Below are 57,671 nucleotides of genomic sequence, written 5' to 3'. Positions count from 1 at the left end.
TCATCCATTGGTTTAAAGAATCGATTGCTGTAAACCCTGGACGACAACATTGCCGTGATTTTGCGGACCAATCGCCCGCCATCGCAATTGACAGGTGCCGCATCACGACAATACATTAATGGTTCATCCAATGATACGCACATTCATGACTAACCCCCTCGATTCAGAGCAAGCCGTCTCGCGTGCGCCGTCATTGTTCATTCTTGTCTGCATCACGTTGTCCGGTACCTTCCCGCTGCACGTGTTCGTCCCCGCGCTGCCTTCCGCCGCGCGCGACCTGCACGCGTCCGCTGCGGGAATCGGCCTGACAATCACGCTCTACATCATCGGGCTGTCGGCCGGTCAGCTTGTCTATGGTCCCCTTTCCGATCGATATGGGCGCCGTCCCGTGCTTCTTGCGGGGCTGACGCTGTTCGCGATCGCCAGCGTGGCGGCCGCGTGCGCACCTTCGCTGGCATGGCTCGAGCTGGCGCGCGTCACGCAGGCATTGGGCGGTTGCTCCGGCCTCGTGCTCGGCCGGGCAATCGCGCGCGACAGTTCCGGTTCGACCACGCTGATACGGCGCCTCGCCACGCTCAGCATTGCGATGGCCATCGCCACGGCCGTCGCCCCGGTCATCGGCGCGCAGTTCGTCGCTCATCTCGGCTGGCGCTGGATCTTCATCACGATGAGCGCGGCGAACGCGCTGGTGCTGCTGTCGGTATGGCGGGTCGTGCCTGAAACGCATGTTCCATCGGGCGAATTCCGGATTCGCCGCTATCTGCGCAGCTACGCCCACCTGTTGAGAACGCCGTCGTTCCTCGCCTATAGCATCGGCGGGGCAAGCGCGACCACCGGCATCTACGCGTTTCTCTCCGCGTCGCCATTCATTCTGGAATCCCACCTCGGTCTATCGCCGCAAGCCTTCGGCTTCGCCTATTTTTCGCTAGTGGTCGGACTGGCGAGCGGTCAAAGCGCGGCGAGGCGGCTTGCCGCCACACTACCTGCACGCGCCGCGCTGCTCATCGCCAGTGCGATCATGGGCGCCGCTTCGCTGAGTCTGGTCGTTTCATACGTATCGCATTCGATCACGCTCGTTTCCGTCATGGGACCGATGATCGTGATGTTCTTCGCCACCGGACTGTCGAGTCCGTATGCGATCAGTAGCGCGCTCGATGTCGATGCCTCCGTGGTCGGCGCCGCTGCCGGGCTATACGGCTGTATGCAGATGGCCTACGGATCGCTGTGTACGGCGTTCATCGGGCTTGCACCCAACGATCCGACCATCACCATGATCGCTGCGCTACTGCTCTCCAGCGCCATCGCGTGGCTTGCATTCAGGGCCGCGCCCCGTCCGCCCATCGTGCCGGATGCGAACGACCAAAGCTCGATGGCCTAGGTGGTTTTCCCAAGGTTCGCGCACGATTCGCGGCCGTATCTTCGACCTCCTGATATTGCCTGCTTGTCCCCATTAGGGTTTGCTCTGTTTGACAGCAAAATTGGATCCCTTATATTTCAATTCAATGGTTCATCCAATAACAGAAGACCAGAAAACTCATACAAAAACCCGGTATGCCACGTCCTCATGCGTCGCGGCACGAGATCTAGGAGACAACGTTGAAGCTTGCAAAAACCTTGGTAGGCGCGCTGACGCTCGCAGCATGGGCGCCCGTTTTCGCACAGAGCACCGTCACGCTATACGGCCTGCTGGACGAAGGTATCAACTACGTCAACAACGTACAGACCGCACAGGCTGGCGCACCGCACGGTAGAACTGGCGGCAGCGTCTTCTCCATGACAACGGGCCTGGTGCAGGCCTCGCGCTGGGGCCTCAAGGGCGCTGAAGACCTGGGCGGCGGCTACAAGACGGTCTTCACACTCGAAGACGGCTTCGACGTCGGCACCGGCAGATTCCAGCAGGGCGGCACGTTCTTCGGCCGCCAGGCGTTCGTCGGGATTACGGCGCCGTGGGGCGCACTGACCGTCGGCCGGCAATACGACTCGATCGTCGACGTGATCAACGTGATGCAGGCGGGCACGTATGCCGGTGGCGCGTTCGCCGATCACCCGGGTGATATCGACAACGTGGCGGATTCGCAGCGTATCAACAACTCGATCAAATACACGAGTCCGGCCTATCACGGTTTGCTCGTGACCGGGCTGTATAGCTTCGGGGGCGCAGCGGGACAGTTCGGCAAGAACAGTATCTGGTCGGTCGGTGCGCGTTACGCGATCGGTCCGGTCATCGCCGCCGCGGGCTACATGCATATCGACAATCCGAACCAGTCGTTCTATGGCAACGGTTCGACGGGTTCAACCACGGCCAACAATCTCGGTTCCGTCACCGGCGTTCAGGTCAACCCGATCTACGGCGGCTTCGCCTCGGCGGGCAAGCTGCAAATCTTCGCGTCGGCGCTTCAGTACACGGCCGGCGGCTTGACGATTGGTGGCGGCTATTCAAATATCCGCTTCCAGAATCTGAACAGTCCGAACTCGGGCACGCTGAGCCTCACCAATCCGTTCGGTTATACCGGCAACGCGGCGTTCAACAACTACTCAATCTTCACAGGCTATTACGTGACGCCGGCATTCGAAATCGGCGCCGCGTACAACTATCTCACCGGTGGCGCCATCGACGGCAAAAAGCCCGCCAAATACCAGACTGTCAACGCGATCGCCGATTACTTCCTGTCGAAACGAACTGACGTGTACCTGACTGGTGCTTACATGAAGGCCTCAGGCGTTGACTCGACCAATCAGGCGGCCGTGCCCTATCTGGTCACGCTCACGCCGAGCAATACCTCGAGCCAGGTGGTGGTGCGACTCGGTATCCGGCACAAGTTCTAAGGTGGAGTTGCGTACGGCGGCTCGATCGCCGGCGCCGTTGCTCACCATCGCGAAACCCGCGGCATTCATCGGCCACGCATTGCCCCGCATACCGGGCTATACGTGGCCGCTTCGTTTCGCGCGCACACTGCTTCGTTCGCCCGTCCCTGCTCTTGCGGGTCTTCTCCTGCTACGCAGCCCATGGCGCAGCACCGCGCGCCCGCGTGCCCCGGCATCACTATCGCTTGACATCACTCCAGCGTTCGATCATTATAATTTCAAAGGTTGATCCAATGATTTATAGCGCCATTGCGGACGCGCGCGGATATTTCACGCAGAAGCAAACCAGCCAGAGAGACGCCAGATGTCAGATCCAAACACCCCCGACCACGTCGCCTCCTCCGCCCAGGGTGCAGCGCCGAAGCGGCCACTCGACGGTGTCATCGTCGTGGAAACCTCGAGTTTTCTCACGGGACCGTTCGCCTCGATGATGCTCGCCGATCTCGGCGCCGACGTCATCAAGGTGGAGCCGCCTGGTGGCGACGGATTCCGCAAGTTCGGCCATAACCGCGAGGGCTATGGCGCCTCGTGGACCAATGCGAATCGCGGCAAACGCAGTGTCGTGATCGATCTGAAAACGGCGGAGGGCACTCGCCGCCTGCATAACCTGCTTGAACGCGCGGACGTTCTGATCGAGAACTGGCGGCCCCGCGTGGCTGGTTCGCTCGGTCTTGGCCGCGATGTGCTGGAGACGCGCTATCCGCGTCTGATCCGGCTGTCGATCAACGGCTTCGGCGACACCGGCGCGCTCGCCAATGCGCCGGCTTTCGACTCGCTGATTCAGGGGCGTACCGGCATCGTCGCGTCGGAGGGCCGCAACGGCAAACCAGCGGTGACGCCATTCAACATGGTCGACAAGGTCACCGGAGCGTTCGGCGCGCAGGCGGTGCTGGCTGCGCTGTATGAGCGCGAAAAGACCGGCAAAGGCGGCTACGTCCAGTTGCCGATGCTCGACGTGATGGGCTACTTCAACTTCCCGGATATGTTCCAGCATCGCACTTTCGAGGGCGACACGTCAGCGTGGAAACCGCCCGCGTCGCAAGTGCTGGAGACAGCGGATGGCTTCGTCGTGATTTCGCCGGCCAACGGCGCACAGATGTCGAAGACGCTCAACGCGATTGACCGCCCGGAATGGAAAGACGAGTTCAAGCAGATGCGCGACCCGGTCGCAATGGCCGAAGCGTTTTTCCGCCGCGTCGGCGCGGTCGTCAAGGAGGGCAAGACGGCGTTCTGGCTGCAGCGCTTCAGCGAGATGGACGTGCCCGCCGCGCCGGTGTTCTCGCTCGACGAGTTTCTGCACGACCCGCAGGTGAAAAACAACCAGGTGTACAGCTTCGTGGATTCACCGGTCGGCCCGATCCGCGCGGCGCGTTATCCGGCCAGTTTCGACGACCGCAAGCTGACCGCCCGTTCGGGCCCGCCCGCTATCGGCGAACACGATGAGGCGATCGGCGGACACTGAGCCGGTGCATGCAAGGCCCGGTCTGGTCTGCCGACATCCCGCGCTGACCAGACGTCGCCGGGCGTCCAGAACAACTCAACCAGGAAATTGACATGAAGCTTGCAAGTTTCGATGGAGGACGTATCGGCGTCGTGATCGGTCACGATATCGTCGACGTATCCGATCTCGTGAACGCTACACCGCATGCATGGCCGCCGGTCGGCATGCTGCACGTGATCGACCGCTTTGCCGCGTTGCGCGGCAAACTCGAAGACCGTGCGCAAGGCGGCAAACGTGTGCCGCTCTCGACCGTGAAGCTGGAAACGCCGGTCGCGTGGCCGAACAAGGTGATCGCGTTTCCGGCGAACTACCACGCGCACGTGGAAGAGATGAAGCGCGGCACCGGGCTCATTTCGCCGTTCAAGGCAGACGGCCAGGGCTTTTTCCTGAAGGCGAACTCGAGCTTGAGCGGGCCGTCCGAGCCGATCGTGCTGCCCGCGATTGCGAATCGTCAGATCCATCACGAATGCGAGCTCGCGATCATTCTGGGTAAAGGCGGCCGTGAAATCAGCCGCGCCGATGCGCTCGATCACGTGTTCGGTTACGCATGCCTGATCGACGTGGTGGTGCGTGGCAAGGAAGAGCGCGTGATGCGCAAATCCTATGACACGTTCTGCCCGGTTGGCCCCTATCTCGTCACAGCCGACGAAGTGCCTGACTATGACGCGATCGATCTGCAACTCTCGGTGAACGACGACATCAGGCAGAAAGCCAGCACGCGGGATCTGATCGTCGATATTCCGGAGATGATCCGCATGGCCTCCGCGGTCATGACGCTGTACCCCGGCGACATCATCGCCACTGGTACGCCTGCCGGCGTCGGTCCGCTTCAGGGCGGCGACAAGGTCACGATAGAAATCGCCAGGGTCGGCTCGATGACGCTCGACGTCGTGCAGAGCGAGGGCGGCAACCACCCGGTGTGGGATAAACCGGTCAACTGAACGGAAGCGAACGAACGCATGGATACCGCTCAAACGAAAACGTCCGTGCGCCACGGTCTGCATACGCGCCGTATGAAGATGGAAGACGGCGTTACCTTGACCGCGACGGAAAGCGGCGAACCTGGCCGGCCCGCCGTGATTCTGCTGCACGGCGGCGGTCAGACGCGTCACTCCTGGTGCGGCACGGTCAAAACGTTGGGGGAGCTCGGCTACCATGCGCTCGCATTCGACGCACGCGGTCACGGCGAAAGCGACTGGTCGGCGGAATTGAACTACTCGTCCAACCGGCTCGCAGACGATCTCGAGGCCGTGATCGGCACTGTCGCCGCCGAACCGGTTGTCGTCGGCGCGTCGATGGGCGGAATGACCGCGATGCACGCCATCGGCCGCAGCAACGGCACCCTCGCTCGTGCGCTCGTGCTAGTGGACATCGCGCCGCGTGTCAATCCAACAGGCCTACGCCGTGTTCACGACTTCCTGAACGGTTATCCGGACGGTTTCGCCAATATCGAGGAGGCGTCCGACGCGGTCGCTGCCTACAATCCACATCGTCCGCGCCCACGCGACCCGCGCGGCTTGATGAAGAACCTCCGTTTGCGCGAGGACGGACGCCTCTATTGGCATTGGGATCCGCGTTTTTTTTCCAGCCGCAACGACGAGCAGCGCGAGAAAAGCACGAACCGCCTGCTCGACATGTGCCCCAACATCAAGATTCCGACTCTGCTCGTGCATGGCGCGGAAAGCGATGTTGTCTCGAGCAACGGGATCGATGAGTTACGCGCACGCTTGCCGCAGCTGGAAACGGCGTTGATGCCGGGCGCTGGACATATGATCGCGGGCGACCGCAACGACGCGTTCAACTCGGCCATCATGGTGTTTCTCGAACGCCTCGCGCCGGCGGGCCCAGGCAACCCACACGACTGAACAGCGCACAAAAACAGCTTGCCCTCTCCAGGAATTAGACATCGTTCTTCCGCCGTAAGGGAAGAACGATTCTTTTATTCCACAGCCGGCACGCTGCCCATATAAGCCAGTGCGCACAGCATCATCGCGCACATCAGTTGACCTCTCGTCGTGGCCGCACGGCTTTGCAGATCGAGCCACCACGCTTTGCTGTACGTTTTCATGATCTGCTCCTCTGTTGCGTCAGTGCCGCATGCGTTGCTGCCCGGCCGGGATGCGTAAGCGACAAGCGGCAGGCGTGCACGGACTTTTCAGCCGCGCGCGCCCTCCCCTTAAACCGCGCTCTGCTGCGCCAACGGCGTCGTATCCATCTTCGTACTAGCTGAACCGCGCACCGCATCGATCAGCGCAAGCGGATCGTCCGGCAGTTCGTCGCCGCGCCACGCCACCTGTCCGTCCGGACGCACCAGCACGAGGCGCCGTTCGTACAGGCGACGCGCTTCTTCGTTATCGATATCGGCCGACTTGAACGGCACACGACGCTGGGCCGCAGCGTCGCGCAATGCCCCGCTCTCCGCGACCGCTGGCGAGAAACACATCAGCACGAACTCCTTGCCGAACAGGTCAAGCGTCGACTCGCCTTTCGCGAGCCATACGTGCGGCGCACGCGAACCTGGACGCGCGGTCTGCACATAAGACGACACTTCATCGGGCGGTTGCGGCGTGCCGTCGGGAACGATGATGGGCGAGCCTTCGTACATATACCCGAGATGAATGCCGATCGAGAACCACTCGCGCTTCATCAGCGCCGTATATTGATTGCCGAATTCGATCCGCGCCGCTTCGGAGCCTGGACCGTCCTCGAAGATTTCCTTCGACGGCGACAGCACACGCGGCGACAGCATCCGTTTGAGGTTGCCGGTCGCCTCCGCGACATTGCGGATCGCCACCGGGCGCTGTTCCGTCTCATACGTCTTAAGCAGATGCTCGCCGCCCCAACCCTGCAACGTGGCGGCAAGTTTCCACGACAGATTGACCGCGTCCTGAATCCCGGTATTCATGCCGAAACCACCGGTGGGCGACGTCAGATGCGCGGCATCGCCGGCGATGAACACGCGCTTCGTACCATAACTGTCCGCCACCAGTTGGCGGCGTACCCATGGCAGCATCGACAGAATCTCGAAGTCGAACTCGCGGCCCACCGCGCGAATGATCGCAGCGCGCATCTGCTCTTCGGTGAGCGTGAGCCGCGTTTCGTCACCGACCAGCGAGAAGCGCCATTGATCCCGTCCATTGATCGCAACAAGCGTGGCCCACGTTCCTTCGGGGCCGATGAAGATATAGCGGTACGCGGGCTTCTTGTCGTGCAGCGCTTCGAGATGGTCGCTACGGAACACCACATTGGTGGTGTACGTCAGCGTCAGCTCGCCGGTCATGCCTATGCCAAGCGCCTGACGCACGACGCTGGCGCCGCCGTCCGAACCGACCAGATAACTCGCTTCGATCAGCGACTCTTCACCGGTGTTCACGTTGCGCACCTTCGCGACGACACCGTCCGCGGTTTCGCTGAATTCGACCAGCTCCGTGTCGTATCGAATCTCGACGCCTTTCTGCTGTTGCGCAAAACGACGCAGCACCGGATCGAAGAAATTCTGCGGGCAGCGTTCGCGCTTTTGCGGACTCTGCGGCGGGCATTTTTCGTCCTGGGGGCTGGGGAACACTTCCCGGCCGAATTCGTAGCCGTTGAGTCCAGTCACCCAGGCACAGTCTTGCGGATACGCGCGGTTATAACCGGCATCGTGCACCCACGGCACGATGCCCCAACGGCGGCAATATTCCATGGTGCGTACGCCGACCATGTCCATCTTCGGCTGAATCACCTGACCATCGCTTCGTTCGATCAGCGTGCACGGCACGCCGCGAAAACCGAGGTCGCCGGCGAGCGCCAGTCCGATCGGGCCAGCGCCCACAATCAATACAGGTATTTGCATCTACAGTCTCCCAGTGTTTATCGACTTTCCCAGTTCCGTCATACCGGTGCGACGTCGACGGCTTCTTCGCGATATAGCCCGAGCTTGCGCAGTGCCGGAATGTCGTTGACCTGAAACAGCATGGCGGGCGTCTCGGGAGAGCGATTGATATGCTCATGCACGGCCCACGGCGGAATCGCCATGAAGTCGCCCGCACCCCATTCGAACGTCGTGCCGTTGACGATCGTCGCGCCCTTGCCGCCCATCACGTAGTAGACGACGCTGCCGGTGTGGCGATGCGCTTTCGTATGCATGCCCGGCCGCAACGATTGCAGCACCGTGCCGATGGTCGGCAACGCCGGGCCACCCGTGATCGGATTGACGTACTCGAGCGCGGTATCGTCGAATGGATCGGGCGGCAACCCGGCGGCAAGACGCAACGCTTCCTGCGCGCGTTCGGCCGGGTAGACCAGCAGCGGATTGAGTTCGGGTACAGCCGTGTCGTTGAGCGGACGCATGAGGCCACTTCCGTAGCGGCGATACGAATGGTCCGGAATCGCCTGCACCGGCTGGCGCGGCACAGCGGAGCCCTCGAAGAAGGTCGCGTGCATTGAGCGCACCAGCGAAATGTCGAGCACATCGAGCCAGATCATCGGCTCGTCGCCTTTGTGTTCGTGATCGTGCCAGGCCCAGGCCGGCGTGAGTACGAGGTCGCCCTCATTCATCTCATAGCGCTCGCCGTCGACGATCGTGTCAGCGCCACGACCCTGCATGATGAAACGCAGCGCACTTGCCGTATGGCGATGGGCCGTGGCGATCTCTCCGGGCAGGATGTACTGGATCGAGGCCCAGATCGTCGGCGTCGTGCCGAACGGCAAGCCGCGGTTAGCGAGACGCAAGGTTCTGCGTTGACCGCCGGCTTCGAGTTTGATATTCGCGCCGATTTTCTCGAGCAGGCGCGCGAGTTCGGCGGCTTTCCAGTGCGCCGCCTGCATCGTCGATTGCGGCTCGCGCGTGAAAAGCGGCCCATCGGTGGGCTGGGCGATACGGCAGTTATAGCTGTCCAGCTCGTCGGCCAGTGCCTGGCGTTGCGCGGTGTCCGACATGACTGTTTCGCTCATGACAACTCCGGTTGGTTTTATCCGTTGGGATGCGGCGGTTGTTTGTCTGTCGTTACTGAAGGGTTTCGACCAGCTCAGGTACGGCGGTAAACAGATCGCCCACCAGACCGTAATCGGCGACGCTGAAGATCGGCGCTTCCGGATCCTTGTTGATCGCCACGATCACCTTCGAGTCCTTCATCCCGGCCAGATGCTGGATCGCACCCGAGATACCCACCGCGACGTACAGTTGCGGCGCGACGATCTTGCCGGTCTGGCCGACCTGGTAGTCGTTCGGCACATAGCCCGCGTCGACCGCCGCGCGCGAGGCGCCCAGTGCGGCGTTCAGCTTGTCCGCGAGCGGCTCCAGCACCTTCGTGTAGTTTTCGCCGTTACCCAGACCGCGACCACCCGAGACGATGATCTTCGCCGACGTCAGTTCCGGACGGTCCAGCTTCGTCACTTCGCGGCTCACGAACTGCGACAGGCCGCTGTCTGCCGCCGCTTCGATCTTTTCCACTGCTGCGCTGCCGCCTTCTGACGCCACCGGGTCGAAGCCGGTCGTGCGCACCGTGATCACCTTGATCGGATCGCCCGATTGCACGGTGGCGATGGCGTTGCCCGCGTAGATCGGGCGCTCGAACGTATCGGGGCTGTCCACTGCGGTGATGTCGCTGATCTGCGCGACGTCGAGCTTCGCCGCAATGCGCGGCGTGATGTTCTTGCCGTAGGCGGTAGCCGGCGCAAGGATGTGCGAATAGTGCTTCGCGATGTTCAGCACCGTCGCTTCGACGTTTTCTGCGAGACCCGCTTCGAGCTGCGGCGCGTCGGCCAGCAGCACCTTCGAGACACCCGCGATCTTCGCTGCGGCTTCGGCTGCGCCCTGCGCGTTGTGGCCCGCCACCAGCACGTGGACGTGATGGTTCGTGAACATCGCGATCAACGCGGCGGCCGCGACTGTGTTCAGCGTCGCTGCCTTGACCGACACATTGTCGTGTTCGGCAATTACCAGAATCGTCATTTGTTCCGCTCCTCTCACAGCACCTTGGCTTCGGTCTTCAGCTTCTCGACCAGCGTCTTCACATCCGGCACCTTCACGCCGGCGCTGCGCTTCGGCGGTTCGACCACCTTCAGCGTCTTCAGGCGCGGTGTGACATCGACGCCGAGGTCTTCGGGATTGGTGACTTCAAGCGGCTTCTTCTTCGCCTTCATGATGTTGGGCAGCGTCACGTAGCGCGGCTCGTTCAGGCGCAGATCGGTGGTCACAACAGCGGGCAGTGTGAGCGACAGCGTTTCCGCCCCGCCATCCACTTCGCGCGACACCGTCGCCTTGCCGTCTGCCACGACCACCTTCGAGGCGAACGTGGCCTGCGGCAACCCAGCCAGCGCAGCCAGCATCTGGCCGGTCTGGTTCGAGTCGTCGTCGATCGCCTGTTTGCCGAGGATGACCAGCGAAGGCTGCTCCTTGTCGACCAGCGCCTTCAGCAGCTTGGCGACTGCCAGCGGCTGCAACTCCACATCAGACTCGATCAGAACCGCTCGATCCGCGCCGATCGCCAGCGCGGTGCGCAGCGTTTCCTGGGCCAACGCGACGCCACAGGAAACTGCGATCACTTCGGTCGCCACGCCCGCTTCCTTCAGACGCACCGCTTCTTCCACCGCGATCTCGTCGAACGGGTTCATCGACATCTTCACGTTGGACAGATCGAACCCGCTGCCATCGCGCTTCACGCGCGGTTTGATGTTGTAGTCGAGCACCCGCTTTACGGCGACCATCACCTTCATGTGTTCCTTCTCCATCGTGATTCCGGTTTCATTCTGCTTCCCACGCGTCGCGCGCCGCGCTCACGCGGCCCTCCACGTCACTTCACGCACTGAGCAACCGGCGCGCGACGATCAGCCGGTGAATCTCATTCGTGCCTTCGATGATCTGATTCAGCTTCGCGTCGCGCATCATCCGCTCGACTGGAAACTCTTTTGAATAGCCGTAACTGCCGAGCACCTGCACCGCTTCGGTGGTCACTTCCATCGCGATGTCGGTCACGAAGCACTTGGTCATCGACGCCAGCATGTTCAGCCGCGAGTGGTCGCCTGAGTCGATTTCGTCGCAGCAGTTGTAGAGCAGATTACGGGCGGCCTCAACCTTGATCGCCATGTCGGCGAGCTTGAACTGCATGCCCTGAAACTCGGCGATCGCGCGGCCGAACTGCTTGCGCTCCTTCGCATAAGCCACCGACACATCCAGCGCGCCTTGCGCAAGCCCAAGCGAAGTCGCCGCAATCGTCGGCCGGTTCAGGTCGAGTACCTTCATGCAGGCCTTGAACCCTTCGCCTTCGGCACCGATCATGCAGTCGGCGTCGACGCGCATATCGTCGAAGAAGAGTTCGTGATTAGGCGCACCATGCCGCCCCATCTTGTGTTCCTTGCGGCCCAGGCGAAAACCCGGCGTCTTCGTGTCGACCAGAAATGCGCTGATGCCGTCCGAGCCGCTCGCGTCCGAGGTACGCGCAAACAGCAGCACGTAATGTGCATGGCCGCCCCACGTGATCCAGTTCTTCTGCCCGTTGATCACATAGGAGTCGCCGTCTTTCCTCGCTCGCGTACGGATCGACGACACATCGGAGCCGGCCTGCGGCTCGGTAACCGCAATCGCGGAAACAAGCCGCCCTTCCGCTGCGAGCGGCAACCAGCGCTTTTTCTGTTCTTCGGTGCCGAAGTGCAGCAACGGCAGCACGAACGAAATCGAGTTGTTGCCGCACAGCGTGGCCGCCGCGAGCGAGACCTTGGCGATCTCTTCCTTGACGATGCACACCATCTTCAGATTGCCACCCGGCCCACCGTATTGCTCCGGCAGCCACAACTGCAGCAGACCCATATCGCCCATCACCGGCACCAGCTCGGACGGAAAGCGGTCCTCTGCCTCCATCCCCGCCACCAACGGCACGATATGCTTCTGAACCATCCGGCGGACCGAATCCTGAATCGAAACCAGCTCTTCACTTAGCCGCATAATCACTCCCTCGTTCGATGCCGTTGGGTCGCGCTCTCAATAGCTCGGGAACGACAGGCCGCCGTTGATGCTCAGGGTGGAGCCCGACACCTGATCCGACTCCTTGCTCGACAGGTAGAGGACGTATTCCGCGAGATCCTCTGCCGAATTCAGCTTGAACTTCACGCGTTGTTCGGCTTTGGTGAAGGCCTTGACGATCACTTCTTGCGAGCCCGCCTCTTTCGCCGCAAGAAAGCGGTCGTGCGCCGGCGTACCGGTGGTGAGCGTGGTCGCCACCGAATTGATACGGATGCCCAGATGAGCGAGTTCCGCGCCAAGCGCACGGGTCAGAAACATGATCGACGCGCCGGCTGCGCCGATCATCGATTCACTCGGCGTCGGAATGCGCGCGGCATCCGTGGTGATCAGGACGATCTTTCCGTATTGCTGATCACGCATGAATCTGGTCGCTGCATGCACCGCGTTCAAACGCGGCATCAGGCGGCTCGTCAGGCAGGCAATCCCTTCATCCGGCGCCATGTCGACGAACAACTTCGGCTTGGGCTCGCGCGGACCGCCGCTCGCCACCACGATATCGACCTTGCCGAAGCGCTTCGCCGCAGTGGCGACCGCCTGCTCGATACCGTCGTAAGTCAGCAGGTTGCTATTGACGAACAGCCGCTCGCCTTCGAACGCGCGACATTCGTCGATCAACGACGCCGCCGCTGCTTCGTCGCGGCCTTGAATCACGACGTTCGCGCCGCATTGCGCGAGTTTCAGGACGCTGGCGCGCCCGATTCCTTTCGTTCCGCCCAGTACGACGGCGGACGCCCCCTTCAGATCCGTAAGCATGGTGTTACCCGTCTCCCAACAATTCGTTTCAGACACGACCAGTACGAACGCTGCCGAGCTGGCGCATGAACGGTTCAGCCGTTGTCACTTGCTGGATTCTTCTTCGCCGTAGCGCGTTTCGCGCCCATGCGCGGCGCTCGTCACGCCCTTGTTGCGGCGCTCCTTCATGAAGTTGTGTTCGTCGCTTTCGTAGCGGATGTTGGTGCCGAGAGCGTGCATCACATAGCCGTGCACGAACTGCGAAGTCATGCCAAGCGAGTCCAGCGCGAGATGATTAGCCGCCTTGCCGATCGCGATCGCGTCGCGCGGCAAACGTACGATGCGCTCCGCCCATTCCTCGCCCGCCTCGGCCAGTTGATCCGCGGGCACCGCCTTGTTCACGAGCCCCATGCGTTCCGCTTCGATACCGTTCACAACTTCGCCGAGCAGCAGCAGTTCGCGCGCCTTCTTCGGTCCCATTGCGAGGATGTTCCAGCTGGTCAAATAGGCCGCGCCCGCGAGGCCCATCTTCTGTTCCGGGTGTCCGATCTTCGCGTCTTCAGCGGCTATGGCCAGATCGCTGGCTTCGACGACGTAAAGCCCCGCCCCGACGCAATAGCCCTGCACGAGCGACAAGGTCGGCTTCACGCAGTAGAGAATCTGGCGGAATTGCTCGACGTGACGCTTATCGAAATGCAGCCGCGCACGCTGGCTGGGCCGCCGCGCGCCGGGTTCTTTGGAAAAACCGTATTCCGCGCCACCCACCTGGCCGAGATCGTGGCCCGTCGAGAAGTCGCGACCCTCACCACGGAAGATGATCACGCGTACGTCGTCGTCGCGTTCGGCGCGCTCCATATGCTCCATAAGACGGTCGAACATTTCGTACGTCAGCGCATTGCGCTTTTCATCGCGGCAGAAGGTGATGTACGCGCGGCCGTCCTTCGCCTCGTACCTGACTGCATCCCTCAGATCTTCACTCATCGCTCGTTCCTGTTCTCAAGTTGTCTCGTCCATCTCGCGAATGCCGGGCAGGCCCGGCGGCCGTCGTTCCATCGCTTTGTCATTTGGTCCATTGGATGAACCTTTGAAATATACTCGCGGAGATCGGAGCTGCTGTCAAGTCAGGAAATCGCCTGGCATTTCCGTCCTTGTGGACACGGGTATTGCTCACTTGAAGAATTGGCCGCCGGGGGTTAGGATTCCGGCAAACTGTGAATGGATTAATCATTGAAAACCGCTAAAACCACCGCCCAGACGTCGAAAGCGCGAAGCACCGCTGCCACGGCTGACGCGCCGCTTACCCGCGTGCGCCCCACGCCTGCTTATGCGCCGGTCCAGACACGGCGCGCGTTCGAAGCCGTCGCCGACCAGATTCGCGAGCAACTCCAAAGCGGCGCGCTGCAGCCAGGCGACCGGTTGCCGCCGGAACGCGATCTGGCCGAACAGTTCAGCCTGAGCCGCAACACGGTCCGGGAAGCGCTGCGCTCGCTGGAAATGGCAGGCGTGCTCGAGTTTCGCAAAGGGGCAACGGGCGGTGCATTTGTCCGGGAAGGGCAAGGCGACGCGGTAATCGCCGGTTTTGCCGACCTGTTTCGCCTCGGCGCGATCCGGCCGTCCGACCTGACGGAAGCACGCCTGATCGTCGGCGTCGCGGCCACACGCCTTGCCTGCGAGCGCGGCACGGAGGAGGACTTCGCGGCGTTGCGCGAAAACGTTCGTGAAAGCGAGATCGCAGTGGCGAACGGCGATGTCCAGCAGCGGCTGCGCATCAATCTGGAATTCCACCGGCTGGTGGCGCGTGCGGCGCGCAATCCGGTGCTCGTCATCCTCACAGATGCACTGGTCGAAATTCATGAGCAAATGCTCGAACTGGTCACGCCCGCACCTGACAGCGCGGTCATGCCGTCACGCCGTCGTCTGCTGAAGTACTTCGCCGCGCGCGACCAGGAAAAAGCCGGCGCGGAAATGGAAACGCATCTGCGTTCACTGCAAAAGCACTATCTGGCCCAGCAGAGCGAGTTGAAGCGCTGAAGACAGGCGCGCGCCGCGCGTGACACGCACGGCGCGTCAACAGCAAAGCAGCGAGCACGGCAGCGGCGGAAGCGGAGAAGAGAACGACCGCGCAGGCGGTGCAGGCAGCATCGAGCCGCCATCGGAGCCCTGCCGTCCGGCCTTCACGCCCTCAATCCTCGAACCAGGTTCGTGGCCTCTCCGAGCGAGGAAAACGGCGTCAGGTCGCTGTCATCAACCCGCGCGTAACCGCTTCGGCCGAACGCAGTCCGAACACCGCAGCCTTCATCAGACCGCCCACGTAGCCCGAATTCGCGCCGCCTTCAATGCCGCCGGTCGTCGCGCCCGCCGCGTACAGGCCAGGAATCGGACGGTGCTTGGCATCCAGCGCCGCGCCATCCGCATCGATCGCGATGCCACCCATCGTGTAGGTGATGCCGGCGCACAGCGGAATCGCCAAAAAACCCGGGCCCTTGACCGGCGATGCGCCGGTCGCCAGCGTCGCTGGCTTGACCGTGCGCGGCGGCGCCAGGCCGCCAGGGCGGCCACCAGCGAGCGCCGCGTTGTAGTCGTGCACCGTCTCACGCAGCACGGCTGCGTCCATTCCGAGTTGTCCAGCCAGGGCCTCAATATCCGGCGCTCGATGAATCGTCGCGCCAAGCCGCTCCAGCGCAGGATTCGGCGGCAACAGGAACGCGCGGCCGGCGTCCTCCCAGATCGCTTCGTCAATGATGACGAACGAGGACAGCGGTTCGTCCAACGTGGCAATCGCATTGGCCACCGCGACGCCGCCGAGCCCCTCGTCCGCGAAACGGCGACCCGCGCCGTCCACCACGATGCCCGACGAAGCCACGATATCCAGCACCGGATACGGCCACAGCGACTCATCGCCGAGTGCCTGCGCGTGCTGCACGTGGCCGTAGAACTTGTCCATCCCCGTCAACAACGCGCCCGCGGCTTGCGCCATCCGGATACCGTCGCCCATGCCGGTGCCCGCACCGCGCTTGCAGAGATGCTCGGGACGCGGTGAGATGTACCGTTTGACCATCGCGGCATTGCCCGAGAAACCGCCATCGGCGAGCAACACGGCACGTGCCTCGACCAGCCGGTTCGAGCCGTCCGTCTCCCGCATCCAGACTCCCGTACAGCGGTCGTTGACCATGCGCAGTTCCACGGCGCGTGCGCCGCGCATGAAGCGGCCGCCCAACGCCACCAACGACGCTTCAAGCCGCGCCAGCAGCAGATCGCCACCTTTACCGCGCCAATGGTTCTGAAAGCCGGTTTCGCGCAGGCTGTATGGTTTGAGCATGTGGCCCATGAAGACATGCTCCCCGCCGCGGCCGAACTCTGCGCCGTGACGGCTCAACCATTCCACGACGCGCGGCCCGTCGAGCGCCAGCGCATCGGCGAGCGCCTCGTCCCGCAAACCCGCGCTCGCCTCGACGATCGCGCGCCGCAGCGCATCCGGCCCCGACGACACATCGAGGAACGCGAGATGAAACACGCCGCCCGCATAGCGCGAGTTGGCTGGATAGCGTTCTTCGCGGCCGGCTTCGAGCAGCGCGACCGAGAGACCCGCTTCGGCCGCCCGGTTGGCGGCCACGAGCCCGGCGAGCCCAGCTCCTACGACGGCGAAATCCACGCTCAACAATGTTCCGGACATGCCATTACCCCCCATCGGCCTGGCCGAGATAGGACTGATGGATGGCTTCGTGGCCGCGCAGCGATTCACCTGTGCCCTGCGCCGCGATATGACCGACCGACAGCACGTAGCCGTAGTCGGACAGCGCCAGCGCCTCGTCCGCGTGCTGTTCGACGAGCAGGATCGTGAGACCGGTTTTGCGCAGGACCTGCAAGACGCCGAACAGCCGTTCGACCACCAGCGGCGCCAGCCCCAACGACGGCTCATCGAGCAGAAGCAGCCTGGGGTCCGCCATCAACGCGCGGCCCATCGCCACCATCTGCTGTTCGCCGCCGCTCAGACTGATCGTGCGTTGATCGGCCCGCTCCTTCAGCTTGGGAAACAACGCGTAGACGTAATCGAGCCGGTCGCGGTAAAGCGACACCTCGCGGCGATGGCGCAGCCGATGGAAGCCGAGGCGCAGGTTCTCGGTCACGGTCAGCGCCGTAAACAGCTGCCGCCCTTCCGGCACCTGCACAATGCCGAGCTCGACCACCTCCGGCGCCGACAGCTTGACGATGTCCTCGCCGTCGAACGTAATCGATCCGGCGTTCACGTCGACCAGCCGCGATATCGCGTTGATCAGCGTGGACTTGCCCGCACCGTTGGCGCCGACAGCCGACACGATCGACCCTTGCTTTATCTCCAGCGAGAGGCCGTGCAATGCTTCCGTGCCTTTATATCCGGCACGCAGTCCGTCAATTTTTAGCATGTGCGCCCCCGGTTCCCAGATACGCTTCGATCACTTTCGGATTGCTCTGGATCGACGCGGCATCGCCCTCAGCGATCTTCGCGCCGTGATCGAGCACCACGATGCGATGGCACAGCCCCATGATGAAACCAATGTCGTGCTCGACGATCAGGATTGTCAAACCGTCGTCGTTGAGCTGACGCAGCATGCGCCCAAGACCTGCGGTTTCCTGGTCGTTCAGACCGGCGGCCGGCTCGTCGAGCAGCAGAATGCCAGGCTCGCTGGCCAAAGCTCGCGCGATCTCCACCAGACGTTGCTGCCCGTGCGGCAAGTGCGAGATCAGATCATGCGCGCGCTGCGCCAGACCGACGAAATCGAGCAGTTCCATCGCGCGTTTCGCACAACGTCGTTCATCGGCCGCGACCTTGCGAAAGCGCAGCAACGAGGACAGGAAGCCGTCCACCAGTTGCGGGTGAAAGCCGAGCATCACGTTCTCGAGCACCGTCAACCCGCTGAACAGCCGAACGATCTGGAAAGTGCGTGCCATGCCCATCGCGCTCCGCTTGTGCAAGGGTTGACGCGTGATGTTTTCCTGCTTGAACACGATGTCGCCCGAAGTGGGCGTATCCACGCCGGTGATCAGGTTGAAAGTAGTCGACTTACCCGCGCCATTCGGGCCGATCAAACCGATCGCTTCGCCCTGGTGGACTTCGAACGACACCTGGTCGACCGCGAGCAGCCCGCCAAAGCGTTTCATGCAGCCTTGAATCGCCATCAACTGCGGTGCGCCGACGATAGGGCTTCGCTGTACAGAAGACTGGCCTCTCATTGTCCAACTCCTTTCTTGACCGTCGGATTAGCCGGCATGCGGGAGGTCGGCCGGCGGAACAGCCGCATGCGCGGCGGACGGCGCTGCGAACCCAGCAGGCCCGAGAGTCCGTTGGGCAGGAAAATCAGGAACAGCAACAGACACAAGCCGTACACCAGCGTCTGCAACTCGCCGAAACGCGTCAGCAGTTGCGGCGCCGCGACGACCACGATCGAACCGAGCACCGGTCCATACCGTGTCCCGAGACCACCCACCACCGCGATCGTCAGCATCGACACCAGCACCGGAAATTCGCCCATGCTCGGGCTCACCTGCTGGCTGACGACGGCGAAGCCAATGCCAGCCAGACCCGCGAGCACCGCGCTCAACACGAACACGCGCAGCTTCTGCACGGAGACGTTGACGCCGAGCGCCGCGGCCGCTCGTTCGTCGTCGCGAATGGCTTGCAGGGAACGCCCCAGATGGCTTGAGACGATGAAATTCTGCAGGATCAGCACGAGCGCCGTGACGATCACGATCACGTAGTAGAGCGTCAGACGGTCGACGGATTTGTCGCCGATACTCAGCGCGGGAATCAGCAACCCGGCGGTGCCGCCCGTCACCTCGATCCAGCGATTCGCCACGCCCGCGATGACGATGCCGAAGCACAGCGTTGCCATCGCCAGGTAGTGCGTGCGCAGCCGCAGCAGCGGCACGCCGATCACCAGCGCGACAAGCGCGCAGATCACGAGACTCGCCGGCAGCGCACCCAACGCCGAAAATTTCGCGTTGAGCTGCAGCAACGCATACCCATATGCTCCGATCGCAAAGAACCCCTGATGCCCCATCGCGATCTGGCCGGCGTAACCGTAGAGCAGATTGAAACCGACACTCAGGACGGCGTAGATGCAGATGAGCGAAATCAGCCGTAGCTGGAAGCCCGTTGTCAACAGCATCGGCGCCAGCAGCGCGACGACGAGGAGGACGAAGAACGGCGCCTTGATCGACCAGAACGTGGATTGAATGGATGCTGTCTTCATCGCCGGACTGCCTCAAAGTCGCCCAGAAGCCCATATGGCCGGATCAACAGGACGAGCAGGATTAACAGAAAGATGATCGGCTCTGCGTAGAGGCTGCTGCCGTAGCCCGCCACGAACGCCTCCAGAATGCCGATAACGATGCCACCCGCCGCCGCGGCGAACGGACTGCCGAGACCGCCCAGGATCGCCGCCATGAAGCCCTTGACGGTGAGATCGACGCCCATGGAGGCCTGGCCGCCCAGCAGCGGTCCGATCAGCACGCCAGCAATACCGCTGACAAGCGCACTGAACAGGAAGCCGAACCGCACGATCCGCGACGAACGGATGCCCATCAGTTGCGCGACGCGCGGTTGCGCGCCGGTCGCCCGTACGCACAGACCAAAGCTCGTGCGATACAGCAGGAACCACGTCGCCACCAGGAATACGACGAACGCAATCACGATCGCCAGTTGCTGCTGATTGGTAGTGAGGGGCCCGAGCGTGATCGGTTTCATCGACAGGATGTTCGGCACGAACAGCTGATCGGCGCCCCAGATCAGCAGCGCGAGGCCGCTTGCGATGATCGCCGCCGCCAGTGTGCCGATCATGATCGTCAGCGGCGGCGCACCGCGTTTGACGAGCGGCCGGTACACGGCGAACTCGAGTATCAGCGCGCACACCAGCACGACGGCGATCACCGCGGCGAGCGCGAGTGGCGTCGGCAGGTTGCAGGTAACCATGAAGAAGACCGCCGACATCGTGCCGATCATCACAAAATCGCCCTGGGCGAAATTGATGACGCGGTTCGTGCCATAGATCAGCGATAACGACAGACCGATCAGACCGTACACACTGCCGTTGGTCAGGCCGGCGAGCAACAAGACACTGATTTTGTCCATGAGCATGGCCCTCGTTGAAACTGCCCGAATCCGGGCTAAAGCATCCAGGCGAACGCCGGACGGCAACGCCCGCCGTCTTCAACAACGCTCCGGTGGAACCTCAATGCGGCTTGAACTTGCCGAGGTCCGGTTTCACCAGGTGGATGCCGTTGTCCGCGACCTGAATGAAGACGTACCAATGCTCGTCGGGCGAACCGTGATGCTGCTTCGGACCGAAGCGATACGAGGCGCCCTGCTCGCCCTGCAGTCCTTTGACGTCGTTCAGCTTCTCCGTCGCGTCGCGGAACGCGGTGCGGGCTTGCGCGAGATCGCCGGCATCGATCGCCCTGAGCACGGCCGGGGTGGCGATCACCTGCAAAGCGGACTTGCCCGCGTCGTATCCGATCACTGGATAAAGCGTGGGTTGATGCGGGCCGAAGCGCGCGTCGAATGTCTTGAAGAATGCCTGCACGTCGGGGCGCGTCGGATCCACGGTGTTCGGAATCAGCACGCCGTCGCTGGCGGGCCCCGCGAGCTTGCGCAGCGTATCGAGCAGCGCGCTACGCGAAACGATGATCGGCACGTTGATGTTCAGTTGCCGCATGGTGCGCAGAACGCGCGCTCCGTCGGCGGCGTATGGAAACACGATTACCACGTCGGGTTTCGCGTCGTGCAGGTTCGTCACCTGCGGCGACAGATCTGTGGCGTTGATGTCGTAGGTTTGCTGCGCGATCACACTGATGTTCTTTTTCTTCAGCGCCGCTGTCGTGGCACGCGCACCGTCAATGCCGAACGGTACCGAGTTGTTGATGATGGCCGGCCGCTTGAAGCCCTGCTGCGCGAGCAGGTCGGCAATGGCTGCCGCATCCTGGCGATTGGCTGGGCCGAAGCGGAAGTGATAAAGCGCGGACGGATCGACCAGCGAATCCGTGCCCGCCGACAAAATGTAATAGGGAATCTTTTCTTCGGTCGCGACAGGAATCATCGCGGCAGCAGGCGCCGAAGGATTGCCGCCGATAATCACGAGCCCTTTGTCATCTTCGGCACAACGCGAAGCGAAGGTCGCCGTCAATTGCGGATCGGTCTTGCCGTCATAGGCCACCAGTTGCAGCTTGTGCCCGCCGATACCACCCGCGGCGTTCGCTTCGTCGAGCGCCATCTGCAGACCCTGGTAGCCCTGGATGCCGGTTTCGGCAGCAGAGCCGCTGCGGTCGTCGACCGAGCAGATCACGATCGGCGCCGCAGCTCGCGCGGGGATAGTCAGCACCATCGCCGTCAGTGCCGCGAGCGTCAGCCTCGCGACACCCGACCAACCCGTTGCTCGTTTTATGCGTACCGCGCTGCGCTTTTCGATCATGCCTGTCTCCTGACCTATGGTTTGTAAGTGCCTGGTTATTTGTTCATTGGATGAACCTTTGAATTATCATAAACGTGTCGGATTTCAGATGTCAAGAAAGCCCGGCTCGGGGTTTTACCTCGTATGCGCCGCAACCAGGGCAAGCGCGACCAGATGAACGGCCGCGCGTCGTGCACACTGACGCCTGGGTCGGCGTGCGTTTGAATCAATCCATTCAGGAGACACGTGTGGAACGCGAACACTGCAATCACTCGATGCAAGCTGTACAACTGCTCGAACCCGGCAATGTCCAACTCGCGACGTTGCGCCGGCCCGAAGTCAACGCGGGCGAAGTGCTGCTTCGCGTGCTCGCCGCTGGTCTGTGCCAGACCGACGTGCATATCCGTTCCGCCGCCGACTCGCGTACGCCCGACGGCACGACGCTCGGGCACGAGATCGCGGGCGAAGTGGTGGAGCCTGGCGCAGGCGTCACGCAATGGCGCAACGGCGATCGTGTGGTGGTCCATCCCTGCTGGTCGTGCGGCGTATGTGCCGCGTGTCTCGCGGGTCGCCAGAACGCTTGCCGCCGCACCGGCAGCCGCCTTTCGCCGCCGCCGACGCCCGGCGTGACCCGCAACGGCGGCATGGCTGAATACGTGTGCGCGCCGGCGAGCGCGCTGATGTCGATCGGCGACCTGGCCCCTGACATCGCCGCCACGCTCACCGACGCCGCGCTCACCCCGTATCACGCGATTCGCACCTGTGCCGAGCAGCTGTATCCCGGCTCGACCACGGTGATCATCGGGCTCGGCGGACTCGGCAATCTGGCCGCGCAGATTCTTCGCGCGACCAGTGCCACAAAGATCGTCGCGATCGATGTCTCGAGCGAGGCGCTCGATGCCGCGCGGCCCTGGTTCGACGTCGCCATGCTGGCCACCGAAGACGATCTGCCCGAGCGCGTCATGGCGCTCACCGAAGGATGCGGGGCAGACGTCGTGCTCGATTTCGTCGGCAACGATGCAACGCTGAAACTGGATGCGGCACTCGTCTGCCGTTCCGGGGCGATTCGCGTAGTCGGCCTTTCCGGTGGAACCTATCCTTTCGTGGCCCGCTCGTCGAACAATCCGCTGCCGCGTGGCGTGTCGATGATGTGTCCATATGGCGGCACTTATGGCGATCTCGCGGCCGTCATCGCGCTCGCCCAACGCGGCGCGATCAAACCGCTCGTCACGCGCTTCGCGCTGCGCGACGCACTCAGCGCATTCGACGCGCTGCAGGCCGGCAAGATTCGTGGCCGCGCCGTGCTGATTCCCGGCGCTGCATCCGCCACATAAGTCGCGGCGCCGGACGCCCCGTTCGGCGCTACACAGCCACACAGCCACACCGTCTACACCGCCGCCGACACAACAGTCGCGACCTGCCCCACGATGACGTCGGCGATTTTTTCCGCGGCCATCATGGTCGGAAAATTGATGTTGCCGCTCGGGATATGCGGAAAAATCGACGCATCCACCACGCGCAAACCCTGTACGCCGCGCACGCGCGCCTGCGCATCGGTCACCGCGAGCGGATCGTTGTCGGCGCCCATGCGGCAGGTGCACGACGGATGCCACACACCTACGCAGGCGCTGCGGACGAATTCACGCAGTGCGCCTTCGTCCGCAAGTACTTCCGCGAGCGTTGCGCCGCCGGCGATCACCCGCGTCATCAAGAACTTGCGCAACGGCGCCGGACCGTCGAGCAAGGTGGCCAGCACATCGGTGATCAGCTTGTTGCGGCGGCTCAGCATCGCGACCTGGCGAACCTTTTCACTGTAACTTGCTGGAAACGGATCAGCCGTAACCTCTTTGACCGCCGCCAGCGCTTGCACCGCGGCCATCTTGCGGAACCCGTCGACGAGCCGGTCGAGATCGCGTTCGTCAGAGAGAAAGTTGAAATCGACCGAAGGCGCGTCGCGCCAGTCCGTCGAGTTCAAGCGTACCTGCCCGAGATTCGAGAAGGGCTTGTTCACGTACATCAGCATCGTGCCGATGCGCTCGCCGACCGCATGCCACGACGTCTTTGTGACTACGGAGACAAACATATCGCCCGCAGGCGCGCCACCGATACCGGACGAGTAGCGCCAGCCGAGCATGATGTGGCGCCGCGTCGTCTCGTTCACGCGCGCATCCTTGCGAATAAACGAGGCCAGGGCAACCGACGGATGCTCCATGAGATGCTGACCGACACCGTTCAATTCGGCGACGACAGGAATGCCGTGTTCATGCAGATGCGCAAGCGGCCCGATACCCGAACGCAGCAGAATAGCCGGCGACTGCAATGCGCCCGCCGACAGGATTACCTCGCCCGCGCGGACTTCCGCCGGCCTGCCCGGCATGTCCAGGCGAATGCCGCAGCAACGCGTTCCATCGAATATCAGGCCCGCGACTTCGGTCTCGGTCCAGATCGTCAGGTTGGGACGCTGCCGCGTCGCCGCATCCAGATACGCCATCGAGGCCGATACGCGCCGCTCGTTCAGATTCGAAATGGCGATGGGGAAATAGCCGTCCTTGAACTCGCCGTTCTGATCCGGCAGATACGCGTAGCCCGACTCCTTCAACGCGGCGGCAATCGCCGTCGCATGCTTCGGCCAGGTCTCGGGAAAAATCCGCCGCACCGGAATGCGGCCATCTTTGCCGTGCAACGGACCGTCGAAATCCAGATCCCGTTCGATCTTTCGAAAGTATGGCAGCACACTGTCCCAGCTCCATCCTTTGACACCGCGCGCTTCCCAATCGTCGTAATCGCTCGGTGCGCCACGGTTAAAGAACTGGCCGTTGATCGACGAACCACCACCGAGAATGCGCGCCTGCTCGTATTTGCGCAGCTTGCGCGGCGTGGTCTCGCCGTCCTTCGGCGCCACCGTTCGCACCTGCAGTTCTGGCCACAGATAACCCGGGTTCAGATAGGCCGTGCCCGGATAGCTGTCGAGAATCGAAGCCGGCAGACTCTCGTTGGGCAAATCGGCGCCCGCTTCGCACAGCAGCACCCGTTTCGCCGGATTCGCCGACAGCCGGTTGGCCAGCACCGATCCTGCCGAGCCGCCACCAACGATAATGTAGTCAAAGGATGTCATCGTAGTTCTACGCTTCGGGTTGCTCGAACGCCTGCGCGACAGGGCCGTCTCCCGAACCCAGGCCGTGCAGTCCACACCGCTCAGTCCAGATTGATCGCCACGCTTTTGATCGACGTGTACAGATCGAGCACCTCGCGGCCGCGCTCGCGGCCCCAGCCTGATTGCTTGTAGCCCCCGAACGGCAACGCCGGATCGTTGACCATATGCGCATTCACCGACACCGAGCCCGCCTTGATGCGCCGGGCGAGCTTATGCGCGAGGCTCAGGTTCTGTGTCCAGATGCCCGCGAACAGACCCAGTTCGGTATCGTTCGCTTCGGCGGCGATACGCTCGACGTCCGCATCGTCGAAAGGCATGGCGCAGACCACCGGACCAAAAATCTCCTCGCGATAGATCGACATGCTTGAGGTCGTATCCACGAACACGGTCGGCGGCACGAAGTAACCGCCGCCGTCGCCTCGCAACGGATTCTGCCCAATGCGCCGCGCGCCCTCTTCCACGCCATTGCGGATATACGACTCGACACGCTTCTTCTGTTGACTCGAGATCAGCGGACCGATCTGACTGTCGGGCGCGAGACCGTGGCCGACCTTCAACTTGTCGCCATACGCCACCACCCCTTCCACCACCTGATCGAAGACCTTCTTGTGAACGAACAGGCGCGAACCTGCCGAGCACACCTGGCCGCTGTTGAAGAAGATCGCATTGGCCGCGCCGGCCGTAGCGAGATCGAGCTTTGCATCCGGAAACACGAACACCGGTGACTTGCCGCCGAGTTCGAGCGACACCTTCTTGAGATTGCCGAGCGCGGCTTGCACGATCCGCTTGCCGGTTTCCGTCGAACCGGTAAAGGCGATCTTGTCGACGCCGTGATGCGCGGCCAGCGCGGCACCGGCGGTTGCGCCGAAGCCGGTGACGATGTTGACCACGCCGTCAGGAATACCCGCTTCCTGAATGATCTGACCGAGCCGCAATGCGTTGAGTGGCGTCTGCTCGGCCGGCTTCAACACGACCGTGCAGCCGGTCGCGAGCGCCGGCGCGATTTTCCAGATCGCCATCGAGAGCGGGAAATTCCACGGAATGATCTGACCGACCACGCCGACCGGTTCACGCGTGGTGTAGGCGTGCCATTCGCCCGGCACTGATACGTTGACGGATTCGCCATTGTGCTTGGTCGCCCAGCCGGCCATATAGCGCAGCATTTCAGCCGTACCGGCAATACCGCGTCTGGCGACGGAAAGCGGCTTGCCGTTGTCCACCGCTTCGATCTCGGCCAGTTCGTCGCCGTGATGTTCCAGCAGATCGGCAAGACGGAACATCAGGCGCGTACGGTCGGCGGGCTTCATCTTCGCCCAGTCGCCGGTTTCGAACGCGCGGCGTGCGGCTTGCACGGCGAGATCGATATCCGCGGCATCGCCTTCGGCCACGCGTGCGACAACTTCGCCGGTGCCCGGATCGAAGACGTCGAACATACTGCCCGACTGCGCATCGACCCAGCGGCCGCCGATCAGCAAGCGATGCGTGCCGCGAATGAAGTTCGCGCTCTGCGCGCCCAGGGTTTCATAAATCGTAGACATGGTTGAGCCTCTCAATGTGGTCGGGCATGCGGCTAGAGCAGCGTGCGCAGATCGAATTGCGCATCGGCGGCGTGAGCCGGCAGCACCGGCGCGTCAGCGGCGAGCAGCTTGCGGGCGGCAATGTGGTCGGCGGGACGGTTGACCGACTCCACCGCGACGAGGCGGCGGTTCGCAAATCCGTAGGCGGAAAATTTCAGCCCGGCATGGTCGCCGCGCACCACCACCTCGTCGGCCTGATGCATCGCCACCCCCGCGATCTGCAGCTTGACGCCGCCCTGGTCGCTCCAGAACCACGGCACCGCTTCGAAAGCATGGGTCTGGCCGGTCAGCCGCTGCGCGAGGTAGCGCGCCTGGTCGACGGCGTTCTGCACCGATTCGATCCGGCACTGACCGAACGCGAAGCGCGACGGGAACGCCGCGCAGTCGCCGAGCGCGGAGATCGACGGATCGCTGGACGCCAGATTCGCATCGACGACAATGCCGTTGCTGGTTTCCAGCTGCGCCTCTTTGGCGAGCTCGACGTTCGGAATCACGCCGATACTCACAACGACCAGATCGGCTTCATGCACGCGGCCGTCCATGGTCTGCGCGCCGACCACGCGGCCTGCCTCGGCGCTAATGCTTTTCACGCCGTTGTCGAAACTGAAGGTCGTGCCGCTCGATTCATGATGTGCGCGAAACGCGTTGGCCACAGGCGCGCTGACCGCACGGCTCATCAAATGCGAACTCGCTTCGATCACATGCACCGCTACGCCACGCGCCGCCGCCACAGCGGCAAACTCGAGCCCCAAAAAACCCGCTCCAATGATCAGCGCGCGTTTCGATTCGCCGAGCGCTTCGCGCAGCTTGCGCGCATCGTCCAGCGTACGCAGCGTCATCAGGCCTTTGGTCGCGCTGTTCCAACCCGGCAGCAGGCGATTGCGCGCGCCCGTGGCGAGCACCAGGTGCTCGTAGTCGATGCTTCGAGTGTCGCCGGTTATCACGCAACGGCGCTCGCGATCGATGCGCAGCACGGTGACGCCGAGCATCAGTTCGATCTTGCGTTCCTGATAGAAAGCGTCGGACTGAAACGTCACTTGCGCAGCGTCGCAGGTGCCGCTCTGAAACGCTTTCGACAAGGGTGGGCGCTGATAAGGCAGGTCAGGTTCTTCGCCTATGAGCACCACACGTTTCGTATAACCCGCATCGCGCAGTGACACCGCCAGTTGATAGCCGGCCTGCCCCGCGCCGACGATCACGATTCCCGCATCCATATTTCTCGACCTCTAGACGGGTGACGACGTGAGCCAGGCCGCACGCCGCGGCAGCCGCGCAGCGGCCGCCGGATTCCAGTTGTACCGACGCAATCGCCGCGTCTAGTCGTCCAGCGTGATGACCAGTGCCGGGCACAGGCGCGCCGCTTCGCGTACCTTCTCATGCAATTCAGGCGGGGGGCATTCCTGCAACACGATGACGAGACCGTCGTCTTCGTTCTGGCTAAAGACTTCGGGGGCGGCGACCACACACAGTCCTGCGCCAATACATTTCGTGGCATCCACTTTGATTTTCATGCTCGTCTCCAGATGTTGTCTCCGCTTGCGCAACAGATGCGCGCAAGCGCATTGCTCAGCCCAACTTGCCGTTCACCACACCACCGGCAACGCATCGACGCCGTACACGAAGGCGTCGTAGCGGAACTTGATCTCGTCGACCGGCACGGTCAAACGCAGGTTCGGCAACCGCTGGAACAGCGTCGAAAACACGATTTGCAGTTCAGCGCGCGCGAGAGGCTGCCCGAGGCATTGGTGCACACCGTAGCTAAACGCCACGTGATGCAGTGCTTCGCGGCGGATGTCGAATTTGTCGGGATCTTCGAAGGAATCCGGATCCCGGTTCGCGGCCGTGATCAGTGCCAGTACGCCCTCGCCTTTGCGGATGAGCGTGCCGTTCACTTCGACGTCTTCAAGCGCCACGCGCGGACCGTTGTAGTGAACGATGGTGTGATAGCGCAGCATTTCCTCCACCGCATTGCGCACGAGCGACGGGTCCGCGACCAGCGCGTCTTTCTGGTCCGGGTGCGTGAGCAAGGACAGCGTGCCGAGCGCGATCATGTTCGCGGTCGTTTCATGGCCGCCCATCAACAGCAGTTCGATAGTGGCGAGCGCCTCTTCGCGCGTCATATGACCCGGCACCACCTGGCTCGTCACGAGACGGCTGATCAGGTCGTCGCGATTGCCCGGACGCTTGAGCTTTTCCGTAATCAGACGATCGAGGTACTCGCGCATCTCGGCGCCGGCCCGGATCGGCACTTCCGGATCGGCGGTCAGGTCGAGCTTCGCCTTGCTGCGCTCCTGGAAGAAGTCGCGGTCTTCGTACGGCACGCCGAGAATTCTCGAAATGACCGTGGTCGGAACCGCGAGGGCGAAATCCTCGAACAGATCAGCGGGCGGTCCTTTCTCCACGAGCTCATCGAGCAAGGTGTCGACCGTTTGCTGCAGTTCGCCGCGCATCGCCTCGATGTGGTGAACCATGAACTCCTTGGTCAGCATGCGCCGGTACCTGGTGTGCTCGGGCGCATCCATGCGGATGATGGTGGGAGGCTTTTCATTCATCAGCAGTGCGGCACGCGCGGGCGCGATGAACGGATAGCCCGGGGTGGACGGCACGGTGGAAAAGCGGTTGTCGCCGAGAATCGCGCGCACATCGCCGTAACGCGTGGCGATCCAGGCGAGCGAACCGTCGGGCATGGTGACCTTCGAGAGGCCCTCTTTCTTACGAATCTCTGCGTATTCCGGCGGCGGCGCGAACGGACAGCGGCCCATCGGAAAAGCCGGCGCGGATGAATTGTGGTCGTGCATGACTGTGTCTCCTGATATCAACTTACGATGCCTGCTGCGCGCAAACTGGCGATCGCTGCAACATCCAGCTTGAGGCGGCCCTCGAGGATGCGATCCGTGTGCTCGCCGAGTAACGGTGGCGCGATCGGCGGCGCTAGCGTGCTGTCACGCATCTTCAGCGGCGAATTCACGAGGTTGATGCGCCCCGCGGTGGGATGATCGATTTCGCAGACCATGCCGCGCGCTTTCGATTCATCGGATCGAAGCGCCTCAAGCACGTTCTGAACGACGCCGGCCGGCACACCCGCGCGGCGAAACAGCGGAATCCAGTCCTGGCGCGAACGCGTTTTGAGCCGTTTCGACATCAGTTCATCGAGCGCGTCGCGATTCGCGCGGCGCCCGTCGTTATCGACGAAACGCGGATCTGCGGCGAGCGAGGGCATGTCGAGCACCTCGGAACAGAAGCGCGCGAACTGCGCATCGCTGCCCACGTGGAACATGATCGGACCGTCGGACGCGTGATACAGACCCTGCGGAATGATGTCGGCATGGCTGTTGCCGTAACGCCCGGGCGTGCGGTTCAGCAGCAGCGCATTCGCCGCGACCGAGGTGTGATTCGCCAGCGTGCAATCGAATAGCGCGATGTCGATGGCTTCGCCGTGACCGTTTCGGAGGCGGCGCACGACGGCCGCGAGAATTGCCTGGGTCGCATACATGCCGGCCGTGATATCGCAGATCGGCACGCCCGCTTTCGACGGTTCGCCGTCCGGCTCACCGGTAATCGACATAAGGCCGCTTTCGGCCTGAATCACCGAGTCGTAGCCCGGCCGTTGCGCGCCCGGACCCGTGCGGCCATAACCGCTGACCGAGCAATAGATCAGCTTGGGGATTTCCGCGCGCAAGGCCTCGTAGCCGAGGCCGTAACGATCGAGCGCACCCAGCATGTAGTTTTCGATCAGCACGTCGCTTTCGCGCGCCAGCGCTTTGACAAGCCCGGCGCCTTCCGGCTTCGAGAAGTCGATCGCGATCGACTGCTTGGTGCGGTTGATCGCCAGGTAGTACGTGCGCTCACCCCCCTGGATCGCCGTGCCCCAGTGACGCGTTTGATCGCCCCCCTGGGGATGCTCGACCTTGATCACCTCCGCACCCAGATCGGCCAGCATCATCGCGCTGAAGGGCGCCGCGAGGACACGCGACAGATCGAGCACGCGCAGCCCCTTCAACGGCGGTTCGTGCCGCCCGAGCGGCGGCAGTTCAGCGGCTGTGGCTGTATTGGTTGTGTCCGTCATGAGCACGCTCACTCGCTTCCGAGAGCAGCCGAAACGGCGGCCGGTTGCGCATCTGCTGGCGTAATGCCGAATTCGCGCAGAATTTCTTCGGTGTGTTGGCCCAGCGTCGGCGGCGGACGCCGGATGGACGGCGGGGTCTCCGACAGACGGATCGGGTTCGTCACGACCTTGAACTTGCCGGCTTTCGGATGATCGAGTTCGACGACCAGATCTTCCTGAACACGCGGGTCCTCAAAGACCTCCTGGAAATTGAGCACCGGCGAGAACATTGCGTGCGCTTCCCGCAGCTTCTCGTCCCAGTGGGCGAGCGATTGTCTGGCGAACGCTTTCGCCAGACCCGCGTCGACGACATCCCGGTGCGCAAGACGCCCGTCCTTGGTTTTCAGCCGCTCGTCGTCGAGCAGTTCCGTAGCGCCGACCGCCGAAGCGAGGACACGCCAGAACTTGTCGGTATGGGCGATCACCATGATGTGGCGATCGTCGGCGGTGCGATAGGTGTTGTACGGCACGATCTGCCAGTGCGCGTTGCCGATGCGTCCCGGTGTTTCGCCGGTCGCGAAGTAATACGCATCGCGCGGGATCATACTGAAGATGGTCGCATCGATCATCGACAGGTCGACACGCTGACCACGCCCTGTCTTGTCGCGCGACTGCACGGCAGCGAGCACGCCGATGGTCGACAGCAGCGGCGTGATCAGATCGGCATACGGCATACCGGTTTTCAACGGGCCCGTGTTCTCGTCGCCCGTAAGTTGCATGATGCCGGACATGGCCTGCACGACAGGATCCATGCCCGGGCGATAGCTGTCCTCGCCCGTACGGCCAAATGCCGAGGTCGAGCAGTAGATGAGGCGCGGATTGAGCGCCGACAGCGTTTCGTAGCTGATACCGAGCTTCTCGGCCACGCCGGGCCGGAAGTTTTCGACGACGATATCCACCTGCTTCGCCATTTCCTGCGCCACGCGCTGACCTTCCGGCGTCGCCAGATCGACGATCACGCTGCGCTTGTTACGGTTCAGCGTCAGGAAATACACCGCGTCGTCACCGAGAAATGTTTCGCCAGTCAGACGCATCGTGTCGCCCACCGGCGGCTCGACCTTGATCACGTCCGCCCCAAAGTCCGCAAGCAGCATCGTGCCGAAAGGACCATTCATCATCTGCGTAAAGTCGAGGACTTTCATGCCCTCAAGTGCACCACCCATCTTCCCCTCCTGATTTTCCGCGTGTCCCGGATGCCATTCCGCTCAAAGCCGATTGCCCCGATATTCACCCATCGCAATTTATCATTGGATGAACCTTTGACAAATATTGCTCGCTTTGATTTTTCCTGTCAAGGATGGGTAAATCCCTGCTGCGGGGCGCCTTACTTCGAGGCACAGTTCGTTAAAACCAGCCCGTTATCGACGGAGGGGACATGAGCACCGACAATCGACACCACCTGCTGCATCCCAGGACCCGGTTTGCACTCGCACACACGGCCCGAGCGTTCGGCGACTGGTTTTTCGACGGACTCGCCTCGACTTCGGCGGCCTGCCATATGGCGAATTCAGTGGGATTCGTCGCTGACGAAGAGCTCGTGCAGCGCTATCTGGCAGTATCGGACTGGAATGACGAACAGCCTTTATCCCGAACCGGGCGGGACAATGACCGGGGTGAGGCAAGCTAAGTCCATGTTTGCAACGCACAAATTGGTTTTCCCTAACAACATAGGATGACGAAACGTACCCATCGTTTCATGAAGCAATGGATACACCGTTGTCCTGTCGAGAGCCGAATGCGTGTCACACGTTCCCCGGATTGCGAAGCGGGATTAGCCTGGGCGCAAGGTCGGCCGGCTGGCCGTGGGTGGAAAGACGCACCAGGATCCGTCGCCATGCTGGAAGAACATGAGTGAGAGTGGCCCTGATGCACGCCGCACTTCCACGCACACGCAACGTGCCTCGCGCGCGTCCTTGCGGCTCACGCGGAAGACCCGGCCAGGCGTCAAAGGCGACAATCCGATCCATTTATCGACCAGACCTCGCAAACTTCTTTCACCGTTGTCCATCTGAACGCTCCTCACATACCGGGGACTCGACTCCCCAGAGCGGCGCGAGCACACTGCCATGCCCGCCGTCGTGTGTTTATTTGGTCCGCAGACCAATAATAGTGGTCAAGAGACCAATTAACAAGACGAGCGACAAAGGGGTAAACGATAAGATCGCAGCCTTACATCACCATGTTGCATTGCATCGAAGCAACCGGCCTGACTACATTGGCAAGTAAGCTCGGGCCCGCCAGCTGCACCTATAATTGGTTTATCGACCAATAAAGCAACATCCGCCAGTCCGGCGCGGAAGCGCTCGCGGCCAGCGTAGGCGGCCAACCAGTCATTGAAGGAAATTCGTCGGATGAAAGATTTGAAGATCAGTTCGGAGGACCTTGGTGCGAAGGAAACCGACGCCACGCCGAAGCGGCGCGGCAATCGGACCACACGCGTCCCCGAGATCCTCGAGACCGCCATCAAGGTATTTGCCATGGAAGGCAATGCCGGTTTCACGCAGCGACGTGTGGCGGCAGATACCGGCATCCGCCTCGCCACGCTGCAGCATTACTTCGGCAGCCGCGAGCTGCTATTGCACTCGACAATCGAGGAACTGGCCAGGCGCTATCTGCAACGTTATCGCTTGCTCGCCATGGATAAGAGCATGACGCCCGAGGCGCGGCTCGACGCGATTCTGGATGAGACCTTCGCCGCGCTCACCGACCCGGAGAATGTGGTCAGCTCTTTCGCACTTGAATGCTGGTGTCTCGCCGAACACATGGAGTCGATCAGCGAGTTGATGGTGCACGTCAGCGGCGAGTTTCAGCGCATATTCAGCGAACTCGTTGCACAGATCAACACCGAGTTGCCTCAGGAGGAATGCCGTCTGCGCGGCTCGCTGATCTATTCGCACTGGCAAGGACTGATCGTGTTCTTGCGCCGGGCAAAGGAAAACGCGCCTGAGCCAACCGCGTTCCGCGCCGCCACCAAAGTGGTGTGGAAAGCGTTGAGCAAGGCGCCTCGTTAATCAGAAAACTGTTCGGATACCGAACTTGACGCCTATCTAGTCGACTATCCCGCAAGAGCACGATACGCAAGACGCGCCGCCGCCAGATCTTCCAAAGCCGAGCCGACGGCCTTAAAAACCGTTCGTTGCGTATCGCTTGTCCGTCGCGGGCATTCGTTCCTGCACAACGCCGTGAGATCCCCCTTCACAGCCTCCGCACGCCACCGCCCCACTGCAATTGCTTTCAGCAAATCTCCGGCTTTCAGGAGAGCCTCCGGCGTGTCTACCCAAACGTCGCCTTGCTGGAAACACTCGGGCGCGGCTTCCACCATCTGTGGCGTGAAGCTGCCGATCAGATCGAGATGACTGCCCTCCGCGAGCCACTCGGCGTGTATTAACGGTTCTGTGGCAAGCGTGGCGCAACTGACAATGTCCGCATTCCGCACGGCCGATTCCAGATCCATCACCGCTTCAGCCGGCAATCCCCCGTCCCGCCAGCGCGCCGCACAGCGACGTGCCGCATCGGCGTTGACGTTCCATACCGCAATCCGGTCCAGCGCACGCACGCTCGCGATCGCCGGTCCCACCTCTTCCCAGGCGGCGCCAGTCGGCGCATAGGGCCGATCGCGCAGATAGGCGAACGTCGTGTTGTCGGGCGCGATCATTCCGGCGCGCGCGCCCGCTTCGATCGACATATTGCATAGCGTCATGCGCGCTTCCATACTCAACGCGTCGACCGCTGCGCCGCGATACTCGATCACGTGGCCTGCGGCGCCCGCCGCGCCAAGATGCGCGATCAGCGCGAGCACGAGATCCTTCGCGGTGATACCGGCCGCCAGCGATCCGTCAATGTGGGCATCCAGCGTAGCTGGGCGTTTTTGCCAGAGTGTTTGCGTCGCCAGCACGTGACTGACTTCGGATGCGCCGATACCGAACGCAAACGCGCCGAAGGCGCCATGGGTGGAGGTATGGCTGTCGCCGCATACGACGGTCATGCCGGGCAACGTCAACCCCTGCTCGGGGCCAGTGACATGCACGATGCCGTGTCGCGGATCGTCGAGCGGAAACATCGGGACATGCTGTTCGCGCGTGAAGTCCACCAGTTTCTGGACGAGTTCGCGGCGATCGGCGTCGACGACTTCCGCGATCGACCGGCCGTGCGTCGGCGCATAGTGATCGGCCATCGCGTAAGTCGCGCCGGGTTGGCGTACTCGGATCCCCTTGCGGGCAAGCACGTCGAATGTGTCGCGCGGGAGATCGTCGCCGACATAGTGCCGGTCGATATAAAGAAGGGTATGGCCGTCGTCACGCTCGTAGACGACATGCTGCCTCCACAGCTTGTCGAAAAGAGAAACCCGACTCGTGATTGCCTGAGACACGCATGCTCCACCGGTTGATCGATGGAGTGAAGTCTAAGAAGGCAAAAAATCAGCAGAAGACGTATTTGGGAACGCAACCAACGCAAACAACGATGGCAGCTTCAGGCGGCGTAATGTGACGTGACCGAGCCGGGAGGTTCGCTCAGAGACTGAGATACTCGACAAGCAGGCGCGTCGCCGCGGGCATTTCGTCCATATTGCGCACGCACAATTTGTGCAGACGATTGGCCCATGCTTCGTCGAGCGGTACCTCTGCTATATGCATCGCCGAAGCGCGAGCGCTGACGAAGTAATCCGGCACGATGCCGATCCCCGGTCCAGCCTGCGCCATGCGGCACACCGCGTCGAAGCCGGCGACGCGGATGCGCGACTTTAGTGTTTGCCCCGCCTCGGTGGAGAGGCGCTCGGTCAGGTTTTGAATCGAGCTCAGCGGCTCCTGCAGGATCATCGGGAATTCGAGCAGTTGCACGAAGCTGACGTTGCGCCACCCCGCGAGCGCATGTCCTTGCGGCACCACAACAACCAGCCGGTCGACGTAACAGGGGATCACGGTCATGCCGTCGACAGGCTGGTCGCCCCAAAAAATCCCGAAGTCAGCGGCGCCTTCACGGACCGCCTGCACGGCGCCCGTACTGGTATCCGGCCGCAGATCGACGGTGATGTTCGGGTACTCCCCCATGAAGCGACTGAGCGCATCCGGGAAAAAGCCGAACAGCGCGGACTCGTTCGCACGCGCCCGCACATGCCCGCGCGCGCCTTGTGAATCCGAGGTGAACTCTCCTATCTCGGCCTCGAGTTCCTCAAGATCGCGAAGAATGCGACGCGAATGACGAAGCAATGCCTGCCCTGCCGGCGTCAACGACACACCGCGCCGATGGCGTTCGAGCAGCGCGACGTGCATCATCTGCTCCAGGTCCGCCAGACGCTTGCTGACAGCCGACGGCGCCATGTGCTCCCGATCCGCTGCGCGCGCAATACTGCTCTCTTCGACCACCGCAAGGAACAGCCGGAGCGTAAAAATGTCGATGCGGGAAACGAGGTGGCTACGTAACTCCTCACGGGGCAAGCCGCCCGACCCAGCAGAGAATGGGGTGATGATCCGCCGTCACCCGCTGCAAGTGAATCGCGCCGGTCGGCGGCACCAGGCTCAATGCAAACGTTCGTTGCTGGGGGCTCTGCGCCAGTCGCAAACCGTCCCCCAGGAATAGCGCTACCTGCAATTTTTCTGTTGCTCCGCTATAAATCATAGTAGGCGAGGGTCACGCTTCTTCGCACCGGCGCTTCGCGCGCCCGGCGCGCGCATAACACCCGCTATGGAGGCGCACTGTGTTTGACCGGACTCTTGCTCGCACCTGGTTCCTTGCTGCCGTGATAGCTGTGTTTATCTCCTGCTATCCTTGCCTGCAGCCGACGGCGAACGCCGCCGGCGCGGCTCCGCTGCCTGCGAAGGAAAAGCGGGTTTCATCGGCCAACGCGTCAGCACCGGTCGACTTCCCGACCATCGTAGAGCGATACGGACCCGCCGTCGTGAATATCAGCGCGACTGCCCCGGAGCAGCAATCGTCGCTGACGGCCCCCCCGGCAATCGATGCTGACGATCCCCTTCTAGCGTTCGTCAAGCACATGGCGCCGCGATCGCAGGCCTCTCAGGACAGTTCGCCGCGCGCCATCACGGGTAGCGGCTCTGGTTTCATTGTTAGCCCCGATGGCCTCATTCTGACTACCGCTCATGTGGTGGATCAAGCCGGCGAAGTGACGGTCAGACTGACCGATCGACGCGAATTCAAAGCGAACGTCCTGGCGGTCGACACCCAGAGCGACGTCGCGGTGATTCGGGTCGATGCCACGAAGCTTCCGACCGTCAAACTTGGGGACTCGTCGCGGGTACGCGTCGGTGAACCGGTTCTGACGATCGGGTCGCCCGACAGCTTCGAGAATACCGTTACCGCCGGCATTGTCAGCGCCACCTCTCGCACGCTCCCGGACGGGAGCAGTTTTCCGTTTTTTCAAACCGATGTCTCCGCCAACCCGGACAATTCGGGTGGCCCACTGTTCAACCGTGCAGGCGAGGTGATCGGCATCGACGTGCAGATTTATGCGGACTCAGACAGCCACCCCAGCCTGACCTTCGCCATCCCGATCAACCTGGCGGCCAAGGTGCGGTCGCAGGTGCTAGCCCTGCATGCGACATCTCCGGGCGGCCTCGGCGTGGAGGTACAGGACGTCGGCCCCGGGTTGGCGGTGGCCTTTGGCCTGCCGCGACCGGCAGGTGCGCTGGTCAATTCCGTCGCGCCCGGCACGCCGGCCGCCTCGAGCGGCCTCAAGCCAGGTGACGTTATCGTACAGATCGGCGACAAGACGATTGATCGCTCGGCCGAACTCGGCGAGGCTGCTTCTGATCTGCTGCCCGGGACGAAAACCACACTCAGGCTGATCCGCAATCGAAAACCGATGACGACGACGGTCATGGTCGGCGCGTCCGCGGAGAGCCCCCAGGCTCGACAAACCGAAGGCGGCGCAACAGATCGCCTGGGCTTGATTCTGCATCCGCTGAGTCAGGACGAACTGCACGCCCACGACCTTGCCGTAGGTCTGATGGTGGACGGGGTCGATGGGCCGGCGGCAAGCGCTGGCATCCAGCCCGGCGATATCGTCCTTTCGCTCAATGGCACGCTGGTCGAAACGCAGGCGGAAGTGACAGCGCTGGAAGCAAAGGCAGGCAAGGAGATAGCGGTGCTCATACAGCGCAACAACGCACGCAGCTTTGTTTCGGTCAAGCCTAGATGAAAAGCCCAGCGTGGGCAGCGTGGGTGTCGCGAGGAAACGCTACTACAACATGTCGATCAAGCTGGAGTCGGTGATCGTAGCGGTGCTTATCGGCGACATTGGATTGCGTCCGGAACGCGGTCCTGCAAAAATTGGCAATTCAGGCCACACTACCCTATGGGCCGCATTTGCGTCGTACCGAGCTGGCCAGGCCACAGGTTATTCCCGTCAGGAAAGCAATGACAAAACAGCTAACAATCGATTTCGTATCCGATATCGCATGCCCATGGTGTGCGATCGGCCTGTCGTCGCTGCAGCTTGCGCTATCGCGCCTGGGCGAAGCGGTCGACGCTCAAATAGTCGTACATCCCTTCGAGTTGAATCCGCACATGGCGCCGGACGGCGAGGCCATTGTCGACTATCTCGGCGAAAAATACGGACGCACGCCGGCACAGATCGCCGAAACGCAAGCCATGATCCGGGAGCGTGGGGCGAGCGTTGGTTTTGCCTTCGGCCCGCGTACGCGGGTCTATAACACCTTCGATGCACACCGCCTGATGCATTGGGCCGGTATCAAAGGGGCGCAGTTGCCACTCAAACTGGCGCTGCTGCGGGTTTATCATTCCGAGGGTAAAGACCCGAGCGATCACAATGTTCTGGTCGAAGCGGCCCAATCCGTCGGGCTGGACGCTGCGCAAGCACGTGAGGTACTGCGGAGCGGCGACTATGCCGACGAGGTTCGTGCAGAAGAACGAGAATACCAGGCGGCGGGTATCCAGTCAGTGCCTGCGACCATCTTTAACGGTCGCTATCTGGTGAGCGGCGGACAACCCGTCGAAACCTTCGAGCAGGTCATCCAGCAGATTCTGGCCGAAGCGTAGTGCGGTAGCCCCGCCAACGCAGCGGCTCGGCAAGGTGGTGCTTCATGCATGGGTCGAAAAAGTCATTCAACCTTGTCCAAAGGAGCCGTTCGCAAGCGCGTAGTGTCACAGGCGATGGCTGTCTGCTTTGGCCGAACAGCGGCCTGACCGGAACTTCCGCATTCGACATCCCTGCCCCAACCGTCAAAAGCGGGCATACTTTTTCTTTCAGCCAGGACGGCGAAAGCTTCCTGCTCGACGGCGAGCCTTTCCAGATCCGTAGCGGGGAGATGCATCCCGCGCGCATCCCCGCCGAATACTGGCAGCATCGCATCCTGATGGCCAAGGCGATGGGGATGAACTGCATCGCCCTCTACGTCATGTGGAATTACCACGAAACGAGTTCAGGCGTTTTCGATTTCCGCACCGGGAACCGCAATATCGAAGCATTCATTCGACTGTGCCAGCAGGAGGAGATGTGGGTGTTGCTGCGGCCGGGTCCCTATATCTGCGGCGAATGGGATCTGGGCGGCATTCCGTCGTACCTGTTGAGTTATCCGGACATCCAGCTCAGGACCGACTCCGCTAACGATCCTCACTACATGTCGGCGGTAGCGCTCTACATCAGGGAACTGAGCCCGCGCATCGAACCACTGCTGGTGAGTAACGGTGGACCGATCCTGATGATTCAGATCGAAAATGAATTCGGCTCGTACGCGAGCAACCCGGCTTACCTCGAAGAGATACGGCAGCTCTGGCTTCAGGAAGGGATACAGGGGCCGTTCTATACCGAAGATGGCATCAAGCAGCTTGAACGGAATCGCACGAACGTCACCGGCGGCGCGATTGCATTGAGCAATGGCGATGCAGCGCAAATCGCGGCCGTCCGGCGGGAATTTCCGGCCGTTCCGGCGATGGCCGGCGAAGTGTATCCAGGGTGGCTCACCCATTGGGGCGACGAGACGCTCAAAGGTACGGCCGTCGATATCTCCGGCACGCTAGACGCGCTCATGCAACTGAAGCTGTCGTTCAACCTCTATGTCATTCACGGCGGCACGAGCTTCGGCTTCTATGCCGGCGCAAACGTGGATGCCGATTCAGGCGAATATCAACCCGACATTACTAGCTACGACTACGCGGCACCCATCAGCGAGCAAGGCGTAGCGACGTCGAAGTACATGAAGTACCGCCGCATCATCGCCCGCTATCTATCGACGCCGTTGCCCGATATACCCAAACCCGTTCCGACGATCAGGCGCAAGGGAAGCCAGGCCTTGATGCCGGATCTTTACGCGTCCATTTGGGACAACCTGCCTGCCGAGCTCCCGGCTGCACAAACCGTCCACCTGCAGCCGTTCGAGATGGTCGGCCAGGCGTTCGGTTTCGCGCTGTATCGCAAGAAGCTGCAAGGCTATCGCGGTGGTGTGCTGGATCTCAAGAATGTCCACGATTACGCGACCGTTTTCGTCGGCGAGCACTATGCAGGCGGCGTGTCGAGAGCGCTCATGCCAGAGCACTGCGCGCAGTCGCTGAATGTTACGCACCGCGCGCCGCTTGCATTACCGTTCGCGTCGTCGCCGGACGGTGCCGTATCACTGGAGATTCTCGTGGAGGGCATGGGGCGTGTTAATTACGATCACGCGATGATCGACCGCAAAGGCATTCTCGAACCTGTCACGCTGCAGAATGCGGGAGGCTCGAACGACACGCTCACCGGCTGGGAAGTCTTCCTGTTGCCGATGGATACCGCGTTTATCGCTAACCTGCGCGCCGTCTGTGTGGACCCACGCAAGGCCGGACTGTTCTTCAAGGCCACCTTGCCGTTGGATAAACTCGGCGATACCTATATCGACATGAGTGGCTGGACCAAAGGCGTGGTCTGGGTCAACGGGCACAATCTCGGCCGCTACTGGAATATCGGCCCGCAAACGCGTCTGTATTGTCCAGCACTCTGGCTGCAGCAGGGTGACAACGAGATCATCATCTTCGATCTCCATCAGATTGAAGCGAAACCGGTTGAACTAGCGCGCACGCTATCGTAAAGAAGCCGCCGGAAGCCAACGCCGGGAAATCCATGGCCACCTCGATTACCCTTCGCCACCGGCCGGCACCAGTTCTAAAGTGAGCACCTCGAAGGGCGAGAGCTGAATGGTCTGCGGCCGGTCCGCGTCCAGCACCGATGGGACATGCGAGGCATGGTCGCGCCATAAGCTGTGCGTCTGGAATCGTCCCGCCGCGCCCGCCGGCAACTCCAGTTGCCGCCGCAAATCGAGCACGAAGCGCTTCGCCTGGCTGCCGGGATTGCGCAGCGTGACGATCGCCTTGACCTGCGACCATGCAGCCCAGCCGTACACCTCGAGCCCATCCGGCGCACCGCCAATCCAGTGGCTGTCGCGCAACACGTCGGCGTTCGCCCGGGCCCACCTGGCAGACTCGGCGAGAACGTCCCAGTCGCCGTCGCTCAGCAGCGACGGCGTGATGTACAGCTCCTGCAATTGTGCGCCACTGCCGAAGTACGAATGCACTTCGTGAGCGAAATCCTGGCCTTGAGCGATGTTCAGTCGATCGTTGTACTGCGCGTAGATGATGCCGTGGAGCATCAACGAGTTGAGCGGAAACAGCGGACTCCTGGCTACGACATTGTGGTAAGTCTGTGCGTCGCGATAGGTAATCCAGCGTTCGCGGTTGCTGCCTACGCCGGCCAGGTCGTCATCCTTGCCACCGCGCCAGATCGAATCAGCGTAGCGCAGCCAGAACGGCGATGGATAGGTGCCGACGGTGAGGTTGATGAAGGTATCGGGCCTGGCCCCGCGGATGTCCTCGATCAGCTGGATCGCCGCGTCCCAGTCGCTGCTGAAGCGGCTGCCCGGGACCACCTTGTCGACATTGCCGACGCCATCGAGTTTGAACTGATTGATGCCGTGCTGCGTGAGCAGTTCCATCACGGCCTCATGGAAGCGTCGATAGTATTTCGGCCCGGATAGCGCGAAGCAACCATCGATGACCTCGTATCCGGCGGCGTGGCCCCGCATCACGCGCTCCTGCCGCGTCGGGCCGTAGCCGCCCCACGGTGACAGCCACACGCCGGGCGCCGCGCCGTACCGGGCGGTGGTGTCGCGCAGCGGCACAAATCCATGCGGAAAATCCTTGCCGAAATGCCAACTGCCGCTGTAGTCGTCCCAGCCGTCATCGAAAAGGAAGGAGTCGAGTTGTACGCCGCGCTTGTCGTGCAACTCACGGCCGATGTCGTTGATGCGTTCAAGCGCTTGCTGCTGCGTGTACGGCGTGAGGTAACCGATGTCGTACCAGCTGTTGTAGTGCAGGAACGGGCGGTACGGATGGGCTCGTTCGCGTTCGAGATAGGCCGCGAAATCGCGACGTAGCTGTCCCTCGCGAGCCACACCCGCCACCGCCGAGAAGACACTGGTCTTGCCCTTTTCCAGTGGCAAGGCCCGCGGCAGGATGAACCTGACGGTGTCGCCGCGTACCTGGCTTTCCGCCAACGGCAGTTCGAAACCGAGGTAGACATGGCCCGCGACCACAGGTGTTCCCTTGAACTCACCGCCGGTTTGCGCACCGGACGCCTGCGTCTCCAACAGCGAAACGGTGGCAATGTGCTCGTCCTTGCTGATCGCGGTAATCGCCACCTGCAAGCGCATGTACTGCGAGCTTTCGCGTTGCTCCACGCTCCACTCCACCCGCAGGCGACCCTGTTCGTCACCGAGGATGGCGTGCACGCGTCTGCCCGCAATCCGTTCGGCCAGTCGAGACGCATTGGGATTTGCGCTCAGCGTTTCTTCGCGCAGCGGCGCAAGCAGCTTCAGGTCGGCAATGCCCAGTGTGCTGGCGTCCGCCAGCGATAGCGCAAATGGCGCAGTGACCGGCAGCGTGCGCGCATGCACGCGGTCGGTCAGGGCGAAACCGGCCAGATGCTGGTGCCTGACCGTCCAGCTCAAGGCGATCGCCGCGTTACCGAAGGAATGCCGGTCACCGCTCGTCCGGAACACGGGCATGCCCGGATGCGTGGACGCAATTTCTTTGGCGTGCATGGACGAAGCCTCAGGATGAGGAGGTGCCTGATCCATAGAGTACTTCGGGCGGATTCAGCAGGTGCGTGAATTTTTACAGTTTGCAAGGCCTGCATGTCCCGAGGCAGTACCTATTGCGACCTGCCGGTGATGCCAGCAGCAACGCGAGACCCGCGATGTCCTCTGGTTCGCTGATGCGGCCCATCCGGATGCTCGCGACGGCGTTCTTTTCACGTTCGGGATCTTCCCAAAGCACGCTTGAAAAGTCGGTGGGCACCGCGCCATCCCCCATCGAGGATTTCTTGCGCCCCCTCCGAGGGAGTACCTCTTCGCGCCCCTTGCCCCACCGATATTGGCCGGTGAATGTCGCCAGAGTGATGACACCTTTGGAGAGCCGAACGTGAGTTCAGTAAACGATGCAGGTCAGGAGCTTCATCTTGCCGCGCCAGTAGACGCAACAGGACTTCATAGAAAGATCGGCTGGGCAGGCGCATTCTGGGTAGCCAGCGGCGTACCGGCGTTGGTGCTGTTCTCGATCGGCTCGATTGCGGCGACCGTCGGCAAGCCGTCGTGGATCATCTGGGCGATTTCGATCTGTTTCGGCTTCATCCAGTCCTTTTCCTATGCTGAAATCGCTGGGCTGTTTCCGCACAAGTCCGGCGGCGCATCGGTGTATGGCGCGGTCGCCTGGGTGCGCTACAGCAAGCTGCTCGCTCCGCTCTCCGTGTGGTGTAACTGGTTCGCGTGGTCGCCGGTGTTGGCAATCGGCTCAGGCTTGGGCGCAGGCTACGTGCTGAACATGTTGTTCCCGGCGACCGCCGCGATCAACACCTGGCAAATCACGCTGGTCGATCTGGGCTGGTTGTCGAGCGGCCTGAGTCTACGGGTCAATGCCACCTTCGTGATCGGTGCCGCGATTCTGCTGACAACCTTCGCGATCCAGCACCGCGGCATTCTTCAAGCCGCGCGGCTCCAGATGATTCTCGCGATCTCCGCGCTGCTGCCGCTCCTGTTGGTCGGCGTCTATCCGCTGCTGACGGGCGATCTGCCAATGCACAACCTTTTCCCACTCTATCCGCTCGCGAAAGACGCCGGCGGCCGCGTAACAGACGGCACGTGGAATCTGAGCGGTATCGAACTGATGGCCGGCGGACTCTTTATCGCGGCCTGGTCCACCTACGGATTCGAAACGGCAGTCTGTTATACGCGCGAATTCAAGGATCCGCGCCGCGACACGGTCAAGGCGATTGTCTATTCCGGACTCCTGTGCCTCGTGTTCTTCACGCTAGTCCCACTCGCGTTCCAGGGCGCCCTCGGTCTCGGTCAACTCGTCTCGCCCGAGGTCAAGGATGCCGCTGGTAACATCACGCAACCCGCTGTCTACGACGGCATCCTTTCGCCTGGCATCTACAGCGGCATGGGTGTTTCCGAAGCGATGGCGAAAATCGTGCATGTCGGCAGCTGGGGCGAATTCATTCTGCAACCAATGCTGGTGTTCGCGCTCGTGCTCGCCATCATGACCTCGATGGCGGGCTCGTCGCGCACGCTCTACCAGGCTTCCGTCGACGGCTGGCTGCCCAAATATCTTTCGCACGTCAACCACAACGGCGCACCGACCCGCGCGATGTGGACCGACCTCGTATTCAATCTTGTGCTGCTGCTGATGTCCGACTACGTCGTCGTACTCGCGATGTCGAATGTCGGCTACATCATCTTCAACTTCCTGAATCTCAATGCCGCGTGGATCCATCGGCTCGACCGGTCAACCTGGGAGCGCCCTTTCAAAGCGCCAAAATGGGTACTCGGCGCCGGCGCCGTGTTGTCGTTCGTCAATCTCGCACTGATGGGACTGGGGGCGGATGTATGGGGCAAGGGCACCCTGATTTCGGGCATCGTCTTCTCGGCGCTGATCGTGCCGGTGTTCATCTGGCGCCACTACGTGACTGACAAAGGCCGCTTCCCGGACGCGATGCTGGACGACATGGATCTGTCGAACGCCAGCACCAAACGGCGCGCGGGCTTCCTGCCGTATGCGGCGTTAGTGCTCGGCGTGGTAGTCGTCTTCGTGAGCCACTGGATCACGACCTGATTGCGCACGTTTCTCTGAAGACCGAACGCCCGCGCTGCGTGAATCTCCGCGCAACACGGGCGAAGTTCATCGCACGGCAAAGATCGCACCTTCGATACCCAGCACCTCGCTGCTCGCTGAATAGATACCGATGCCGCGCTCCCATACGTTTCTCAGATCGCCATTCGCTCCACGGATGCGATAACGCAGTTCGAACGGCCTGCGATCCGCCAGTGCTTCCTGCACCCCACGCCAGACGTAATCGATATCCTCCGGCACGATCAACTGGCTGTAGCTATGTTCGTGACTGTCGACAAACCAGGCGGCTGGATAGCCCGTCAACTCTTCGCAGCCGTCGCTGACGAATTCCATTGACCACGATGGATTGTTGCGGCCGCGATAGATCAATCCCGGTACGCCGTTCAGGAGTCCCATCGCACTACGCAACCTGGCTTCGATTGAAGTCTCCTGACGCTTTTGCGCCGTGGTGTCGAACGCGGAGATAAAGAAGGCGTCTTCGTGCCGGCGACATGCCACCTCCAACCAGCGAAGCTGACCGTGAGGATGAACAAAGCGTATCCGCTCGCGACTGCAGACACCGGCTTCGTTACGCAGCCGCTCCAGCATCTCGCGCCAGATCAGGCGATCTTCCGGATGTACATATGCGGCCATCTCGACGCCCACGGCGCTTGCATCCATCAGTTCGGCCCATGCAGCGTTCGCGCTGCGAATGCTGCCCTCGTTATCCACTTGAAGCAACGCGACCGGATAGGCATCGAGGCTCATCGCGGCTGCGGCGAATTCGCTTACAACAGCATTGTCTTGCATTCGTTTACGCCTTCATCATTGACGCGTAAGGGCATCGCGGTGAACCCACGCTGCCAGTTCAAGCCGGGAACGCAAATTCAGCTTGCGTAGCAGATTCTTGACATAGACCTTAACGGTACCATCGCTGATGCCCAACTGCCGGGCGATCTGCTTGTTGCTCATGCCCTCCGAAATGAGCGCCAGTGTCTGCGCTTCACGCCCGGTCAGTTCGACCTGGCGAGCGCCTCTTTCACCTTCGGGAACATCGTCGTCTTTCGCGAGGAGCGTGACCAGACAATCGTCGAGCACGATCACGCCCTGCACGCAGTTGCGTATGTATAAGCGAAGATCTTCGGGCTCGGTTTCCTTCAGCATGTAGCCGTCGGCACCGAGGCGAAGCGCGGTCAATAACTCGTTGCGATCGAGCGAGGCGGTCAGCACGATCTTGCGGCTCTCGATCTCGAGCTGGCCCAATTCATCGAGCACATGCAATCCACCGAGTCCCGGCATGTGAAGATCGATCAGGATCAGGCCGGGCCTTAACTGCTCCGCGAGCGCAATGCCCTGCCGGCCGCTGGAAGCTTCGCCGACTACCTGAAACTCCCCAGTCGAGTTGAAGTACTCGGCGAGGCCACGCCTGAACAGCGGGTGGTCGTCAATCAGAAGCAACGTCGTCGGACCCATCAAGGGACTCCCTTCTGGCATCGTCATTCGGGACAAGCAGGCGCACCCGCGTGCCGTTCGGCTGCACATTCTCGATTGCGACTCGCGCGCCTATCGCACGCGCCCGCTCGCGCATGATCTCCAGCCCATAGTGATTTTCCTCCACCGATGCAGGTCGCAATCCGAGCCCGTCGTCAGTCACGGTCACACACAAAGCGCCTGCGGGGTCGTCTATCACTTCGATCCGCGCATGTCTTGCATGCGCGTGGCGGACCACATTCGACAACGCTTCGCGCACGATCTGCAATGCGTGCAGCGCGACATCCGGCGCGAGTTCGATTTCTGGCATGCGGTTATCCAGTTCGAAGACCACGTTGCAGCGACGCGAAAATTCATCGACGGAATCGGCCAGCGCCTGGCGCCACGAGCGCCCTTCGAGCGTCAGGCGCGCACCGGTGATCAACTGGCGAACGTCGCGCTGCAGTCGCGTCATCGTGGTCCGCAACTCCGCGATCAGCGGCTCCGCGACCTCTGGCTTGCGTGACTGCTGCTGCACCCGGCTGACGAGAAACGACATGAAGCCAAGCTGCTGCGCAACTGAATCGTGAAGCTCGCGGATCAGCGCCTGTGTGCCGCCGTCGGTGGCGGGTGTTTCGTCCTGCCGTCTCCCGTGGATCAAACCGATCGCAGCACCGAGCGCCTGCCCGGCATTGCCGACTTCGGCCGCCAGCGCCTGACTCGCCGGCGACGTCAGTTCGAGCAGAAGCGCTGCGCCCCCAAACATCGAGACCAGCCGCGTGCGGCCGCCGAGCGAGCACGCCGAACACAACCGGTTCAACGGTTTGGCATGAGACGCTTTCAGCGCACAGTCGCGATGTTCATCGCATGAGAGGGAACCTTCGGACGCCCCCGTAAGCAACATTTCGCCCGCGATCACCAGCGCTGCGCGACTGCCGGGAATGTCCGCTTCGAGCCGGCCAAGAAAACACTGCAACGGCTGCGTGGACCTTTGCCCGCCCGCGATGTCGACGAAGACCCGCAATAGCGCATCCCGGAAGCGCAGCGAAAGATCGACGCCATCGACCTCACCAGCCGCTTGCGAGGAGGCGTGTCGCCGCACCAGGGTCCGGCTCAAAGCCATGCAGGGCATCCCGTGAGAAAAGTTTTTTAGAGGCAAGAACTGTGCCGTTTGCGGCACTACTCCTTTGGACATACCTCGTTGTCAGGATTGAACGGTGTTTCCCTTTAAGAAACTATTTTGCTCGTGGGGAACGCAGCTTTTCGAGTGTTTTATCCGTCAGTCCAGCGCTTCGGAACGCACTCGAATGGAGCGGACGCCCCGTTTTAGTTCAGATGCAAATGCACACGTTTGAAGCAAAACATGATCCACGTGCTTCACCCGCATCGACAGAACCGGCGACTAAAGACATGACATCGACGCACGACAGAACACCCGGCTCTCCTCCGAGCCTTCCGCGGTATCAGGCGCTCCGGATATGTGAGGATGCGCGTCAACACGTTGTGGTCGTTCAAGCCGACGCACTCACGAAGGTCGAAGCTTTCATCGCGACACTACCGGTCGAGCCTGACGTGAGCACACTGCTCGTTCAAGGCGACACGTCAGCAACAGCTCGCCGTGCATCGTTCTTCCCGACACTCGACGCGCTCGAGCGCCATCTTCTCGCGACCCTGGATCGCGCGGCAATCGGCTTGCGGCTCTATGTATGCGGCGACGAAGCGTTCATCTGGCGCGTCCGCCGCCTCGCCGGCGAGGCGGGCATGCTGGCGGAAGAAATCACCTCCGAGCTCGATGCCGCACCGCGCGCCGTCTATTGCGTCCACTGCAGCGCATCGCATGTGTACGACGCGCTGCCCGAAGTCGAATGTGCCGGCTGTGGAATCAACCTGAGTGTGCGCCAGCATTTCTCGCAGCGAATCGGTGCCTATCTGGGCGTCTGCGCCGATCCGGATCGCCCTTACCTGGAGCGCCACGCATGAACACGATCGAGGTTCGAGTCGAAGCAACGCGGCTGCTGACGCCGGTGGTACGCGAGTTCACCCTGGTCGCCGCGCACGGCCGGCTGCCGAAGTTTTCCTCGGGCAGCCATATCCAGGTGCAGTTGCCGCTGGATGAGCGCCCACTGCGCAACGCCTATTCGTTGCTTGGCGATCCGGCGAGCGCATCCAGCTATCGCATTGCCGTGCGCAAACAGAACGATTCGCGCGGCGGCTCGGTGTTCATGCATGAGCGGCTTCGTGAGGGTTCGGCATTGAAAATCACGCCGCCGGCCAATCTGTTTGCCCTGCATTCAGGCGCTCGCGCTCACATCCTGATCGCGGGGGGCATCGGCATCACGCCGTTTGTCGCGCATGTCGCCGCGCTGGAGCGTGATGCCGCCGATTTCGAACTGCACTACGCCTACCGGCAAGGGCTCACTGACGCGTACCGCGCCGAGTTGAGCGAACGCCTGGGCAGCCGCTTCCATGGATACGACAGCGAGTGCGCGCGCCTCGATATCGAACGGGTGCTGCGTGGTCGCCCGTTGGGTACGCATGTTTATGTGTGCGGTCCGCAAGCCCTTCTGGATTCAGTGCAAGACACGGCCCGTGCCCTCGGCTGGCCGGACGGCCGCGTGCACTGGGAAGCTTTTGCTGCGCCGCGGCCCGGCACGCCGTTCGTCGTGACACTCATGCGCAGTGGCTCGAGGTTGGACGTGGCGGCAGACCAGAGCCTGCTTGAAGCGCTCGAAGCGAGCGGACTCGACATCCCGAACCTGTGCCGCGGCGGTGTCTGCGGTCAGTGTTCGACCCGTCACGTTGCCGGAGAAGTCGATCACCGCGATCTGTTCCTTCACGAATCCGGGCGCGCCACGCACCTGATGCCGTGTGTCTCGCGTGCCCACAGCACCTCCCTTTTTCTGGATCTTTGAGGAACGCCTCCATGAGCGTCATTCTGAAGCCCGCCGAAAGCTATCGTGAAGCGTTTTCGTTTCGCAACAGCGAAGCCGCCATCGCCCGCTTCCCCTTCCCGTTTCCCGAAGACGCCTACATGTATTCGGTAAATATCGAGCCGGCAACGTCACGCGATCCAGGCTCGGTCTTCGAGCACTGGTTCGATATCGACGAGCACTATCGCTCTGAAGTCGCTGAACGCGCGATCGTGCTGCAGAGCGACTCGCGCCGCTGCATGGTAATGCCGCACATGCAGAAAGCGTCGTGGGACGCCCTGGAAATGATCATGGAGCATCTCGCCCAGGATTATCCCGAACTGTTTTCGCTAGCCCGCGCCGGCGACCAGTGGTTGTGGCGCAATCGAGCGCTCGGCATCGAGCAGGCGTTTCGTTTCGGCGATGCCGGGACGCTGCCGTGCGAGCCACTCGAATACATCATGCGGCAGACGCAAGGCGATATCGCGCTGCTCGATCAGCGCGACGGCGACCTCTTCATGGATGCCGGTGTCATCACCGGCCCTGCCGACTGGTCGCTCGCATTCGATGCGGGAATGAGTTTCAAGCAATGGCATTCGCCGGTGCCGATGGCGCACGACATGGGCATTTTCGATCGCGCGCTGAGGTATCTGCTGCATATCCAGGTAGACCGTCCGGTACGGCGTCTGAACTGGACACTCACGATCAACCCGCGCCTCGATACCGCACCCGAGAACTACCACCTGTGGGGCGCGGAGCGCGGCCAGGTCACGCCGGAGAACGTCGCGCAATGCGTGCATCTGCGCGTCGAACTGCAGTTCATGGCGCGGCTGCCACAGAGCAACGCGCTGATGTTCAGCATCCGCACGTATCTCGCCAGCATGGCCGAGCTCGTGACCCATCCCGCGTGGGCGCGCCGTCTTCACCGGGTGCTGCGTGACCTGCCTGAGCCAGTTGCCGACTACAAGGGCATGACGCGTTACCGGAAGACCCTGATCGACTGGTTGAGCCAGTTCGACAACGGCATCTGATGCCTTGCCGATTTCGTACACAAACACATCCTCACCTCTGGAGTAGCAAACATGGCTAATTCATGGCGTATTTCCGCGCTCGCGGACCGTCATCGCGCATTGGGCTCAAACCTCGAAGACTGGAACGGAATGGGCACCGCATGGACATACTCCGGCGACCTCGCCGATCAGCACGAGGCGATTCGAACCAGGGCTGGCTTGATGGATGTATCCGGTCTGAAGAAGGTCCACTACGTCGGCCCACACGCGGAAAGCCTGCTCAACTGGGCAACCACGCGCGACATCGGCAAGCTCTACCCCGGCAAATCAGTGTATGCGGCGATGCTGAATGAAGACGGCAAGTTTATCGACGACTGCATCGTCTACCGGACCGGGCCGAATGCGTTTATGGTAGTGCATGGTTCCGGAACCGGTTATGAACGCCTCGTTCGCTCCGCGCAGGGCCGCCAGGTCGCCGTGCTGTTCGACGACGATCTGCATGATCTGTCTTTACAGGGTCCCGCCGCCGTGGACTTCCTCGCGGAACACGTGCCGGGCATTCGCGATCTGCCTTATTTCCATCACCTGCAAACGCGGCTTTTCGGCAAGCCGGTGATGATCTCGCGCACCGGCTACACGGGCGAGCGCGGCTACGAAATCTTCTGCAAGGCCGCGGATGCACCCTTCATCTGGGACACCGTCCTCGACAAAGGCGCGGCGTTCGGCATCATCCCGTGCGCGTTCACGGCGCTCGACTGGTTACGCGTCGAAAGCTACCTGCTGTTCTTCCCCTACGACAACTCCGAGATGTACCCGTTCGTGAACGAAAAGGCGGGCGACACGCTGTGGGAACTCGGGCTCGACTTCACCGTATCGCCGGGAAAAACCGAGTTCTGTGGCGCGGGCGAACACTTCCGTCTGCAAGGCAAGGAGCGTTTCAAGATCTTCGGCGTGCTGGTGGACTCCACCGAAGCGGCCAACGGCCGCGACGCATTGTGGAACGACGGCAAGCAGGTCGGCGTCGTCACATGCGGCATGTACTCACGGCTGACCGGCATCTCGATGGCTATCGCACGCCTCGATGTTGACTACGCACGCCCCGGCGCGCCGCTCGAAGTGCGCGGCAGCATCAAGGCCCGTGCAAGCGCCGCCGAATTGCCGTTCGACGATCCGGAAAAGAAGAAACGCACCGCGATCGGCTAATCCTTTGCGGGTCTCCCGTTACATCTCTCACGCCGTCTCTCACGTATTTTCAGGAGTGTCGCAGTGACCCAGAATTACATACTGACGATCAGTTGCCCGGCCACCTCCGGCATCGTCGCGGCCGTCTCGTCCTATCTCGCGCAATCGGGCTGCTATATCAGCGAGCTGGCGCAATTCGACGACGAATCCAACGGCACATTCTTCATGCGTGCGGTGTTCCGCTTCAACGAAGCGAAGACCGGCAGCATCGACAAGCTACGCACCGACTTCCATTGCATCGCAAACGACTTCGCGATGCAATGGAAGCTCTACAGCGCCGCGCAACCGATGAAAGTGCTGCTGATGGTCAGCAAGTTCGACCATTGCCTCGCCGACCTGCTGTACCGGCATCACAAAGGCCAGCTGCACATGCAGATCACCGCCATCGTCTCCAACCATCTGGACCTGCGGCCGATGGCGGAGCGCGAAGGCATCCGTTTCATCTATCTGCCGGTGACACCGGAAACCAAGGACCGGCAGGAAGCCGAACTGCTGAAGATCGTCGCCGAGACGGAGACGGAACTCGTGGTGCTCGCGCGCTACATGCAGATTCTCTCCAACAACCTCTGCAAGCAGTTCACCGGCCGGGCCATCAATATCCATCATTCGTTTCTGCCGGGATTCAAAGGCGCGAAGCCGTATCACCAGGCATTCGAACGCGGTGTCAAGCTGATCGGCGCCACAGCGCACTACGTCACGTCAGATCTCGACGAAGGACCGATCATCGAACAGGAAGTGCAGCGTGTCGATCACGTCCTGCAACCTGACGGCCTCGTAGCGATCGGGCGCGATACGGAAACCGTGGCGCTGTCGCGTGCGGTGAAATTCCATACCGAACATCGCGTCTTCCTCAATCGCGACCGCACCGTGATCTTCCGATGACCCAGGCTCAACTCATTGACGGCAAAGCCGCCGCTGCGGGACTGCTCGAGACGGTCAGGCAGGACGTGGCAAAGCTTCGGACTTCTGGCGTGATGGCGACGCTCGCTGTCGTGCTGGTGGGCGACGATCCTGCGAGCCATATCTATGTGCGCAACAAGGTGCTGCGTGCAAACGAAGTCGGTATCCGTTCGATCGAACACCGGCTACCTGCCGATACCGGGCAGGACGCGCTGCTGTCGCTGATCGGCACGCTGAACGCCGATACCGGCGTGAACGGCATTCTCGTGCAGATGCCCTTGCCCGCACAGATCGACGAGGGCGCGGTGATCGACGCGATCGATCCGGAAAAGGACGTGGACGGCTTTCATCGCGAGAACGTCGGCCGGCTGGTGCTCGGTAAACCGGCATTGACGCCATGCACGCCGAGCGGCTGTCTGTTCCTGCTGAAACAGACGCTTGGCGATCTGACCGGCAAGCATGCGGTGGTGATCGGCCGCTCGAACATCGTCGGCAAACCAATGGCTTCGCTGCTGCTGCAGGCGAACTGTTCGGTGACCGTGCTCCATTCGCGCAGCATCGGCGCTCGCGAGTTGTGCCGTCAAGCCGATATCGTCGTCGCCGCTGTAGGGCAAGCGGCGATGATCGACGCAAGCTGGATCAAACCGGGCGCGACGGTTATCGACGTCGGCATCAACCGCGTCGAAACCGGCGATAAAACGCGCCTCGTCGGCGATACGGAGTTCGAGAGCGTCTCACGTGTGGCCGGCGCCATTACGCCCGTTCCCGGCGGTGTGGGTCCGATGACGATCGGCTTTCTGATGAAGAACACCGTTCTGGCTGCAAGGCGCCAGTCGCGGCAACAGGCCGCTGACGCTGCCGCGTATCGGTGAATCCGTGTTCCTGGCTGGCGTATCAGCATCGCTTTCCAGCGGGAGATCCTGTGTTGTCGTACTAGATATCTAGCGAGTGAAAAACCATGAAAAAGCGCGTCGCAATCATAGGTGCGGGCCCTTCCGGGATGGCGCAATTGCGCGCTTTCCAGTCCGCGAGAGAAAAAGGTGCAGACATTCCCGATATCGTCTGCTTTGAGAAGCAGAAGGACTGGGGCGGCATGTGGAATTACACATGGCGCACCGGCACCGACGAGAATGGCGAGCCGGTGCACGGCAGCATGTATCGCTACCTGTGGTCCAACGGGCCAAAGGAATGTCTGGAGTTCGCGGACTACACATTCGAGGAGCATTTCGGCAAACCGATCGCCTCGTATCCGCCGCGCGAGGTGCTGTGGGACTATATTCGCGGACGCGTCGAGAAAGCCGGCGTACGGCCTTATATCCGCTTCAATACGACGGTCCGTCAGGTGAGCTTCGACGCCGCAACCAGAAAATTCACCGTCACTGCGCAGGACTTTTCCGCCAGCACGACGGCGTCGGAAGAGTTCGATTACGTTGTCAACGCGTGCGGCCACTTCTCGACACCGAATGCGCCAACCTTCCCCGGCTTTGAGAGTTTTGGCGGCCGCATCCTGCATGCACACGATTTCCGCGACGCGCTGGAGTTCAAGGACAAGGATGTGTTGCTGGTCGGCAGCAGCTATTCGGCGGAAGACATCGGCTCCCAGTGCTACAAGTACGGTGCGAAGAGCATCACAAGTTGCTACCGCACGGCGCCGATGGGCTATCACTGGCCCGAAAACTGGGAAGAGAAACCGATATTGCAGCGCGTGCGCGGCAATATCGCTTACTTCGCCGACGACACGCACAAGCGCATCGACGCGATCATCCTCTGCACAGGGTATCAGCATCACTTTCCGTTCCTGCCCGACGAACTACGCCTGAAGACCGGTAATCGCCTGTGGCCTTTGAACCTCTATAAAGGCATTTTCTGGGAAGACAATCCAGGCCTGATATACCTCGGCATGCAGGACCTCTGGTATTCGTTCAACATGTTCGACGCTCAAGCCTGGTATGCGCGCGACGTGATCCTCGGACGCATCACGCCGCCGCCAAAAGCGGACATGACCGCACACAGCCTCGCATGGCGCGCGAAAGAAGAAAAGCTCGTCACCCATCAGGAAATGTTCGAGTTTCAAGGTAGCTACATCCAGGAGCTGCTCGATGCCACCGACTACCCGGGTTTCGACATCGAAGGGGTGAACCGAACCTTCCTCGAATGGAAACACGACAAGCATGACGACATCATGGGCTACCGCAACAAGTCCTATCGCTCGCTGATGACCGGCACGCAATCCCCGCCTCATCACACGCCGTGGCTGTCGGCACTCGATGACTCGATGGACGCGTATCTTGGCGAACCCGTTCCGGTGTTGAAAACCGCCAGCTAACCGGCGCGAGCCAGGGAAGAACATGCTGATACGCCCCCCCATAAGCTCGCGTCCCGCTGAGCCGGCGCTGTTTGCTCGCGCGGCCGGATGCGAACGATATCGCGTGGCGGGCGGCGGCCTCACGGTCGTCGCGCTCACGCCCGGCGATACTTTGCAGATCATGGATATCGAAGGCCTGCAGGCCTGCGAACTCATGGCTTTCGATGCACATGGCGAAGCGGCGCCGGCCGCGCTCGAACTACAAGCGTCTGCGGGCGCTTCGTTCATTGCGAGTCTGTTGCATAACAACGCGGCCTCGCATGTGCTGACCGGTCTGCTCAAGCGTGGCGTCGAAGCGAGCGCATTGCAGTCCGCGGCGACTATCTGGAGCGGCGACACACCGGCGGGCTATACGCGAAAACTCATTGCCTCCGAAGCGCTGCTCGTCATCGTCGCCGCGCCGGGTGCCGCAAGGGCGATCGATTCGCAGAACCCGCCCACCGGCTTGCGTCTCACGATCGATCGCGCGAATCCCGCGCTGCTCGCCGCGCCGCCGCTTCCCGCACCATTGGCGGACACGCTGAACGACTTCACGATCCAGCCCGGCACCGCCACCGCGTACACGGTGCGCGCGGGAGAATACATTCAGGTACTGGACGTCGCGGGTCGGCAATGTTCGGATTTCGTCGCCTTCGATCTCGCCGCGCTGGACAGAAACAAGGAACTCGACCTCGACCAGACCGTGACGAGAACGCTGAATGGCAATGCGTATCCCGCTCCCGGCCTGTTCTCGAAGTTCTTCAATCGAAACATGCAGCCCATGCTCGAAGTCGTACGCGACACGGTGGGCCGTCACGACTCATTTGCACTGGCGTGCGCGGCGCGCTATTACGAAAGCCAGGGCTACTTCGGCCATAGCAACTGCAGCGACAACATGAGCCACGCCCTCGCCGCTTTTAACATGGCGCCGCGCCCCGGCTGGCCCGCGATCAATTTCTTCTTCAATACCGGCATCAACGCACATCAGCAAATGACGCTCGATGAACCGTGGTCGCGTCCAGGTGACTACGTGCTGATGCGCGCGCTGACCGACCTCGTGTGCGTGAGCTCGTCCTGTCCCGACGACATCGACCCCGCGAACGGCTGGAATCCGACCGATATCCAGATCCGCGTCTATCCGAACAAGGAACGCTTCTCCATTGCCATGGCTACCCGAACCACGCCCGATGCCGAACCGGTACTGACCCGCGAGTCAGGCTTTCATGCAAAGACGTCCGCGCTCACCCGGCATTTCACCGACTATCGCGGCTGGTGGCTGCCCACGCACTACGAGGGCTTCGGTACCGTCGAAGAATACTTCGGCTGCCGGGAGCGCGTCGCCATGATGGATCTGTCTGCGCTTCGCAAGTTCGAGATCATCGGTCCCGACGCGGAAGCCCTGTTGCAATACTGTTTGACGCGTGACGTCCGGCGGCTCGCGGTCGGCCAGGTCGTGTATTCGGCGATGTGCTATCCGCACGGCGGCATGCTCGACGACGGCACGCTGTTGCGCCTCGGCCCGGACAATTTCCGCTGGATTGGCGGCGAAGACTACGCCGGTGTCTGGCTGCGCGAGCAGGCGGCGGCGCTCGGCATGAAAGTGTGGATCAAATCGGCCTCGGACCAGATTCACAATCTGTCGATTCAGGGACCGCTGAGTCGCGAGTTGTTGAAGCAGATTGTGTGGACGCCGCCCACCCAGCCGGCACTCGATAACCTCGGCTGGTTCCGCTTTCTGGTCGGCCGGCTCGACGACTACGAAGGCTGTCCGATCATGGTCTCGCGCACCGGCTACACCGGCGAACTCGGCTATGAAGTCTGGTGTCATCCGCAGCATGCCGTACGTGTGTGGGACCGCCTGTGGTCGGCTGGGCAACCGCTAGGAATGGTTCCGCTCGGACTGGACGCGCTCGATATGCTTCGCATCGAAGCCGGACTGATCTTCGCCGGCTACGAGTTCACCGACGAAACCGATCCGTTCGAGGCAGGCATCGGCTTCTCGGTACCGCTGAAGAGCAAAGCCGACGACTTCATCGGCCGCAATGCTTTGCTTGCCCGCACCGCGCATCCGCGGCACAAGCTGGTCGGACTCGAACTCGCCGGCAACGAACCCGCGCATCACGGAGATTGCGTGCACGATGGGCGCGCGCAGATCGGCGTGGTCACGAGCGGCGTGCGTTCTCCGATCCTCGGCAAGAACATTGCGCTGTGCCGTATCGATATCACCTATGCCGAACCGGGAACATGCTTGCAGGTCGGCAAGATCGACGGGCATCAGAAACGCATCGACGCTCAGGTCGTGGCGCCGGTCTTCTACGACCCGGACAAGCGCCGTGTCCGCGCTTGAACGGCTGCAGCACGGGCCCCGGCGTGGGCAATGGCGCGCGGCTTGCGCCAGGTAGCGCGGCGGGGCCGCGCCACCAACCCGCTCAATGCCGCATCAAGGACCACAACAGCAGCGCCAGCAACAGCATCACGACCACCTGCCAGAACAGCACCGGATCGCTCTCGAGCAAGGGCTTGCGCCGGATCGGCGCCATCGCGTCTCGACCGCTCGAAAAACGTTCGAGATCAGCGCACACTTCGAGCACGTCCTGATACCTGCGCGCCGGATCGGGCTGCAGCGCTTTCTCCAGCACCAGCTCGAGCCATTGCGGCGCGTCCGGCCGGTACTGATAAAGCGGCACGCGGCCATTGAAGCCGTAGGGCAGCTTGCCGCCGCTGAACAGCCGGTACAGGGTTACGCCATACGCGAACACCTCGGAGCGCGCGTCGCCCTGTGCGCCCTTCATCAACTCAGGCGCCATATAAGCGGGCGAGCCCGGCGCGGCGTCGGGGCCCGGCAACTGCATGCCCGGCATATAACCGAAACCGAGATCGAGCAGGCGCGTGCTATCGCCCCGCATCACCAGCACGTTCTCGGGTTTGATATCGCGATGGAAGATATTGCGGCGATTCAGCACGTCGATCGAATGGCCTAGCTGCCGCGCGATCTCGAGCGCACGCGGCAGCGCCATGGGCTGAGGCGCCGCCAGCAGTTTTTCGAGCGTGACGCCTGCGCCGAGCGGCATCACCACATAGAGCCGGGTTTGCCGGTCGGCATCGACCGGCATCGGCGCGAGCACGCCATCGTCGTCGATCTTGCCTGCCAGCCAGCGCTCGCGCACGATCGACTGCCGCACGTTCTCGTCCTGCTCGACACGCGGCTTGGGAAACTTGAGCGCCAGCGGCGTGTTCGGCTCCGTTAGATCGTAGCCGGCGAAAATCCGCGAATAGAAGCCATCGCTCAACACGCTCTTGAGCAGATATCCATCGACCACATCGCCGG

The 57,671-nt window shown here is 62.0% G+C and carries 49 protein-coding genes (1 of these 49 cut by a window edge); 21 read left to right on the top strand and 28 right to left on the bottom strand.

Features of this window, described 5'->3' with window-relative positions; all coding sequences use genetic code 11:
• Positions 1-145: 145 nt before the first annotated feature.
• From P3T16_RS08625 to P3T16_RS08605, 5 genes are all read left to right on the top strand, one after another.
• A complete protein-coding gene (locus tag P3T16_RS08625; protein WP_429341914.1) occupies positions 146-1,378 on the top strand; it encodes a multidrug effflux MFS transporter in 1,233 nt (410 codons plus the stop codon).
• Positions 1,379-1,596: 218 nt separating this feature from the next.
• Positions 1,597-2,826: a porin gene (locus tag P3T16_RS08620; protein ID WP_429341913.1), complete on the top strand. Its 1,230-nt coding sequence runs from the start codon at positions 1,597-1,599 to the stop codon at positions 2,824-2,826.
• Positions 2,827-3,169: 343 nt separating this feature from the next.
• Positions 3,170-4,327 (top strand): CaiB/BaiF CoA transferase family protein, encoded by a 1,158-nt coding sequence (locus P3T16_RS08615; RefSeq protein WP_429341912.1) that lies wholly within the window; start codon positions 3,170-3,172, stop codon positions 4,325-4,327.
• 92 nt (positions 4,328-4,419) lie between these two features.
• Positions 4,420-5,307: a fumarylacetoacetate hydrolase family protein gene (locus P3T16_RS08610; RefSeq protein ID WP_429341911.1), complete on the top strand. Its 888-nt coding sequence runs from the start codon at positions 4,420-4,422 to the stop codon at positions 5,305-5,307.
• 18 nt (positions 5,308-5,325) lie between these two features.
• Positions 5,326-6,231: an alpha/beta fold hydrolase gene (locus tag P3T16_RS08605; protein ID WP_429341910.1), complete on the top strand. Its 906-nt coding sequence runs from the start codon at positions 5,326-5,328 to the stop codon at positions 6,229-6,231.
• A 74-nt stretch (positions 6,232-6,305) separates the two neighbouring features.
• Here P3T16_RS08605 and P3T16_RS08600 read toward each other — a convergent pair whose 3' ends face one another.
• From P3T16_RS08600 to P3T16_RS08565, 8 genes are all read right to left on the bottom strand, one after another.
• A complete protein-coding gene (locus P3T16_RS08600; RefSeq protein WP_429341909.1) occupies positions 6,306-6,434 on the bottom strand; it encodes a hypothetical protein in 129 nt (42 codons plus the stop codon).
• A gap of 108 nt (positions 6,435-6,542) precedes the next feature.
• Positions 6,543-8,201 (bottom strand): FAD-dependent oxidoreductase, encoded by a 1,659-nt coding sequence (locus P3T16_RS08595; RefSeq protein WP_429341908.1) that lies wholly within the window; start codon positions 8,199-8,201, stop codon positions 6,543-6,545.
• A 38-nt stretch (positions 8,202-8,239) separates the two neighbouring features.
• Positions 8,240-9,301: a cupin domain-containing protein gene (locus P3T16_RS08590; RefSeq protein ID WP_429341907.1), complete on the bottom strand. Its 1,062-nt coding sequence runs from the start codon at positions 9,299-9,301 to the stop codon at positions 8,240-8,242.
• A gap of 52 nt (positions 9,302-9,353) precedes the next feature.
• Complete coding sequence (locus P3T16_RS08585) at positions 9,354-10,301, bottom strand: electron transfer flavoprotein subunit alpha/FixB family protein (protein ID WP_429341906.1); 948 nt, start codon at positions 10,299-10,301, stop codon at positions 9,354-9,356.
• Between the two features lie 14 nt (positions 10,302-10,315).
• Entirely contained in the window at positions 10,316-11,065 is a 750-nt protein-coding gene (locus P3T16_RS08580) for an electron transfer flavoprotein subunit beta/FixA family protein (RefSeq protein ID WP_429342055.1), read from the bottom strand.
• Positions 11,066-11,147: 82 nt separating this feature from the next.
• Positions 11,148-12,290 carry an acyl-CoA dehydrogenase family protein gene (locus P3T16_RS08575; protein ID WP_429341905.1) on the bottom strand — a complete coding sequence of 381 codons (1,143 nt, stop codon included), beginning with the start codon at positions 12,288-12,290 and terminating at the stop codon, positions 11,148-11,150.
• Positions 12,291-12,326: 36 nt separating this feature from the next.
• Complete coding sequence (locus tag P3T16_RS08570; RefSeq protein WP_429341904.1) at positions 12,327-13,121, bottom strand: SDR family NAD(P)-dependent oxidoreductase; 795 nt, start codon at positions 13,119-13,121, stop codon at positions 12,327-12,329.
• Between the two features lie 84 nt (positions 13,122-13,205).
• Positions 13,206-14,081, bottom strand: coding sequence for an enoyl-CoA hydratase/isomerase family protein (locus P3T16_RS08565; protein ID WP_429341903.1), 876 nt, complete (start codon positions 14,079-14,081; stop codon positions 13,206-13,208).
• A gap of 246 nt (positions 14,082-14,327) precedes the next feature.
• On the opposite strand from P3T16_RS08565, the gene P3T16_RS08560 reads away from it, so the two are divergent.
• Positions 14,328-15,131, top strand: a complete 804-nt coding sequence (locus P3T16_RS08560) for a FadR/GntR family transcriptional regulator (protein ID WP_429341902.1) — start codon at positions 14,328-14,330, stop codon at positions 15,129-15,131.
• Positions 15,132-15,330: 199 nt separating this feature from the next.
• On the opposite strand, the gene P3T16_RS08555 is transcribed toward P3T16_RS08560, so the two are convergent.
• The 6 genes from P3T16_RS08555 to P3T16_RS08530 all read right to left on the bottom strand — a co-directional run bounded on the left by P3T16_RS08555 (position 15,331) and on the right by P3T16_RS08530 (position 21,544).
• Positions 15,331-16,773: an FAD-dependent oxidoreductase gene (locus P3T16_RS08555; RefSeq protein ID WP_429341901.1), complete on the bottom strand. Its 1,443-nt coding sequence runs from the start codon at positions 16,771-16,773 to the stop codon at positions 15,331-15,333.
• Positions 16,774-16,777: 4 nt separating this feature from the next.
• On the bottom strand, positions 16,778-17,455 hold the full coding sequence (locus P3T16_RS08550) for an ABC transporter ATP-binding protein (protein WP_429341900.1): 678 nt from the start codon (positions 17,453-17,455) through the stop codon (positions 16,778-16,780).
• A gap of 34 nt (positions 17,456-17,489) precedes the next feature.
• On the bottom strand, positions 17,490-18,311 hold the full coding sequence (locus P3T16_RS08545; protein WP_429341899.1) for an ABC transporter ATP-binding protein: 822 nt from the start codon (positions 18,309-18,311) through the stop codon (positions 17,490-17,492).
• Entirely contained in the window at positions 18,308-19,330 is a 1,023-nt protein-coding gene (locus P3T16_RS08540; protein WP_429341898.1) for a branched-chain amino acid ABC transporter permease, read from the bottom strand. Before P3T16_RS08540 ends, P3T16_RS08545 begins: the two co-directional genes overlap by 4 nt.
• Positions 19,327-20,208 (bottom strand): branched-chain amino acid ABC transporter permease, encoded by an 882-nt coding sequence (locus tag P3T16_RS08535; protein ID WP_429341897.1) that lies wholly within the window; start codon positions 20,206-20,208, stop codon positions 19,327-19,329. The genes P3T16_RS08540 and P3T16_RS08535 overlap by 4 nt, the downstream gene beginning before the upstream one ends.
• A gap of 100 nt (positions 20,209-20,308) precedes the next feature.
• The gene (locus tag P3T16_RS08530) at positions 20,309-21,544 is read right to left on the bottom strand and encodes an ABC transporter substrate-binding protein (protein WP_429341896.1); all 1,236 of its coding nucleotides are present in this window, start codon (positions 21,542-21,544) and stop codon (positions 20,309-20,311) included.
• A gap of 227 nt (positions 21,545-21,771) precedes the next feature.
• Between P3T16_RS08530 and P3T16_RS08525 the strand changes: the two genes are divergently transcribed.
• The gene (locus tag P3T16_RS08525; RefSeq protein WP_429341895.1) at positions 21,772-22,857 is read left to right on the top strand and encodes an alcohol dehydrogenase catalytic domain-containing protein; all 1,086 of its coding nucleotides are present in this window, start codon (positions 21,772-21,774) and stop codon (positions 22,855-22,857) included.
• 53 nt (positions 22,858-22,910) lie between these two features.
• Here P3T16_RS08525 and P3T16_RS08520 read toward each other — a convergent pair whose 3' ends face one another.
• The 7 genes from P3T16_RS08520 to P3T16_RS08490 form a co-directional block, all read right to left on the bottom strand.
• Entirely contained in the window at positions 22,911-24,638 is a 1,728-nt protein-coding gene (locus tag P3T16_RS08520; RefSeq protein ID WP_429341894.1) for a GMC family oxidoreductase, read from the bottom strand.
• Between the two features lie 80 nt (positions 24,639-24,718).
• Entirely contained in the window at positions 24,719-26,215 is a 1,497-nt protein-coding gene (locus P3T16_RS08515; RefSeq protein ID WP_429341893.1) for an aldehyde dehydrogenase family protein, read from the bottom strand.
• Between the two features lie 32 nt (positions 26,216-26,247).
• Positions 26,248-27,468, bottom strand: coding sequence for an NAD(P)/FAD-dependent oxidoreductase (locus tag P3T16_RS08510; RefSeq protein ID WP_429341892.1), 1,221 nt, complete (start codon positions 27,466-27,468; stop codon positions 26,248-26,250).
• A gap of 102 nt (positions 27,469-27,570) precedes the next feature.
• Complete coding sequence (locus P3T16_RS08505) at positions 27,571-27,765, bottom strand: ferredoxin (protein ID WP_429341891.1); 195 nt, start codon at positions 27,763-27,765, stop codon at positions 27,571-27,573.
• A 72-nt stretch (positions 27,766-27,837) separates the two neighbouring features.
• Positions 27,838-29,052 carry a cytochrome P450 gene (locus P3T16_RS08500; protein WP_429341890.1) on the bottom strand — a complete coding sequence of 405 codons (1,215 nt, stop codon included), beginning with the start codon at positions 29,050-29,052 and terminating at the stop codon, positions 27,838-27,840.
• A gap of 17 nt (positions 29,053-29,069) precedes the next feature.
• Complete coding sequence (locus P3T16_RS08495) at positions 29,070-30,320, bottom strand: CaiB/BaiF CoA transferase family protein (RefSeq protein ID WP_429341889.1); 1,251 nt, start codon at positions 30,318-30,320, stop codon at positions 29,070-29,072.
• 8 nt (positions 30,321-30,328) lie between these two features.
• Positions 30,329-31,522, bottom strand: coding sequence for a CaiB/BaiF CoA transferase family protein (locus tag P3T16_RS08490; protein WP_429341888.1), 1,194 nt, complete (start codon positions 31,520-31,522; stop codon positions 30,329-30,331).
• A 212-nt stretch (positions 31,523-31,734) separates the two neighbouring features.
• Here P3T16_RS08490 and P3T16_RS08485 point away from each other — a divergent pair, with 212 nt between their 5' ends.
• Together P3T16_RS08485 and P3T16_RS08480 are read left to right on the top strand one after the other, a co-directional pair.
• On the top strand, positions 31,735-31,986 hold the full coding sequence (locus P3T16_RS08485) for a hypothetical protein (protein WP_429341887.1): 252 nt from the start codon (positions 31,735-31,737) through the stop codon (positions 31,984-31,986).
• Between the two features lie 724 nt (positions 31,987-32,710).
• Complete coding sequence (locus P3T16_RS08480; RefSeq protein ID WP_429341886.1) at positions 32,711-33,370, top strand: TetR/AcrR family transcriptional regulator; 660 nt, start codon at positions 32,711-32,713, stop codon at positions 33,368-33,370.
• Between the two features lie 44 nt (positions 33,371-33,414).
• On the opposite strand, the gene P3T16_RS08475 is transcribed toward P3T16_RS08480, so the two are convergent.
• Both P3T16_RS08475 and P3T16_RS08470 read right to left on the bottom strand, forming a co-directional pair.
• On the bottom strand, positions 33,415-34,728 hold the full coding sequence (locus P3T16_RS08475; protein WP_429341885.1) for an aconitase family protein: 1,314 nt from the start codon (positions 34,726-34,728) through the stop codon (positions 33,415-33,417).
• A gap of 142 nt (positions 34,729-34,870) precedes the next feature.
• Positions 34,871-35,794, bottom strand: coding sequence for a LysR family transcriptional regulator (locus P3T16_RS08470; RefSeq protein WP_429341884.1), 924 nt, complete (start codon positions 35,792-35,794; stop codon positions 34,871-34,873).
• 260 nt (positions 35,795-36,054) lie between these two features.
• On the opposite strand from P3T16_RS08470, the gene P3T16_RS08465 reads away from it, so the two are divergent.
• From P3T16_RS08465 to P3T16_RS08455, 3 genes are all read left to right on the top strand, one after another.
• Entirely contained in the window at positions 36,055-37,515 is a 1,461-nt protein-coding gene (locus P3T16_RS08465) for a trypsin-like peptidase domain-containing protein (RefSeq protein WP_429341883.1), read from the top strand.
• A 218-nt stretch (positions 37,516-37,733) separates the two neighbouring features.
• Positions 37,734-38,375 (top strand): DsbA family oxidoreductase, encoded by a 642-nt coding sequence (locus P3T16_RS08460; RefSeq protein ID WP_429341882.1) that lies wholly within the window; start codon positions 37,734-37,736, stop codon positions 38,373-38,375.
• Between the two features lie 44 nt (positions 38,376-38,419).
• On the top strand, positions 38,420-40,396 hold the full coding sequence (locus P3T16_RS08455; protein ID WP_429341881.1) for a beta-galactosidase: 1,977 nt from the start codon (positions 38,420-38,422) through the stop codon (positions 40,394-40,396).
• Between the two features lie 45 nt (positions 40,397-40,441).
• Here the strand turns inward: P3T16_RS08455 and P3T16_RS08450 are convergent, their stop codons facing one another.
• Positions 40,442-42,403 (bottom strand): enterotoxin, encoded by a 1,962-nt coding sequence (locus tag P3T16_RS08450; RefSeq protein WP_429341880.1) that lies wholly within the window; start codon positions 42,401-42,403, stop codon positions 40,442-40,444.
• 379 nt (positions 42,404-42,782) lie between these two features.
• Here P3T16_RS08450 and P3T16_RS08445 point away from each other — a divergent pair, with 379 nt between their 5' ends.
• Positions 42,783-44,471 carry an APC family permease gene (locus P3T16_RS08445; RefSeq protein ID WP_429255949.1) on the top strand — a complete coding sequence of 563 codons (1,689 nt, stop codon included), beginning with the start codon at positions 42,783-42,785 and terminating at the stop codon, positions 44,469-44,471.
• Positions 44,472-44,537: 66 nt separating this feature from the next.
• Here the strand turns inward: P3T16_RS08445 and P3T16_RS08440 are convergent, their stop codons facing one another.
• The 3 genes from P3T16_RS08440 to P3T16_RS08430 are packed head-to-tail and all read right to left on the bottom strand — an operon-like array spanning position 44,538 to position 47,061.
• Positions 44,538-45,278: a PAS domain-containing protein gene (locus P3T16_RS08440; protein WP_429255950.1), complete on the bottom strand. Its 741-nt coding sequence runs from the start codon at positions 45,276-45,278 to the stop codon at positions 44,538-44,540.
• 15 nt (positions 45,279-45,293) lie between these two features.
• Positions 45,294-45,941, bottom strand: a complete 648-nt coding sequence (locus P3T16_RS08435; protein ID WP_429341879.1) for a response regulator — start codon at positions 45,939-45,941, stop codon at positions 45,294-45,296.
• A complete protein-coding gene (locus tag P3T16_RS08430) occupies positions 45,913-47,061 on the bottom strand; it encodes a sensor histidine kinase (protein ID WP_429341878.1) in 1,149 nt (382 codons plus the stop codon). The genes P3T16_RS08435 and P3T16_RS08430 overlap by 29 nt, the downstream gene beginning before the upstream one ends.
• A gap of 212 nt (positions 47,062-47,273) precedes the next feature.
• On the opposite strand from P3T16_RS08430, the gene P3T16_RS08425 reads away from it, so the two are divergent.
• From P3T16_RS08425 to P3T16_RS08390, 8 genes are all read left to right on the top strand, one after another.
• Positions 47,274-47,918: a dimethylamine monooxygenase subunit DmmA family protein gene (locus P3T16_RS08425; protein WP_429342054.1), complete on the top strand. Its 645-nt coding sequence runs from the start codon at positions 47,274-47,276 to the stop codon at positions 47,916-47,918.
• On the top strand, positions 47,915-48,850 hold the full coding sequence (locus P3T16_RS08420) for a PDR/VanB family oxidoreductase (protein ID WP_429255954.1): 936 nt from the start codon (positions 47,915-47,917) through the stop codon (positions 48,848-48,850). The genes P3T16_RS08425 and P3T16_RS08420 overlap by 4 nt, the downstream gene beginning before the upstream one ends.
• Before the next feature lie 11 nt (positions 48,851-48,861).
• A complete protein-coding gene (locus P3T16_RS08415) occupies positions 48,862-49,878 on the top strand; it encodes a heme-dependent oxidative N-demethylase family protein (RefSeq protein WP_429341877.1) in 1,017 nt (338 codons plus the stop codon).
• A 51-nt stretch (positions 49,879-49,929) separates the two neighbouring features.
• Complete coding sequence (locus P3T16_RS08410; protein WP_429341876.1) at positions 49,930-51,060, top strand: aminomethyltransferase family protein; 1,131 nt, start codon at positions 49,930-49,932, stop codon at positions 51,058-51,060.
• 63 nt (positions 51,061-51,123) lie between these two features.
• Positions 51,124-51,981: a formyltetrahydrofolate deformylase gene (gene purU / locus P3T16_RS08405; RefSeq protein ID WP_429341875.1), complete on the top strand. Its 858-nt coding sequence runs from the start codon at positions 51,124-51,126 to the stop codon at positions 51,979-51,981.
• Positions 51,978-52,871 (top strand): bifunctional 5,10-methylenetetrahydrofolate dehydrogenase/5,10-methenyltetrahydrofolate cyclohydrolase, encoded by an 894-nt coding sequence (locus tag P3T16_RS08400; protein ID WP_429341874.1) that lies wholly within the window; start codon positions 51,978-51,980, stop codon positions 52,869-52,871. Before purU ends, P3T16_RS08400 begins: the two co-directional genes overlap by 4 nt.
• Positions 52,872-52,957: 86 nt before the next feature.
• The gene (locus tag P3T16_RS08395) at positions 52,958-54,325 is read left to right on the top strand and encodes a flavin-containing monooxygenase (RefSeq protein ID WP_429341873.1); all 1,368 of its coding nucleotides are present in this window, start codon (positions 52,958-52,960) and stop codon (positions 54,323-54,325) included.
• Between the two features lie 22 nt (positions 54,326-54,347).
• Entirely contained in the window at positions 54,348-56,690 is a 2,343-nt protein-coding gene (locus P3T16_RS08390) for a DUF1989 domain-containing protein (protein ID WP_429341872.1), read from the top strand.
• An 82-nt stretch (positions 56,691-56,772) separates the two neighbouring features.
• Here P3T16_RS08390 and P3T16_RS08385 read toward each other — a convergent pair whose 3' ends face one another.
• Positions 56,773-57,671, bottom strand: partial view of a bifunctional protein-serine/threonine kinase/phosphatase gene (locus P3T16_RS08385; RefSeq protein ID WP_429341871.1) — the end only. Its footprint extends 919 nt past the window's final position; 899 of the gene's 1,818 nt are visible here — the last part of the coding sequence; its start codon lies beyond the right edge, outside the window; its stop codon occupies positions 56,773-56,775.

Origin of the sequence: Paraburkholderia sp. GAS42, assembly GCF_050436565.1 — a bacterium.
Lineage (GTDB): Bacteria > Pseudomonadota > Gammaproteobacteria > Burkholderiales > Burkholderiaceae > Paraburkholderia.
This window is presented reverse-complemented; position numbering and strand designations above follow the sequence as displayed.

Coding starts and splice junctions, on each gene's coding strand:
- P3T16_RS08625 (WP_429341914.1), top strand. CDS start 146: ATGACTAACCCCCTCGATTCAGAGCAAGCCGTCTCGCGTGCGCCGTCA.
- P3T16_RS08615 (WP_429341912.1), top strand. CDS start 3,170: ATGTCAGATCCAAACACCCCCGACCACGTCGCCTCCTCCGCCCAGGGT.
- P3T16_RS08610 (WP_429341911.1), top strand. CDS start 4,420: ATGAAGCTTGCAAGTTTCGATGGAGGACGTATCGGCGTCGTGATCGGT.
- P3T16_RS08605 (WP_429341910.1), top strand. CDS start 5,326: ATGGATACCGCTCAAACGAAAACGTCCGTGCGCCACGGTCTGCATACG.
- P3T16_RS08600 (WP_429341909.1), bottom strand. CDS start 6,434: ATGAAAACGTACAGCAAAGCGTGGTGGCTCGATCTGCAAAGCCGTGCG.
- P3T16_RS08595 (WP_429341908.1), bottom strand. CDS start 8,201: ATGCAAATACCTGTATTGATTGTGGGCGCTGGCCCGATCGGACTGGCG.
- P3T16_RS08590 (WP_429341907.1), bottom strand. CDS start 9,301: ATGAGCGAAACAGTCATGTCGGACACCGCGCAACGCCAGGCACTGGCC.
- P3T16_RS08585 (WP_429341906.1), bottom strand. CDS start 10,301: ATGACGATTCTGGTAATTGCCGAACACGACAATGTGTCGGTCAAGGCA.
- P3T16_RS08580 (WP_429342055.1), bottom strand. CDS start 11,065: ATGAAGGTGATGGTCGCCGTAAAGCGGGTGCTCGACTACAACATCAAA.
- P3T16_RS08575 (WP_429341905.1), bottom strand. CDS start 12,290: ATGCGGCTAAGTGAAGAGCTGGTTTCGATTCAGGATTCGGTCCGCCGG.
- P3T16_RS08570 (WP_429341904.1), bottom strand. CDS start 13,121: ATGCTTACGGATCTGAAGGGGGCGTCCGCCGTCGTACTGGGCGGAACG.
- P3T16_RS08565 (WP_429341903.1), bottom strand. CDS start 14,081: ATGAGTGAAGATCTGAGGGATGCAGTCAGGTACGAGGCGAAGGACGGC.
- P3T16_RS08555 (WP_429341901.1), bottom strand. CDS start 16,773: ATGTCCGGAACATTGTTGAGCGTGGATTTCGCCGTCGTAGGAGCTGGG.
- P3T16_RS08545 (WP_429341899.1), bottom strand. CDS start 18,311: ATGAGAGGCCAGTCTTCTGTACAGCGAAGCCCTATCGTCGGCGCACCG.
- P3T16_RS08540 (WP_429341898.1), bottom strand. CDS start 19,330: ATGAAGACAGCATCCATTCAATCCACGTTCTGGTCGATCAAGGCGCCG.
- P3T16_RS08535 (WP_429341897.1), bottom strand. CDS start 20,208: ATGGACAAAATCAGTGTCTTGTTGCTCGCCGGCCTGACCAACGGCAGT.
- P3T16_RS08530 (WP_429341896.1), bottom strand. CDS start 21,544: ATGATCGAAAAGCGCAGCGCGGTACGCATAAAACGAGCAACGGGTTGG.
- P3T16_RS08520 (WP_429341894.1), bottom strand. CDS start 24,638: ATGACATCCTTTGACTACATTATCGTTGGTGGCGGCTCGGCAGGATCG.
- P3T16_RS08515 (WP_429341893.1), bottom strand. CDS start 26,215: ATGTCTACGATTTATGAAACCCTGGGCGCGCAGAGCGCGAACTTCATT.
- P3T16_RS08510 (WP_429341892.1), bottom strand. CDS start 27,468: ATGGATGCGGGAATCGTGATCGTCGGCGCGGGGCAGGCCGGCTATCAA.
- P3T16_RS08505 (WP_429341891.1), bottom strand. CDS start 27,765: ATGAAAATCAAAGTGGATGCCACGAAATGTATTGGCGCAGGACTGTGT.
- P3T16_RS08500 (WP_429341890.1), bottom strand. CDS start 29,052: ATGCACGACCACAATTCATCCGCGCCGGCTTTTCCGATGGGCCGCTGT.
- P3T16_RS08495 (WP_429341889.1), bottom strand. CDS start 30,320: ATGACGGACACAACCAATACAGCCACAGCCGCTGAACTGCCGCCGCTC.
- P3T16_RS08490 (WP_429341888.1), bottom strand. CDS start 31,522: ATGGGTGGTGCACTTGAGGGCATGAAAGTCCTCGACTTTACGCAGATG.
- P3T16_RS08485 (WP_429341887.1), top strand. CDS start 31,735: ATGAGCACCGACAATCGACACCACCTGCTGCATCCCAGGACCCGGTTT.
- P3T16_RS08480 (WP_429341886.1), top strand. CDS start 32,711: ATGAAAGATTTGAAGATCAGTTCGGAGGACCTTGGTGCGAAGGAAACC.
- P3T16_RS08460 (WP_429341882.1), top strand. CDS start 37,734: ATGACAAAACAGCTAACAATCGATTTCGTATCCGATATCGCATGCCCA.
- P3T16_RS08455 (WP_429341881.1), top strand. CDS start 38,420: ATGCATGGGTCGAAAAAGTCATTCAACCTTGTCCAAAGGAGCCGTTCG.
- P3T16_RS08450 (WP_429341880.1), bottom strand. CDS start 42,403: ATGCACGCCAAAGAAATTGCGTCCACGCATCCGGGCATGCCCGTGTTC.
- P3T16_RS08440 (WP_429255950.1), bottom strand. CDS start 45,278: ATGCAAGACAATGCTGTTGTAAGCGAATTCGCCGCAGCCGCGATGAGC.
- P3T16_RS08435 (WP_429341879.1), bottom strand. CDS start 45,941: ATGGGTCCGACGACGTTGCTTCTGATTGACGACCACCCGCTGTTCAGG.
- P3T16_RS08430 (WP_429341878.1), bottom strand. CDS start 47,061: ATGGCTTTGAGCCGGACCCTGGTGCGGCGACACGCCTCCTCGCAAGCG.
- P3T16_RS08425 (WP_429342054.1), top strand. CDS start 47,274: ATGCAAATGCACACGTTTGAAGCAAAACATGATCCACGTGCTTCACCC.
- P3T16_RS08420 (WP_429255954.1), top strand. CDS start 47,915: ATGAACACGATCGAGGTTCGAGTCGAAGCAACGCGGCTGCTGACGCCG.
- P3T16_RS08415 (WP_429341877.1), top strand. CDS start 48,862: ATGAGCGTCATTCTGAAGCCCGCCGAAAGCTATCGTGAAGCGTTTTCG.
- P3T16_RS08410 (WP_429341876.1), top strand. CDS start 49,930: ATGGCTAATTCATGGCGTATTTCCGCGCTCGCGGACCGTCATCGCGCA.
- P3T16_RS08400 (WP_429341874.1), top strand. CDS start 51,978: ATGACCCAGGCTCAACTCATTGACGGCAAAGCCGCCGCTGCGGGACTG.
- P3T16_RS08395 (WP_429341873.1), top strand. CDS start 52,958: ATGAAAAAGCGCGTCGCAATCATAGGTGCGGGCCCTTCCGGGATGGCG.
- P3T16_RS08390 (WP_429341872.1), top strand. CDS start 54,348: ATGCTGATACGCCCCCCCATAAGCTCGCGTCCCGCTGAGCCGGCGCTG.